The organism is Kaistella haifensis DSM 19056, assembly GCF_000735695.2.
GTDB lineage: Bacteria > Bacteroidota > Bacteroidia > Flavobacteriales > Weeksellaceae > Kaistella > Kaistella haifensis.
Genome location: NZ_JASZ02000007.1, coordinates 1 through 57,671, shown reverse-complemented (window position 1 = coordinate 57,671; position 57,671 = coordinate 1). Strand labels below are relative to the sequence as shown.

The 57,671-nt window shown below is 36.1% G+C and carries 38 protein-coding genes, 1 other RNA gene and 1 pseudogene (1 of these 40 running past the window's edge); 5 read left to right on the top strand and 35 right to left on the bottom strand.

Translation table 11 applies throughout. From position 1 onward, the window contains the following. A protein-coding gene (locus tag AP75_RS05040) for a carboxypeptidase-like regulatory domain-containing protein (RefSeq protein WP_031501702.1) crosses the window boundary here: on the bottom strand, positions 1-349 show its 5' end (the start). 413 nt of this gene lie to the left of the window's left edge; only the first 349 of its 762 coding nucleotides appear in the window; it begins with the start codon at positions 347-349; its stop codon lies off the left edge, out of view. Next, positions 349-1,146 carry a hypothetical protein gene (locus AP75_RS05035; protein WP_034766385.1) on the bottom strand — a complete coding sequence of 266 codons (798 nt, stop codon included), beginning with the start codon at positions 1,144-1,146 and terminating at the stop codon, positions 349-351. The genes AP75_RS05040 and AP75_RS05035 overlap by 1 nt, the downstream gene beginning before the upstream one ends. 357 nt (positions 1,147-1,503) lie before the next feature. On the opposite strand from AP75_RS05035, the gene ssrA reads away from it, so the two are divergent. After that, positions 1,504-1,903, top strand: a transfer-messenger RNA (tmRNA) gene (ssrA, locus tag AP75_RS05030). 97 nt (positions 1,904-2,000) lie between these two features. Here the strand turns inward: ssrA and AP75_RS05025 are convergent. The 12 genes from AP75_RS05025 to AP75_RS04970 form a co-directional block, all read right to left on the bottom strand. Further along, positions 2,001-2,537 (bottom strand): hypothetical protein, encoded by a 537-nt coding sequence (locus tag AP75_RS05025; RefSeq protein ID WP_088263749.1) that lies wholly within the window; start codon positions 2,535-2,537, stop codon positions 2,001-2,003. Continuing rightward, the gene (locus AP75_RS05020) at positions 2,527-4,728 is read right to left on the bottom strand and encodes a peptidase domain-containing ABC transporter (protein ID WP_088263748.1); all 2,202 of its coding nucleotides are present in this window, start codon (positions 4,726-4,728) and stop codon (positions 2,527-2,529) included. Before AP75_RS05020 ends, AP75_RS05025 begins: the two co-directional genes overlap by 11 nt. 3 nt (positions 4,729-4,731) lie before the next feature. Further along, complete coding sequence (locus AP75_RS05015) at positions 4,732-6,276, bottom strand: vitamin K epoxide reductase family protein (RefSeq protein WP_088263747.1); 1,545 nt, start codon at positions 6,274-6,276, stop codon at positions 4,732-4,734. A gap of 27 nt (positions 6,277-6,303) precedes the next feature. Then, entirely contained in the window at positions 6,304-7,359 is a 1,056-nt protein-coding gene (locus AP75_RS05010) for a hypothetical protein (RefSeq protein WP_088263746.1), read from the bottom strand. Between the two features lie 59 nt (positions 7,360-7,418). Continuing rightward, positions 7,419-7,601 carry a hypothetical protein gene (locus AP75_RS05005; protein WP_031501748.1) on the bottom strand — a complete coding sequence of 61 codons (183 nt, stop codon included), beginning with the start codon at positions 7,599-7,601 and terminating at the stop codon, positions 7,419-7,421. Between the two features lie 145 nt (positions 7,602-7,746). Next, positions 7,747-8,514, bottom strand: a complete 768-nt coding sequence (locus tag AP75_RS05000; protein ID WP_088263745.1) for a hypothetical protein — start codon at positions 8,512-8,514, stop codon at positions 7,747-7,749. A 68-nt stretch (positions 8,515-8,582) separates the two neighbouring features. After that, entirely contained in the window at positions 8,583-9,743 is a 1,161-nt protein-coding gene (locus AP75_RS04995; RefSeq protein WP_051872717.1) for a hypothetical protein, read from the bottom strand. Between the two features lie 238 nt (positions 9,744-9,981). Then, positions 9,982-10,947 carry a toprim domain-containing protein gene (locus tag AP75_RS04990; RefSeq protein WP_088263744.1) on the bottom strand — a complete coding sequence of 322 codons (966 nt, stop codon included), beginning with the start codon at positions 10,945-10,947 and terminating at the stop codon, positions 9,982-9,984. Positions 10,948-11,217: 270 nt separating this feature from the next. Next, positions 11,218-12,456: a primase-helicase family protein gene (locus AP75_RS04985; RefSeq protein WP_088263757.1), complete on the bottom strand. Its 1,239-nt coding sequence runs from the start codon at positions 12,454-12,456 to the stop codon at positions 11,218-11,220. Positions 12,457-12,531: 75 nt separating this feature from the next. Beyond that, on the bottom strand, positions 12,532-12,810 hold the full coding sequence (locus AP75_RS04980; protein ID WP_031504284.1) for a helix-turn-helix domain-containing protein: 279 nt from the start codon (positions 12,808-12,810) through the stop codon (positions 12,532-12,534). 78 nt (positions 12,811-12,888) lie between these two features. Continuing rightward, positions 12,889-13,617 carry a hypothetical protein gene (locus AP75_RS04975; protein ID WP_088263743.1) on the bottom strand — a complete coding sequence of 243 codons (729 nt, stop codon included), beginning with the start codon at positions 13,615-13,617 and terminating at the stop codon, positions 12,889-12,891. A gap of 14 nt (positions 13,618-13,631) precedes the next feature. Further along, positions 13,632-14,873, bottom strand: a complete 1,242-nt coding sequence (locus AP75_RS04970; RefSeq protein WP_088263742.1) for a tyrosine-type recombinase/integrase — start codon at positions 14,871-14,873, stop codon at positions 13,632-13,634. Between the two features lie 499 nt (positions 14,874-15,372). Here AP75_RS04970 and AP75_RS04965 point away from each other — a divergent pair, with 499 nt between their 5' ends. After that, positions 15,373-16,830, top strand: a complete 1,458-nt coding sequence (locus tag AP75_RS04965) for an ATP-binding protein (protein ID WP_088263741.1) — start codon at positions 15,373-15,375, stop codon at positions 16,828-16,830. A 165-nt stretch (positions 16,831-16,995) separates the two neighbouring features. Here AP75_RS04965 and AP75_RS04960 read toward each other — a convergent pair whose 3' ends face one another. The 21 genes from AP75_RS04960 to rimP all read right to left on the bottom strand — a co-directional run bounded on the left by AP75_RS04960 (position 16,996) and on the right by rimP (position 55,762). Then, positions 16,996-17,913 carry a carbohydrate kinase family protein gene (locus tag AP75_RS04960; protein WP_088263740.1) on the bottom strand — a complete coding sequence of 306 codons (918 nt, stop codon included), beginning with the start codon at positions 17,911-17,913 and terminating at the stop codon, positions 16,996-16,998. A 3-nt stretch (positions 17,914-17,916) separates the two neighbouring features. Continuing rightward, complete coding sequence (locus AP75_RS04955) at positions 17,917-19,458, bottom strand: glycoside hydrolase family 32 protein (protein ID WP_088263739.1); 1,542 nt, start codon at positions 19,456-19,458, stop codon at positions 17,917-17,919. 11 nt (positions 19,459-19,469) lie between these two features. After that, on the bottom strand, positions 19,470-20,864 hold the full coding sequence (locus AP75_RS04950) for a DUF4960 domain-containing protein (protein ID WP_088263738.1): 1,395 nt from the start codon (positions 20,862-20,864) through the stop codon (positions 19,470-19,472). 12 nt (positions 20,865-20,876) lie between these two features. Further along, complete coding sequence (locus AP75_RS04945; protein WP_088263737.1) at positions 20,877-22,574, bottom strand: RagB/SusD family nutrient uptake outer membrane protein; 1,698 nt, start codon at positions 22,572-22,574, stop codon at positions 20,877-20,879. A 19-nt stretch (positions 22,575-22,593) separates the two neighbouring features. Then, positions 22,594-25,695, bottom strand: coding sequence for a SusC/RagA family TonB-linked outer membrane protein (locus AP75_RS04940; RefSeq protein WP_031504269.1), 3,102 nt, complete (start codon positions 25,693-25,695; stop codon positions 22,594-22,596). Positions 25,696-25,708: 13 nt separating this feature from the next. Next, positions 25,709-27,265, bottom strand: coding sequence for a glycoside hydrolase family 32 protein (locus AP75_RS04935; RefSeq protein ID WP_031504266.1), 1,557 nt, complete (start codon positions 27,263-27,265; stop codon positions 25,709-25,711). 53 nt (positions 27,266-27,318) lie between these two features. Then, positions 27,319-28,629 carry a sugar porter family MFS transporter gene (locus AP75_RS04930; protein WP_031504264.1) on the bottom strand — a complete coding sequence of 437 codons (1,311 nt, stop codon included), beginning with the start codon at positions 28,627-28,629 and terminating at the stop codon, positions 27,319-27,321. Between the two features lie 482 nt (positions 28,630-29,111). Then, on the bottom strand, positions 29,112-31,877 hold the full coding sequence (locus tag AP75_RS04925; RefSeq protein WP_088263736.1) for a substrate-binding domain-containing protein: 2,766 nt from the start codon (positions 31,875-31,877) through the stop codon (positions 29,112-29,114). A 616-nt stretch (positions 31,878-32,493) separates the two neighbouring features. Then, positions 32,494-34,098: a phosphoenolpyruvate carboxykinase (ATP) gene (pckA, locus tag AP75_RS04920; RefSeq protein ID WP_088263735.1), complete on the bottom strand. Its 1,605-nt coding sequence runs from the start codon at positions 34,096-34,098 to the stop codon at positions 32,494-32,496. A gap of 138 nt (positions 34,099-34,236) precedes the next feature. Then, positions 34,237-35,142 carry a GYDIA family GHMP kinase gene (locus AP75_RS04915; RefSeq protein WP_031502177.1) on the bottom strand — a complete coding sequence of 302 codons (906 nt, stop codon included), beginning with the start codon at positions 35,140-35,142 and terminating at the stop codon, positions 34,237-34,239. Between the two features lie 10 nt (positions 35,143-35,152). Beyond that, on the bottom strand, positions 35,153-36,028 hold the full coding sequence (gene fabD, locus AP75_RS04910; protein WP_031502178.1) for an ACP S-malonyltransferase: 876 nt from the start codon (positions 36,026-36,028) through the stop codon (positions 35,153-35,155). A 94-nt stretch (positions 36,029-36,122) separates the two neighbouring features. Then, positions 36,123-38,036, bottom strand: a complete 1,914-nt coding sequence (locus AP75_RS04905) for a PBP1 and LysM peptidoglycan-binding domain-containing protein (protein ID WP_088263734.1) — start codon at positions 38,034-38,036, stop codon at positions 36,123-36,125. Between the two features lie 39 nt (positions 38,037-38,075). Then, entirely contained in the window at positions 38,076-39,662 is a 1,587-nt protein-coding gene (gene bshC, locus AP75_RS04900; RefSeq protein WP_031504621.1) for a bacillithiol biosynthesis cysteine-adding enzyme BshC, read from the bottom strand. A 7-nt stretch (positions 39,663-39,669) separates the two neighbouring features. Next, positions 39,670-41,598, bottom strand: a complete 1,929-nt coding sequence (locus AP75_RS04895; RefSeq protein ID WP_031504622.1) for a putative porin — start codon at positions 41,596-41,598, stop codon at positions 39,670-39,672. Positions 41,599-41,684: 86 nt separating this feature from the next. Then, entirely contained in the window at positions 41,685-43,112 is a 1,428-nt protein-coding gene (locus tag AP75_RS04890) for a RagB/SusD family nutrient uptake outer membrane protein (protein ID WP_088263733.1), read from the bottom strand. 16 nt (positions 43,113-43,128) lie between these two features. Then, positions 43,129-45,915, bottom strand: coding sequence for a SusC/RagA family TonB-linked outer membrane protein (locus AP75_RS04885; RefSeq protein WP_088263732.1), 2,787 nt, complete (start codon positions 45,913-45,915; stop codon positions 43,129-43,131). Between the two features lie 374 nt (positions 45,916-46,289). Then, complete coding sequence (locus tag AP75_RS04880; RefSeq protein WP_242589764.1) at positions 46,290-47,693, bottom strand: RagB/SusD family nutrient uptake outer membrane protein; 1,404 nt, start codon at positions 47,691-47,693, stop codon at positions 46,290-46,292. Between the two features lie 119 nt (positions 47,694-47,812). Further along, the gene (locus AP75_RS04875; protein WP_034767402.1) at positions 47,813-50,737 is read right to left on the bottom strand and encodes a SusC/RagA family TonB-linked outer membrane protein; all 2,925 of its coding nucleotides are present in this window, start codon (positions 50,735-50,737) and stop codon (positions 47,813-47,815) included. Positions 50,738-50,991: 254 nt separating this feature from the next. Continuing rightward, positions 50,992-53,847, bottom strand: coding sequence for a translation initiation factor IF-2 (gene infB, locus AP75_RS04870; RefSeq protein ID WP_088263731.1), 2,856 nt, complete (start codon positions 53,845-53,847; stop codon positions 50,992-50,994). A gap of 71 nt (positions 53,848-53,918) precedes the next feature. Then, positions 53,919-55,166, bottom strand: a complete 1,248-nt coding sequence (gene nusA, locus AP75_RS04865) for a transcription termination factor NusA (protein WP_088263730.1) — start codon at positions 55,164-55,166, stop codon at positions 53,919-53,921. A 128-nt stretch (positions 55,167-55,294) separates the two neighbouring features. Continuing rightward, on the bottom strand, positions 55,295-55,762 hold the full coding sequence (gene rimP / locus AP75_RS04860; protein ID WP_031503656.1) for a ribosome assembly cofactor RimP: 468 nt from the start codon (positions 55,760-55,762) through the stop codon (positions 55,295-55,297). Between the two features lie 206 nt (positions 55,763-55,968). Here rimP and AP75_RS04855 point away from each other — a divergent pair, with 206 nt between their 5' ends. The 3 genes and pseudogenes from AP75_RS04855 to AP75_RS14925 form a co-directional block, all read left to right on the top strand. Beyond that, on the top strand, positions 55,969-56,958 hold the full coding sequence (locus tag AP75_RS04855) for a hypothetical protein (protein ID WP_143755815.1): 990 nt from the start codon (positions 55,969-55,971) through the stop codon (positions 56,956-56,958). Then, positions 56,955-57,464: a hypothetical protein gene (locus AP75_RS04850; RefSeq protein WP_088263729.1), complete on the top strand. Its 510-nt coding sequence runs from the start codon at positions 56,955-56,957 to the stop codon at positions 57,462-57,464. Before AP75_RS04855 ends, AP75_RS04850 begins: the two co-directional genes overlap by 4 nt. A 60-nt stretch (positions 57,465-57,524) precedes the next feature. Beyond that, positions 57,525-57,671 (top strand): annotated as a pseudogene (locus AP75_RS14925) (IS982 family transposase); the annotation flags it as partial.

Sequence of the window (57,671 nt, the reverse complement as noted above, 5' to 3'; positions counted from 1 at the left end):
AATCTTTATTCAAATCACCGGTTAATTTCAACGAAGAAACTTTTACCTCTTCAATTTCTTCAATCATTCTTAAAAGGGAAACTTTAACAGGATTATTAAAATCAATTTCTTTGATAATGTGTGAATTCCGCTCAAAACCATTTCGCACAAATCTTAATTCGTTTTGCGGTGAAGCCTCTATTGAAAATTCACCATTAAGATTGGTTGTAGTTTTCTGATTGGTTGAGACATTAATCACCAAAACCGCAGGTAATGGACGTCCATCTTCATCAGTAACAATGCCTGAAACAATTTGAGAGAAAACATGCTGCGAAAAATAAATCATAATCAGCACAAGAAACCGGGTCATCAAGAGCCAATTTTTCTGGTTTTAATGTATTCCGCGTAAGCCATTTTCATCTCCGCACTGATTTGTGCAACATCAAATGATTTTCGGTACTTTTTGGCCAATTCATACGAACGATCTGCATAAATCAAGAAACGGTCGATTTCCTCCTCATCCCAACCTTGATTGGTATAAAAACTCAAATCCATCGTAGTTTTAATTCTGCGGTAAAACTCCTGGGTTTCGGCATAGTTGGCTTTCGTAAGCGGTTGTTGTGTGGCTTTATTAAACAAACCTGACAAAGCAGAAGCCAGTTTCAGAAGGTCAGCTTGGCCTGCATTATAATTCGGTTGAGCAAATGCGGAAGGCGTTGAAAGTTTCGGTACCACTTCGGTTAACGGTGACTTCATATAAAAATCCATCGAGGAATTTAACGCAACTACCCTTTTCGGTGGATCTAGGGATTTCACATCTTTTTTCAGATTTCCCGTGGCTTGAAATGCCAATTCGATTTCTTCAATTAAATAAGGCGCTTTGGACAATGTAACATTCAATGGTTTTAAGAAATTTTCGCTCGAAACTTTTTGTACAAATCTTTCGTAAGTATTTTTCAAAACACGAATTTCATCGCCATTTTTGGCTGCTATCATAAAGTTTCCATCTCGATCTGAAACAATTTTCTCATCGGTTCTCATATTGATCACCACAGCATCGGGAAGTTTGTCCCCCAAGTCGGTAGAAACTTTCCCAAAAATATATTCCTGAGAAAACAAAAGAGACGAGCAAACTAGCAGAAATAGAAGGAGTAATTTTGGTTTCATTGGCAAATTTTTATTAAAAGTAATTTTTTTTAACTACACTTTTTAAAGTTTAACCTCCGTTAACGCTTTTATGAATTTTTTTAGAAAGTTCTCTTCGCTTAAACGTTAAATATTTTGGGAATCCGGGTGATCGGGAAACACTGCTCTCGCGTGAGGGATAGAAGCGGCATCCTTTTTCAGTAGCGGCGGCTCCGCCGCCGCTACTGAAAAAGATATAGCGGAAAGCCCGGCCTGAAGGAGGAAATGACGCCGCGCCCGCCGAAGGCGGGCGCGGCAAAATGACCGACGGAAGGACACGCCCTAATTTTTTGCAGTTAGGAATAATTTTTGTTTATCTTTGCACTCTTACAAAAAATTGGGGTTGACTGGTTTCGACAGCAAGATCAATGGGTAAGTAAGCATGCAGAGAACCGTAGCGCGATCTCTTTAATCCCTTGCTACACAATTTTAACTGGCGACCAAGAGTTTGCTCTTGCAGCTTAATCCGAATTACAGTAGGATTCAGCGTTTTCCCGAAGTATAGTAAGGAAGCAAGATATCCCGCAGAAGTTCTGTTTCGCGACGTCTGATTCCGGGGTATAGCAATGCGGAAATAAGGTTTTGGAAACTTCGGCCAAAGCACGAAAACTAAAGAAGATAAGTCGTAAATTGGGTGTCTGTGCTCTGTTTACGATCGAAAACCAAACACAGAATAAGCATGTAGAAAGCTTACGTGTTGCTTGTTTGGACGAGGGTTCGAATCCCTCCAACTCCACGAAAATCCCTGTAAAATATTGATTTACAGGGTTTTTTATTTTCAGGCGCTATTTAAGGTGCTAATATATCATTTGAAAGTTTATCTCGTATCGCTTACTTTATTTGATTTGATTGAAAAGTTTTTTAATTAATTCTGTATTAATAACAATTTCAGCACTTCCTTTAAGTTCTTTGTTAGAAGGAATGTTTTTAGCAAAAGAAGTTTTTAAGCCTTTAGGAAAATATACATTTACATAAAAGTCATTTTTTCCGTTAGGAATAAGTGATGTATTATGTACTTGTCCTTCCAGTACTCCATATTCCTGATAGGGGAAGTCATACAATTTAATAATAACCTTTTGACCTATTTTTATTTTTTTTGAATCACTTTTAGAAACTGTAAGCAATCCTGCTATAGTCTTATTTTTCTGGTTATTATTTTGAATATTTTGAGGAATAATAGTTATTTTAGAATTAACAAATTCAGGATATTTTACAGAATATCCTATGAATAATAAAAAAATAATCAATATTACAGAAATTAAAAAGTTTCCCTTTAAGATTAGCCAATAAGGAAGTTTATTCAATAGATTTTGCACACCTGTTGAACGCAATTCTGAATCATTGAGATTTTCTCTTTCTATTTTAGTTTCCAAGTTCTAACTGGTCTTTAATTAAACGATAATATTCTCCTTGCATTGTTACTAATTCATTATGTGTACCTTCTTCCACTACTTTTCCTTTATCCAACACAATAATTTTATCTGCATTTTTAACAGTAGATAATCTATGAGCAATTACAATGGCTGTTTTACCTTCAAAAAATTGTTTTAGATTTTGCATGATAACTCTTTCATTTTTGGCATCTAAAGAGCTTGTAGCTTCATCAAAAAAGATATATTCAGGGGATTTATATACAGCCCTTGCAATAAACAATCTTTGCTTTTGTCCTCCACTCATTCCTATACCTTCATTTCCAATTTGTGTATTTTGATGGAGGGGTAAACCATCAACAAAATCTTTAATATTAGCTATTTCAATTGATTTTTTTAATTTCTCTTCATCTATATTATCATCGCCAACTACAATATTTTCAGCAATGGTATCATTAAAAACATAACCCTCCTGCATCACTACGCCACAATGTTCCCTCCAGAATTTTGGAGAAATTGTATTGATATTGGTATTTCCTATTTTTATTTCTCCATTAACAGGTTCATAGAATTTCAGTAACAATTTCAGTAATGTAGTTTTCCCACTCCCACTTGCACCAACAATAGCAGTAGTTTTTTGATAAGGAATATTCAGATTAAGATTTTCAAAAATAAAATCCTCTGAACCTATATATCTGAAAGAAACATCTTTTATTTGAATGTCTTTTTTAGGAATTTCAGTAGTATATTGCTCATCTTTGTTTTCCTCGTCTTCTTTATCATGGATTTCTCCCAATCGCTCTAAAGATATTTTGGCATCCTGTGATTGCTTAATAAATTCAATTAGCTGTAACAGAGGGCTGTTTAACTGCCCAATGATATACTGAACAGAAAGCATCATCCCTAAAGTAAGATTACCACTTAAAACCAATTTAGCAGAAAGAAAGCTCACAAAAACATCTTTCATTTGATTGATAAAATTTCCACCCACAGACTGCCATTGTTCTAAAGAAAGAGACTTTATTTTAATTTTGAACAGTTCCAACTGTATGGATTCCCAAGCCCATCTTTTTTTCCTTTCAGCATTATGCAGTTTGATGTCCTGCATTCCATTAATCAGCTCTATTACTTTGCTTCTCTCCTGAGACATCTGACCAAATTTCTCATAATCTAATAGTTTCCTCTTTTTGAAAAAGAATAAAACCCAAGCCATATACAGAACAGCTCCTAAAAGAAATACAAGAAATAGTCTGTAGTCGTAGAAAAACAGTACAGCACTAAAAACAACAAGATTAACCAATGAAAACAAAATATTCAGAGAAGTATTGGTTAATAACTGCTCAATTCTATGATGGTCGTCTATTCTTTGTAATATATCTCCTGTCATTCTCGTATCAAAGCAACTAATGGGAAGTTTCATCAGTTTAATGAAAAAATCTGAAACGATGGATATATTAATTCTTGTAGAAAGATGCAGTAAAATCCAGCTTCTCACTATATCAAAACCCATCTTTCCTATAAATAACATTACTTGTGCTAAAAGAATAAGATATATAATGTTTAAATCCTGACTTTTTATTCCAATATCTACAATACTTTGAGTAAGAAATGGAAATACTAGGGTTAATAAACTTCCTATCAAAAGCCCAATAATTAGCTGTATTACGAGCCTTTTATATTTTATCAGGTATTTTAAAAGAAATGAAATACTGGCTTTATTTTCACTATCTTTAAATTTGGTTTGAAAGAATTTTGGCGTGGCTTCCAAAGCCAAAATAATACCTTCTTCAGTAGTTTCGTCTGCTTCTTCTCCAATCCAAGATTTGATAAAATCTTCTTTAGAATAAGATATTAAACCATAAGCAGGGTCTGAAACATAAACAGTATTATCTTTGTTATCAATTTCATAAACAACCACATAATGTACTTTTTTCCAATGTACAATACATGGTAGTGGAGTATCATTTTTTAATACCTCAAAATTGATTTTCATTCCAAGAGTATCAAAGCCTAAACTTTCAGCAGCTTCGCTCAATCCTGATAAATTACTGCCTTCCCTTGTGGTTTCAGCTAATTTTCTTATATGTTGTAAGGGTACTGTTTTACCATAGTGTTTACAGATAATTCGTAAGCAACTAGGCCCACAATCTTTAGCATCAGGTTGTTTATAGAAAGGGAAATTTTTTGATTTCATTTTTTAAATTTCTTCATCATCTACTAAATCCTGTGCGAAATACAAAATATCTTCTTTCTCATATTTTTCAGGAAATATAAATCCATTAACTAAAAAAGCTGGAGTAAAATTAAGTCCTTTGTTCAAGTTCTCATTCCTTATTTTCTGAATGAGGTCTATACTTTGATTATTATATAACCCAAATTTCTTTATAAAAGCATTATAATTTCTTTCTTTATACCAAAAATCCAATGCTTCTAAAAATTGCTTTTCAGTTGATGAATATAAATGAAGCAATGTTTTAAAGATGTTCTCAATTTGAATAGACATTTTTTCATCAGAATAATTAAATCTGATTTGAAAAGATTTATCATTTCCATTTTCTAAATAGAGCTTTTTTAGAATCTTATGTGCCTCTCCACAAAATTTACATTCAAGATTGGAGATAAGTGTAAAATGAACTTTTGCATCCTTATTTCCTAAAAAGAATAAGTTTTGATACTCAAATCCAATTTTTGATGTTGTAAGTAATTCTCTTTTAAAAATATCATAATTCCTTTTAAATCTGAGATTGATGGTATTTTCATTTTTCAGTTTGTTCTTTTCATCAATTGTTTTGTTAATAAAAATGTATAAAGGAAGGATTGAAAGAAAATATATAGCACCCAATATCAAAACCTCTACCGAAAAAGAATAATTAAAATAAAACAAACTTATTCCTGACTGAATAAGTAGAATAAAAATTAATATCAGGCATACTTTACATAGCTTTTTCTCTTTAACTAGCTGAATGTATAAGGAATAAGCTATTACAGGGAAGTTTACAACAGATAATATGATGATTAGAAATTGAGTAGTATTAATGAATAACCCCAGAATGTTTGTTGTAAGAAGGTAAAACAAGGCAATATCAGAGAGCTTTAATCCAAAAATGCTTATTTGGTCTGATTGCATGAGTTGTTGGCATGAGCTTTCCTCTTTTTCATCATTGCAGATTTTATCTACAATAATGGATTTTTCGCCATGCTTATTTTTGTAAATCTCAAAACAATAATATAGCCCTACAAGGGATATTACAATATAGGCAACTTCTGAAATACTGAATTTCCACAAAGAATAACCCAAGATAAGACCAATAATCCCCAATGCGATAAATTTAAGCGATTGCTTGAATTGATTTTTATCAGATGGTGTATCAATATGGGTAGGTTCTTCTTTCTTTTCAATAGCTACTACTATTCCTGTCCATTGTTTTAAAAATTCATCAAAACCAAATGTAAATGATTTATTTTGCTTATCAATTACAAGTACCTCTGAATCTTTTTTTATTATTAAAACCAAATCAGAAAAATGGTTCTTCAATGAAGAAATAAATACTTCAGGCAAATCTTCAAAATGCTCATTTTCAAATTTGGATATGACATTTTCTATATGAAAGGTATCAAAAGTATTTTCAATGGCTGACAAACTAGGATAATCAGGATGAGATAAAAAATATTCATTAAATCGTTTTCCATTAACTATATAGCCATTTAAACGAATAAGCTCATTTAGTAAAAATTCTGTCATAAATGTCTTAGTTTACATTTAGGTAATTTATTTTACCATTTCAAGTTTATTATTTAAAAGATTTTTTATAGATAATGGTATTTTCATTAACTCTTCTTGTTCCCAATAATTATTTATATATTTTGTTTTCTCAGAATGATTGAGATTTGTTTTAAGCTTTTCAAAATCGTTTTTTGATAAAAATTTCCTTCCCAAAATCTGAACATTTTGAATCAATTCATATTTAAAACTATTTTTTTTCTGTGTAATAAAACTTTTATAGTATTTTGAGATAGTTTGAATGTTTTTGATTGATGGGTCATCAGAATAAAAACTTTCTGAAATGTTATAATTTACAACTTTAGAGGACATTCCTAACAAAGACTGTTCTCGAATTCTTGAAGGGGTATAGTATTCAATGAAAATATTTGAACTGTTATTATTTTTTTCAATGTTACCTATGATTTTATCTTTTAATTTTATTTCATCGTTTTGAGTTATGTTAAAATCATTCCAACGATTCAAAAGCACTTCTTCGTTAAAACTAAATGGTAGAATTTGTGAACCCATGCTTAATGTTGTATTACCCATTTTTTTGTAAAAATCATAGATAAATGCAGTGTTTTTATAAATTCGAGTTTCAAGAATATTATAATTGATTATTTTATTTTTTGATAATGAAATATAGTATTCAATAATGCCATCAGAAAAAGATTGAGGAGTATCATCTATTAGTTGGTATGAAATAAAATAAGCTCTAAGAACGAGATAATTAGGATTTTGAGCATAAACCACTACTTCTTCAATATTCTCAACAGGATTTAATGAAAATGTAGCTTGGCTTTTGAATTTTTTCCAAATCATTCTCTGTGTTTCAAAATTTGTATGAGTTAATTCAATGGTATCGGAGTCTAATACTCTATACTCATTTTCTTTGGTAGAAATAGTTATTTTTCCATCCTTATCAGATACTCCAAGAATCTGTCCATTTTTTGATAAAGTAGCAACATTTGATATAGGTTGTTTGTTTTTACTATTAATAACAACTTGAGAGCTGAATATTATGTAAAAAAAACTACAAATTATAATAAGGTATTTCTTCATGCTAATAGTATAAAAAAAATATGCCCAATTAAGGGCATATTATTAGATTTTCACCAATCTTAATTTTGTCCCATTGGTTGAACTGATTTTGGACAAGAACCCCAACTAAAGTGTGTATTTCCTGGAATTCCATCAAGAATACCTGTTATACAGAAAATACCAAATAAGCCACCACCAATTTTTCTCATTTTTGATTTAGACAGTTTTGTTCCTTTGTTTTGTAAATCTTGTAAATTTTTCATAGAATAAATATTTTTATTTTGTTATACTTTGCTAAAGTATGAAAATAATTTAATACTGCAAAAAATATTTTTTATTAGCACATATAAATTCATAAAAGACATATATACTATCAGTTTCACTTTTAAAATAAGGTCTCTGATTGTCCTATTTAACAAATTCTTTCAATGAATTTTTTAATACTCTTTCAATTTCAACTTTATTAAAATTATTATAATACCTTTCTGCTAGTTTATATTTTTTATCTAAATAAATAATATATGCTTCAAATTCAAATTCATCAAGCCCATAATCTATATAGTATTTTCCATAAAAGCTTTCTTTCACTTTTTTATAAAATTCGTTAGTTTCACTAAAATTTAATATTTTATCATTTTTAATTCCTAAAGATTCTTTTGGATTAATAATGAACCCTAAAATACTTAGTAAATTCACTTGACCAGCATATAAGTTTGGAGGTGCAAAGGAAGATGGAATACTATTTTTAGGTAGTACTTCAGTAAGTTTTTCCTTCATATATTTGTTCATTGCAACATTTAACTCTGTTGTTTTTTTATCAACACTAAATTTTTTAGAATCTTTTTCTAAATCCCCTGTGGGTTTAGCAACTACTTTTACTTCTTGAATCTCAATAGGAACTCTAACAAGCTGAATAGATATGGAGTTTAAGAAGTCATTATTTTTAACAACTTTTGAACCTCTCTCATAATTTTCTATTATAAATCGTAGCTCGTCATTTACATTGGCTTTAATTTTAAAGCTCCCTTCATTATTAGTATATGTTTTACTTCCTGTTTTTATGTTGATTACTAATACATTTTGTATTATAAAGCCATTCTCCGATGAAACATTCCCCGAAACTATATTTTGCCCATAAGTTATGATACTAAAAAATATAAAAATTAAGTATTTCATATACAAACAACTACCCCCTTATTATATTCTATATAAAAATAGTCAAAATTACTAATTTTATTTTTCAATTACCTTCTCAATCCGCTCTTCTTTGTTATATCGTCCTCAACTTTTTTTATTCGATCGTCTTCCATATATCTGAATTGCATCAGATTGAACACACGAAAAATTTTCTCTTTATCTTCGAAAATCTCCTCAAAAGCAGAAACTGGTATTTGGTTTTCTTTTGAAGTTTTTTCCAATATTTCAAACATTTTATCTTTTAGCTCAGTGTCATTTAGATTTTGCAGATTCGGGATTTTTATACTTTCTTGCAAAATGGCTTTTTTAAGTGTATGCTCTACAGAATCCAAGTATTTTTTCTTTTCAACAGCAAAAACGGTTTCATTGGTTAGAAGCGTGGAGTTTTTGCTTTTGAAAAATAAAACTTCTTTTTTCAGACTTTCAATCTTGTTATTGAGTTCTGCTATCTGTTTCTCTTTGGAGTCCAGCTCTGTTTTGTTTTTTAGAAGTAGGATATTATTAGTTTTGATTGCCTTTTTGTAGTTTTCAATCGTTTTGTCCGTTTTTATTTTCTGAAAACCCAAAAAATCAGTTTCCTTTATAATCAAATCTTCTGCTTTTTTAGATTCCATCTCTTGTTGCATTTGACTGTATCGTTCTTCCAAAATTTTCAAATCTTCTTCCTTTTTCTTGATTTTAAATTCTACCGTCTCCAATCTTGCTAATGAACCTGAAACACCTCTTTCCATTTCTAAACATTCCGCAGCTAAATCCTGCATTTTGGAATAATGAAAAGATTGATGTTTTAAGGTTTTTCCAGTTTGCAAATCCTGCCAATCTGCGACCAAATGAGCGTGAAGATTTGGCTTCCATTCATTGGTGTCTTTATCGTAATGCCCCTCATCTTTATGAATGGCAATCTGGAAAATACGGATTCCCAATTCTTCCTCCAACCTTTTTGACAAGTTATGCAGGTCTTGCATCGTGGTATTTTCTTTTATCAAAACGACTGCTTCCCGAATCGGCATTGCGTTTTTCTGTAATTTTCTGCCCGATTTTTCTTTGCAGTAATTTTCGATTTTTTGGATTCGGTCTGCTATTTTTTCTTCAATCCAAGATTCGTTGTTTTTGGTCAAATCTTTGCGGACATAATCAAAAGTTTTCTTCCTAAAATTATGAGTTTCAGAATCGGATTGCACCGCTTTGAAATTAATCGATGTTTTCATTTATGTATTTATTATTTATATCAATGTATATTCGCATGATGATACAGCTTCATTTGTTTTAATTCCTGAACCCTGCATTATTTTTTACAGGTTAAAAGCCTCGCAGAGCGCAGAAGAAACTTTGTTGGGAGAGTAACGACCTTCAAAGTTGCGAATGCGCTCCTAACTTTTGCATACAGTTGGTAAAAAAATATACACCCTGCATTATTTTTAATAACTTAGTATGTTGGGATTTTTTTTATCTTCTTCGTCTAAAACCCTGAACATTCTGCTGTTGTTCTTCCTGTTCTTTTTGATGTCGGATTTCGGTTTCTCTTTTGATTCGTTCAATCAAAAATTCGTTCAAATCTTTGTGATTGTGGTAGATTTCCGAAAAATCTTTAGCGTTGTGAAAGGATTGCAAAATCTCATTTCTGCATTTCTTTCCTGCATTGTCATTGTCCAGAAAAAGATTGATTTCCGAATAGCTTTTCAAGTTTTCTTTGGTCTTGTTTAGCAAAGCAACGGAATTCATTACCAACAAATCTCCTGAATAGGATTTTCGCAACTCGATAAACGACAAAGCATCAATAAAACCCTCGAAAACGGCAACGTTTTTTCTGTCTTTCCTGTTTTCGTTTTGATTCTTAAAATCGCTTTTATCTTTCAAACTGATAATGGAAATATCCTTTTTCAAAATTGCACCTTTGTAATATTGGTTTCGCAGTTCCCAGCCTTTGGAAAGATTTTCAAAGCCGATGGCATAAAAGCTTTTATCTTCCATTTTAAAATGCACTTCTTTAACTAACGGATAGATATTGTGCGAAAGTCCTCTTTCATGTAGATAATTTTTTAAACTTTCATTTTGAAGCTCTTTGATTTCCCTGATTTGATAATTTGAGGGTTCTTGTTTAGGGTTTTGGTTTGGAGCTTGGATTTTGTTTTGCGATTGAAAAGAAGAAAAATGTTGTTTCTCCGCCCACTCCAAAACCTCTTTTACAGAAGCGTTCAGATATTTTTGCATAAAATCGGTATTGGTTCCGCCAATTCCTTCCGAATGCAGAAACCAGAGGTTCTGTCTTTTATCGAGCTTAAAAGAGGCGTGGTTTTCTGCTCCGAAAGGATTAAGATACCAGGCTTCTTTTTCATTTTGTTTCGTGGGAAGGTGTCCGAGATTTTGGAGTACTTCTTCCAACGATATGCTGTTAAATTGTTTACAGTTCATAATGTAATAAGTTTTCTAATTATTTTCTGAATTTTAATGATGTGTTTGAAAGGTTCAGTTGGTCGGATTTGATTTTGTGAAATTTTTGTTGAATTGTTGAGAAAAAGCCATAATCATTTATCAAACAAATAGATATGCTCTCAACAAACTCTCAACGTTTCAACAAACTTGATTTTATTCTCTCAACAAACGCTCAACAAAAATCACGTCTTAAAAGTTTGTTGAATACTTTGTTGAATGATAAGTAATTGATTTTATTTTCATTAGCCTTCAATTCAACAAATCAACATATTTTTCAAGGATAAAATCTTTTTTAATGGTGTAATATCTGCCAATGGAATTGTTCTGATAGAAAATTCCGGCATAATCAATGTCATATCTTATATAGGCTAAGCCATTGGTCTGCGGTTCTAAATTCCAGATGTCTTTCAGCAATTTTCTGATATCGTTCCTTGTCCAGAAATAAGGCTTGAACATTTTGTTCACCATATTGAGAACATCCTGCGGAACAACCTGAATTTCCAATTCTTCACGGCTTTCAAAAAACTCGTAGAAAAGCTCCAGCATTTTAGATTCCAATTGATTGTTATTTTTCCAAACGAGTTTTTGCAAAGCTTTGGTTCTGATTTCCGTAGCCGAAAACCACATTCTTGTCTTTTTATGGGAATGAAAAGGTCTTTTAATCAGAAATCGCAATAAATAGGGAATTTCAGCAATTAAGCGATTCAAAAAATCTGTATTTTCCGTTTTTATCGGTTTTACTTTCAGTATCCAGAAACGAATCTCGTTTTCATCAATTTGAATAAAATTGTCTTCATTGTTGGAACATAAGATGAATTTGGCAAAGAAATCTACTTCTTCTCTATCTTTTCCTTTGGCTTCCATTTTATCTTTATTGGTGGTGGAAAGGTATTTTAAACGTTCTGTGATTTCTTTCCTGTCAAAGAATACTTCATCAATCGCAACAACGAGCATCGAAGTCCAATCTGAGTTAAATTGGCTACTAAAAGAATCTCCTTTAATGTAGGTCATATTAAGTCCGAAAATGGATTTCAGCCATTTGATAAAGGTAGATTTTCCTGTAGAGCGTTCTTTGCTTACAAGGCAAAGAATCGGAAGCATTTGGATAGGATATTGAAGCAAAATTTTGATATAATCCAATCCAAGTTCCAGCTGTTCTCCGAAAATATGTTCCATAAAATTTAATGAAAATGGGATTTTTTCTTTTAAAGCTTCAGAATTTATGTTTTCCTCACTTGGTTGAAATGGAATTTCATTGTACATATTGTAGAATCCGTCAATGATTTGCTGATAATCCAAATGTGAAGGAATACAACAAAAACCGTCATATTTCGGAATTTTTGAAACATAGACTTTTCCATAATCGCTGATAATGGTTTCCCGATTCCAGCGAACCAATATTGAAATCTTATCTCCTGATATCAACGGCTTTTCTATGGTTTTATAATAGGTCGTGCCTACTCGTAAATAGGGAATTTTCTCGGGCATTTTTGTATGGATTTTTACTCCGTAATAGATACGGAAGGTTAGAGAATGATGGTTCGGATAAACAAACAAGCTGATTTATCTTCGATACTTCAATGATTTCACTTCATTTAAAGCATTCATCAAATCCAAATGCTTGATACGGTAAAACCTGCCTATTTTTTCGGCTTTGATATTTCCCTTAAGAACGTGGGAGCGAACGGTCTGATAATCCAACTTTAAAATTTCCGATGCCTCTTTAAAGGAATAAAATTTCTTTTTCAGTTCGATTTCAGGTTCTTTCTTTATGGAATGGATAAGTTCTTTTAACTCTTCTAATCCGTCCATAATAGGTTGAAATGGATTGGTTGTTTGCATAGCATTTGTTTTAAAATTCTATACAAATATTCCTTGTTTGCGTTTTTAATCTATGAATTATGGTAAATTCAGTAAAATTTAATACTTAATCATAAATTCCATTGATAAATCATCAAACAGCTTTTTTTCTTCATCTTTGGTTGGATAGGGTATTCCATTTGAAAACGAAGGGGTTGAAATTTCAAAATCAAAGTCCGCTTTCAAGACTTTCACAATTTCAATATTATCTACATTTTTTATAATGCCTTTGTTTCGCAGAAACGTTAAAACACCTGCAAGGAAGATTTTTTTTATATCAAACTTGTTGTTTTCATCCAGATAAGAATTATTCTTCATTACGGAGATGAATTTACTGTAATTTTCTTCACTTGAAAATACCGACATAAAAGTATTACTTGCTTTTCTTTCTCCATATAAAAGGAAGTACAGGTATAGGGTTTTTTCGGCACCAGTCAAAAAATTGCCCTGTAATTTCATTAGATTTGAGGAAGTCAACTTTTTTGCTGATTCCTTTCTGTACTGCTGTAGACAATAGTTAATCTTATCTTGAAAATTGTGGCTGTTAAATTGGCTGATTTCATTAAAGTGTTGACTGAAAAAATTATCCAGTTTTTCATATTCAATCAGGAATTCGTTCTTTGTTTTTTCTGTTAATACTTCCTGTTCAGCTCTATGTTTTGCTTTTCTAATTCTTTCGGAAAGTAATTTTTTAATTCTATCTCCTTTAATCCAATAATAAAGCATCATTGGGTAGCCCACAAGCTCCTCCCAAATGTACCAACGTCCGTATAGTTTCTTTTCATTCATTCTTAAAACAGTGATTATTTAAAAACTTCATTCATATAATTAACTTTATCTTCTTCACTTGGTCTATAATAAGCGTTGAAAACTTCTAAACTTGTGTGTCCTGTATAACTCATAATCACTTTATCTGGAACTCTTTTATTTTTCATTATCGTTATAAAACTTCTTCTGGCGGTATGGGAAGAAATTCTTTCCCAAAATTCAGACTTCATTTCCACTAATTCATCACCGTATTTCATTGTTTTTTTGATTTCATCCGTAAACTCCAATTCTTGAAATACTTCTTTAATGTACTCATTCATTTTTTGGTTCGTAATATTGGGCAAATTGTAGTCGTACTTTTCAAGAATAGATTTAGAGATGCTGTTTAAAGGAATTGCTAAGTTTTTAGATTTACTTTTCAAATCAATTACTCGGATAAAGTCGCCATCAATATCACTTTTGGAAATTGTACTGTAATTACCATATCTCATTCCCGTAGTACAGCCAAAAACAAATAAATCACGAACTCTTTCCAATCTTTTGTTTTTCGTAAAATCGTGATTGTAAATAGTTTCAACCTGTTCGTAATTCAAGGCAATTTCATCAGTCCTGAATTTAGGTGGTTTCTTAAAACTGATAAAATCATTATTATAACTATACTTTTTGTTTAAAGCCCAAAGTAAAAAAGTTTTCAATAACCCTACATTTCTATGAACGGTATTTGCTGAATGTTTTCTGTCTTCAATGCAAAATTTTAAAAATTTATTGAATGTGTTATCATTGAATTTGCCAAGTGATAATTTATGATTTGCTTTGGATTCAAAATCTTCCAACAAAGTTTTATTGCATTTGTAGCGTTTAAGCGTTGAATTTGATATTGAATTTCCAGAGTAATCATTTTCTTTTTCCTCAATAAATTCGTCATAAATTCTAAAAAAATCATTTTTCGATTTTGTTTTTTTGAATTCTTCATCAAATCTTTGTCGCAAAAGATTTAAAGTCAATTCCTCATTTATATTTTTATAACGGTTTACAATTTCTGTAAAATAACCACTGTATCTATCTAATTGTTTTTTAATGCTTCTATGATTCTCTGCCCTTTTTGTTCGTCCGTTTAAATCATTTGGTTGCCTGTTTACAAAATCCCATTCAGATGGTGTTATTTTTTCGCCTGTAGAATAGATAAAATTTTTATTTTCGTTTACAAAATAAGACCGAAAATAAATCAAAGTTTCGTTATCTGAAGAAGGTTGCTTTAATTTGAAAGTATAATTCATAGGTGCTAGTTTGGGTGCTACAACTTCTATATTTAGATATAAAAAATACCTATATTCACATATACAAATATAGGCAAAATATTGATTAATAGTGTATTTATTTATTTTAAGATATATTGAGTTGCAATAGGTTCATTTCCCTCCAACTCCACTTAAACCTCATACAATCCATATCGTTGTGTGAGGTTTTATTTTAAATTATACTCAATAGATTATTTTATCTTTCCTGCTTCCGTAAACCTGTTATTTTCTTTGTTGTAAAAGTTAAAGGAGTTTTTTCCAAAATGTAATATATTCCATTACCAATTGTAAGCGAAACTCTTGGTAAAGTTGAACTTTTAGGCTTTGGCTTGAATGATGAAGCTCATTTGGAAATGTTGATAAAATAGTTTAAATAAAATAAAAACATCAATTTTTAAGCTCTATTTTAATTTTTTTACACAAATAAGCATATTACAATCTTCTTATTTCATACATTTGTATTGAAATAAGAAATTTTATGACAAATACAGGTCTTATTCCTACCAATAAAATTACTGAAAGATTACAATACGAAAATCCGTGGTGGCTCACTGGGAATATTCCCGAACATTTCGCCGCGATGGACCGCCGGCTGTATTTCGATTTGTTCTACCCTTTTGTTACGGAGCAAGAGGTTCGGCGGGCTGTTGTTCTCATGGGACCTCGGCGTGTCGGGAAAACGGTAATGATGTTTCATGCCATCGGTCAACTTTTGGAAGATGGCGTAAAAGCACATAAAATTTTCTTTGCCGGAATTGATAATCCGATCTATATCCACCGCTCTCTGCAAGATGTGGTGAACCTTTGTATGGACGCAGTAAAAATTGATAATCCGGATGGTTGTTTCATTTTTTTCGATGAAATTCAATATTTAAAAGATTGGGAACGGCATTTAAAAGTTTTGGTGGACGCCTATCCAAAAACTAAATTCATCGTCTCGGGCTCTGCCGCGGCTGCGCTTCGCTGGCACAGTTCGGAGAGTGGCGCAGGTCGTTTTACGGATTTTCTGCTTCCTCCGCTGACATTCCAGGAATACATTCACCTAAAAAATCAAAATCATCTATTAGCGCAATCAGAAATAGAATATGGAAACATAAAAGTACCTTACATGATTGCTCGGGACATTAAGGCACTCAATAAGGAGTTTTTGCACTATATCAATTTTGGCGGGTATCCGGAAGTTGTACTTTCCGAGAAAATTCAGGGAGATATGGGACGGTTTGTGAAAAGCGACATCGTGGACAAGGTTTTGCTTCGCGACTTGCCGAGCCTATACGGAATTCGGGATGTGCAGGAACTGAACCGTTTTTTCACCTACATTGCCTATAACACCGGAATGGAATTTACTTACGAAAACATGTCCAGCGATAGTGGGATTTCCAAAGATGTCATTAAGAAATATCTGGAATATCTAGAATCTGCATTTCTCATAAAAGTTCTGAACAAGGTAGATATAAATGCAAAAAGATTGAAGCGCATCACCAGTTTCAAGGTTTATCTCACCAATCCATCACTGCGAACTGCATTGTTTTCTCCCGTTTCGGAAACCGATGCTGAAATGGGCAACATGGTGGAAACCGCGATACTTTCACAATGGATGCACCGCGACAACCTCGATCTCAATTATGCACGCTGGAAAAATGGCAAATACGAAGGCGAAGTTGATTTGATTTTGGTAGATAACAAGCATTTCAAACCTGTTTGGGCAGTTGAAATAAAATGGAGTGACCGGTATTTTTCAAAACCTGCAGAACTAAAAAGTTTATTGAAATTCACCGAAGCTAATCATTTTGACAAAGCCGTAGTGACTACAATTGAAAAACTTGGCCAGAATTTTTATAATGAGAAGGCAATTTCTTTTATTCCCTCCTCACTTTATGCTTTTAATGTTGGGGTCAATACTTTGACTAGCAAAAGCAATGTAACTGCGGTTTAAAATAAACTTTACCCTATCTCAATTAAAATTGGGAACAAATTTGGTGAACATTCATTTTTAGATGATTGTAAAACATTGATTATGAATCCCAATCAGTACCAACTTAAAAAAAATCCATCTCACAACCGAGATGGATTTTTTTTAAATAATATTTTGGTCAATCGATTACAAGCCTGAAAAAGCCGTTCCTAGGAATTGCTCGATTTCGGTTGAACTAATTAAGGGGTTTGCTCCTGGCTTGCTTGCAACAATGGCACCTACGGCACTTGCAAAATCCATCGCTTCTTCTGGTTTATTTTTGGATAATAATTGAACAATGAGACTTGCCAAAAATGAATCACCAGCACCAACAGTATCAGATACTTCCACAGGATATCCTGAATGGCGATAAATTTTTCCTTCCCATATCATTATAGAACCATGTTTTCCCAAAGTCACACAGATCGAAGGCGTTTGGGTTTTTTGTGAAATAAAATGAATATTTTCTTCGAGATCATCTGAATTGAACCCTAATCCGGACGCTATTTCCAGAATTTCTTCATCGTTGAATTTAATAAAATCGGCTTTATTCATTAATCTTTCAAGAAGCGCAATATCATAAAACGGTTTTCTTAAGTTCACATCAAAAACTTTGAACATTTTGTTGTTGTTTTCAAGCAAAGTAAAAAGTGTTTTTTGTGAAACCTCATTTCTGCAAATAAGACTTCCATAGAAAAAAACGTCGGCATTTTTTACGATGCTATCGGTCTTTTCATTGGCCTCAATAAAATCCCAAGCTGATGGAAATTTGATCTCATAAGTTGCCGAGCCGCGTTCATTAAGAGTTACCTTAACAATTCCTGTTTCGTAATCAGGCGTCGTAAGGATTCCGCTGGTATCCAATTTATTTTCTTTTGTATAATCGCAAATCACTTTTCCATCTTCATCGTTGCCTACCGAACTGATCATCGCTACCGGAAATCCGAAAGAAGCAGTTCTAAGAGCGAGATTAAGCGGTGCGCCACCGATTTTCTTTTCCGTACCAAAAACATCGAAGAGCACCTCTCCGAAACATACTACATTTATTTTTTTATTAAGAAACATGAACTATGGATTTTTGATTTTAATATTACTAAATTTACCGCCTGAAGTTCCAAAAATACTCCATTTTCTGTTCACTACATCATAAATACGGTTACTGAATGCGATTTTGTCATTTACATATACCACACAGACATCATTACTCATTTGAATGGTTACATCATAATTGGTTCCAGCAATCCCTGTTAAAGGATAAGCATTGGCAAAATCTTCACTTCCGTTGCTTAACACGTAACTTGCAATTCGGTTGGCAGATGGTTCAAAAGAAATCTTGAATCCACTATTCTCTTCTTGATCTTGTGCCAATATCAAACCCGATCTTCCACTTCCTGAAGCAGTAATGGAAAAACTAATTTGATTGGCTTTTTGGAGTTTCCCGAACATCACCTTTGAATCACCTGAAAGATTAAAGTTATTCCCAGTATGGGAAACATTTCCGGTAATTTTATCTATGGAAAGTTCGGTACTTTGACCAAATACAGATTGTGCAGCGGAAATTGGTCGTACAGCTAAAGTTCCGTCTGAGTTCTGGCTTAATTGATGAGCTACTAAATTTCCGGCCCAATCTTTTCCTCCAATATTGCTTTCAGGAACTTTTCTGGCAGTCCAACCTACTAGGTAACGATTGGTATTATCTGAAACAGTTTTTGCTGCGTACAAATAAGAGCCATCTAATCGGTCATTCGAAGGAGTAATCCATGGACCGTTTGGCGATGTGGCCATTCGGTAGTGGGTTCCGGTATTTCCGCTCCAGTTTTCAGAAAATAGCAGATACCAATAATTTCCCATTTTGAAAAGATCCGGACATTCCAGCATAATGTAATTTTCTGATGAAGTGGTCGTATAAATTGGGTTTTCCACAGTCCAATTGCCACTTGCAGGGTTAATAGAAGTAAATTTCAGCACCACCGCTTTTTTATCTGAAGTCTGTGCAGACACTAACATCCAGTATTTAGCGTCCTCAGAATTATAGAACACATGCGGATCGCGGAATTCGTAGTCATAATAGCCGACCGGTGCGGTAATTTTAAAATCCTTGACCTTCGTCCAGTTTTTCATATCCGTACTGGTTGCTAGTAGAACACTCTCCCGCGGATTGCTTGATAGAAACGCAGCGTTCGCATTGTGCCCAGTATAATAGTAATAATAGGTATTTCCAACCTTTACCAAACTTCCAGTTCCCACTCCAAAATCAGGTTCAGAAGAGGTTCCGTAAGGAATTTGTCTTCCTTGATAAGTGAAGTCTTTAAAATCAGTCGTTTCAAAGCTGTGAATGTCGTGAAAACCTTCACCTGCCGGTTTTGTTTTGGCATCGTGTAGGAAGAAAAGATGAAATAATCCATTTTCATAATAAGGCATCACATCGCCCACATAGCCGGCAGTATAATACGAATTACCTGTTCCCATCCATTGGTTAGGAGGTTGCGGATAGATGTTGGTCTGTCTGAAAATTTCATCCGGACTCACATCTGCAATCGTATCAGAATTCTGGCAAGAAATAGTTGCCAAAGCCAATATAGATGCTAAATATATTTTTCTAATTGTCATGATTTCTGATATTAGTTGGTTACAAGGTAATTGAGACTGTTCTCTGTCAGTTTTTTGATGTTATCCAAAAAGCCATTAGGCTGGCTCGCATTACCGTTCACTGTTTCGTTATACCAATCATAAGCACCCATTGAAATTACGACACATTTTTTATTGGCTGTTCCGCCTGGGAATTCCGCGATGGTAACTCTACCGTTCAGGTTATCATCCCAAGCTTCACTTGCCAGATTAGTTCCTCCCGTTTGATTTCTCCAACCTGCGCCATCTACATAGCCACCCCATTCCGGTAAAAACCACCAAGCAGTATGATTGAGTCTGAAAGTTCCTTTCTGAAGAAGATTAGCTTTTCCTGATTCGTAGGTTTGAAGTCCATCAAAAACAGGATGATTTTCATGACCTTTAAAGGAAATTCCCCAATCACTTCCTGAATCTACAAATCCATTAGGAAGGAAATCTCCAAATACATTGTTAGGTCCTTTTCCAGCTGGAACAATACCCAATGCATCAACATATTGCGATGCGAATCCTGTTAATAGTATATTTCCACCTGCATCGAGATAAGTTTTAATTTTTGAGGTAACATTGGCAGTCAGCGCCTCACCCGGAAGTGCAACAGCGGAATCAAAATGCCACCAAAGAACATCGATCCCAGTTAAATTTGCAGCACCACTCGCCACATCAGCCATGGAAACATAGACTGCTCCGGAGAAGTTTCCGAAAAGCCAATCAGAAGCTGCTATTTCATCAGGATTTGTAAGGCTTGTTCTGGTTGCCGCGGTTCCCAGGAAAGCAACTGTAGGTCCTGAAACAGGAGTATTCACTTTAGCAGTATAGATTTCGGTAAGATTAGCATTGGAAACTATAAACTGAACAGGAGCGCTGAAATTAATCGTTGTTCCTGATGCCGGACTGATGCTAACACCGCTTGCCATTTCAATGACAGGCTGCAATGCAGTAAGATCGGTTCCTTCCGGCATCACGAGTGAAATGGTTTTGCTGGAATGATTAATAGTTGCAGACAATCCGTTGATTTTAAAGCTGATAATTGGAGCCTGAGCCTGAACAATCACCTGGTAATCTTTATAAATATTCCCATTCTTCGCTCTGAATTTAACGGGTTGTGAAAAATCCACCGTTGTACCGGAAGCAGGAGAAACCGTTGCTCCCTGCGGAATTTCAATGGAAGGTGATAATGCATTCACACTTGTTCCGTAAGGTAGTGTTACCGTTATTTTGTCTGCCTTATTATCAATTTCTCCTGCAACTCCATTCACTTGAAAGGAAGAAATGTTTACAGAAACATTCGTAATAAGTCCGCCATCTTCGTTTTGTCTGTCGCAAGACCAAACGATTGCAAGCATCGCCAATAGAAGGACGGTTTGAAATTTATTAAATATTGTTTTCATAAATCTTAAATTTTAGTAACCATTATTTTGTTTGTACAATCCTTGGCTAAAGTTGATTTGAGCTAATGGTATCGGGCAATATTCTTCAATTCCGTGGTCAAATCCTGCTTGAGAATAGTAAGTTCTTTTCGTTTTTTCACCGGAGTAGTAGGTATTCATCGTTCCGGCAGCAACTCCCCATCTCACAAGATCAAAGAAACGGCTGCCTTCCATTGCAAACTCCATTCTTCGCTCCCATCTTAGGGCTTTTCTTGCAAAATCTTGGTTCCAAGTACAGTTCACGCCTGGTTCATATTTGCTAATAAGATTGTTTGAGGTATAACTTCCCGTCAAAACAGTACTGTTTGCTGCTCTTTGTCTTACTTGGTTGATTAATGGCAATGCTTGACTTGCCTGTCCCAATTCGATCAGCGCTTCTGCTTTCATCAGCAAAACATCGGAATAACGGATGATAATTCTGTTTTTAGAATTGCCATAAAATGGATCTATATTGACCGTACAGCCACATCCTACAGGAACATTTTCTTTTAGTGAAGCATAATAGCCATAGGTTCCCGGACTTCTGACCCAGCTTTCCTGATAGATTTTGTCTTCTTCATATTTCCATGGCAGTCCCGGCATCGCAACTGTATGGTAAAGCCTTGGATCCACTTTATAATTGTTGAGTTGCTTATAATCTAAATCCGCATCATTGTAAGTATCAAACATTGGCAAACCTTGGGCGTTCGTTTTGAAAGCATTGACCAGATTTTGACTTGGTTTATGGAAATCACAACATCCCAAACCTTGTGGCAAAGAAAGTACATCACCGTAGTTCAGCCTTCCGAAAAGCGTTCCGTCATTGTCGGAATATTGAATGGAGAAAACAGCTTCCGGACCATTTTCGTACGTACCCGGAAGGAAATTGTACCCGAAATCGGATTCCAAAGTATAATTCCCAATTACCTGATTAGCAGCATCAATCGATTTCTGAAGTGTTACTGGATTAATTTGTGTAACGGTATAATTATCATCTTGTTCATACGCTTGGTACAATCTTACTTTTGCCAAATAAGCAAATGCAGCACTTTTCTTTGGTCTTCCAACTTCTGGCTGTATTGCCGGCAAATTGGCTGCGGCAAATTCAAAATCAGAAGCGATGGCATCCCACAATTGTTGGTCGGTTTTAGCTCTGTTTGAGATGTTTGGATACTCTTCTATTGGTGTATTTTCGTCGACATAAGGAACATACTTGAAGAGGGTTTTCAACATAAAATAAAAATGACCTCTCACGAATTTCATCTCGGCAATTCGTTTCTGCTTATTCGGATACGCAGTTTCGGAAAGTTGGTTAAGTGCAGCAATCGCTTTATTACATCTACCAATTCCTACATAATTCAAATACCAAAGACCGTCTAATTCACCAAAATCTGGGCGAATATTATTAGAAATTTCAAAGAAGTGGAAAGTTTGGATATCATTTGTCCCACTGCCTCCTTTGTATGCATCGTCTGAACGAACATTTCCATAAGGCCAAAGACTGAAAGGAGTATCATAATGATCATTTCCAAGTGCTGCATAAGCCGCTATCACAAATCCATCCACATTCTGGGGTGTTACCACATCGGTTTCGGAAAGTACGCCTCTTGGCTCATTATCCAGAAAATCATTGCAGGAAGTTGTTCCAAGTAAAAAAGCAAAGGCGATTGTAAATAATATATTCTTTTTCATTGTTTTAATATTTAAAATTTTAAAGGGATAAATTAACTCCAAAATTGAAAGTCAGAGGAAGCGGATAGCCATAAGCAGGGGTTTCCGGATCGACGCCTGTAAAGCTTTTGGATTTTATGGTCAAAAGATTCTGCCCACTCACATAGATTCTGAAATTGGAAATCTTGTATTGTTCAAGAATATCTTTAGGAAGGGTGTAACCAAGTTGTAAAACCCTCAATTTCAAATAACTTCCGGTTTCTATATAGTAAGTAGAAAACCTTGATTCTGCATTGCTATCCACTGTAGTTAGTGACGGAATATCAGAGTTCGGATTCTGAGGAGACCACGCATTTAAAAGTCTTGTTCCTTTATTGGAACCTACATCATCCACGCTCCAGAAATCGGTTTGATATTTTTTTGAATTAATTACATCCACATCGCCGATACCTTGCCAGAAAGCAGATAAATCAAAATTTTTGTAGGAAAAATTGAGATTTACACCATACATAAAGCCTGGGTTAGGATTTCCGATCCATGTTCTGTCTTTGTCATTGATAATTCCGTCCGAGTTTAAATCAGCATAACGGATTCTTCCCAAACCTTTACCTGGCTGTGCGGCAGAATTATCTACTTCCGCCTGAGTTCTGAAAAGTCCGTCGGCAACATAGCCATACATCGAATTGATCGGTCTTCCCAGAATATTATCGGTAGTTCCGTTTCCACCATAATTATTGACAACTGATTTAGGTAATTCCGTTATTTTATTTCGGTTCATCGAAAAATTTCCTGAAATTTCATATCCAAAACCACCTGTTGTTTTATTCTGATAGCCTAATGCTACCTCTATTCCTTTGTTCTCCATTGAAGCACCATTGATCCAACGGTTTCCGCCTTCGCCGATGACTCCTAGATAAGGAGGCAATACAAGAATATCCTTTGTATCCTTTTGATAAACATCCACACTACCTGTCAATTTTTGATTAAAAAACCCAAAATCCAAACCTAGGTTAGTTTGTGTAGTGGTTTCCCATTTTAGATCATCATTTTTTGATTGAGTAGCGATAAATCCGGATGGAAGCAGACCACTTCCTACACCTGAAATATCGTAAGCCGTTCCGTATGAAGTAGCCCAAGTGGGATTACCTCCTGCATAATTGGCGATGTAAAGCGAGTAAACAGCAGAATTACTGATTTCTTGGTTTCCGGTTTGTCCCCAACCTGCTCTTAACCTTAAATCTGAGAAAAATGGAATCACTTGTTCTGCAAAATCTTCCTTGTTAATTCTCCAACCTAGTGAAAAAGCTGGGAATGTTCCGAAACGGTTGTTTTTACCGAATCTTGAAGAGCCATCATAACGAAGCGTTGCAGAAAACAGATAACGATTGTCATAATCATACGAGAGTTTTCCGAAGTACGATAACAAACTATAATAGGTTGAACTACCGCCGTTGAAGGCATCGCCGGTTCCGGCATCTGGATACATATAATCTGGATCTTCAATCAGGAAACCTTCTTTTCTCAGCCAAGTATTGTTGTACGTATCTTGATACATTTCCATTCCTCCCAGCAAATCGAAATGGTGATTTCCTGCTTTGGCGGTATAATGAGCAGTATTGGTCCATGTCCATTTTTCAGTATCGGACTGATCAATATTTACAGCATTCTTATTATTCTGCAAATACCCTGAAACATAACTTCTTTGAAGAATTCTTTTGTAATAATTGGAAAAATCAATACCAAAACTTGATTTTAAAGTAAGGTTTTTTACAAGCTGTAATTCAGCAAAAATATTTCCGAAAAACCGTTCGTATTCGTATCCATTATCTTTATTATATTCCAAAAGCCGAACAGGATTCTGCCGATCATTCATTCCTCCAACCGGACCACCCCACCCGATTCCGTCCACTGTATGAACCGGTATAATCGGCAGTGCCCTCAATGCCGGATCAAGAACACCAGGATCCATCAATTCGTTAGTTTTATTGTACGTAAAATTTTCCCCTATTTTTAATTTACCATCGAAAAAATTGTAAGAGGTATTTACACGGGCAGATAATCTTTTGAAATTGGTCAGTTTCACAATTCCCTCATTGTCATAATAACCCATTGAAAAGAAATAAGATCCTTTATCTGAAGCACTTGATGCAGAAACATCTAGTGAATTAGCCACGCCAGTTTGAGACACTTCGTCATACCAATTGGTATCGGCAGACTTAATGGTTTTCGCTGCATCTAAATATTCCGGCACGTAGATGTTGTACAAAGTCGGAACACCATTCTCAACGCCCCAATCGAAGTTATAACTAAGATTATTAGCATTCGGATTCAAACCATCATTAATATTGGCTTGCCAAAGTACTTGCCCAAATTGTTTTGCGTTGAGAACTTCAGTTTTCTTAGCATATTGCGAATAGGCTGTATAATAATTCAGGTCGATTCTCATTCTGCCTTTTTTCCCTTTCTTAGTGGTAATGATAATTACACCGTTTGCCGCTCTGGACCCATATATACTTGCCGAGGATGCATCTTTTAGCACTTGCATAGATTCAATATCGCTTGGGTTTAATTCATGCATGCCAGCTTTTGTAGGCACACCGTCTATGACATAAAGTGGGTCGGTATTATTAAGCGTTCCCACCCCACGAATCAAAACTTTGGTATTCCCTCCAGAAGGCGAACCATCAGTTGAAATATTCACCCCCGCAACTCTACCTTGTAAAGATTTTACGGGATTTGGTTCTCCTTGTTTGTTAAGTTCTTTCATCTCAACGATAGACACCGCACCTGTGATATCGGCTTTTTTCTGCTTCGTGTAACCGGTCATTACAATCTCATCAATATTCTTCACTTTTTCACCAGCCAAAATAATGTTGAGAACTGTTTTTTCATCGACAATAATTTCCTGCGTAGAATAATCAGGATAATTGAAAATAAGTGTATTTCCTTTGTTTAAATCATTCATTTGAAACGTACCATCTTGATCCGTGGTCGTGCTAGCACCGGTTTCTGAAACGGTAACAGTAACGCCGCTTAACGGCTTTTGGTCGGGAGACAGTACCTTTCCTTTGATGGTTTCCTGAGCGAAAATATAGGAAAACGGAAGAAGACAAAAGGCTACTGCAATTTTATATCTTTTCATAAAATAGAGTTTTTTATTTAATATTAAGCTGATGACCACGGATGTTCAAGGTACTTCCTTTCGTATCCGTTGATAAGTAAAGTTCCGAGAAATGTTCGCTAGGAAAGAAAATTTCGGTCAGTACTTTTTCTCCATCATTAAAGAAGATTTCGATGGAAGTTTTATCGATGACCAATTTCATCTTCACATTAGAATAAACCTTGTGCAGAGGTGCTTTGGTAACGGCGGTTGCGTAATTGTTGCCAAAACTTATTTTGCCTGATTTGGAACGGTCGATAAATAGTTCTTTCGTTTTATTATCAATCCCGAATATCAGTTCTTCTCCCAAATCATTTTTCAGCGCGAAAGTATATTTTCCGGAAGTCATTTTTTTCAAATCTAAATCTACAACTGCCTTAGTAAGATCTAGTTGAGATTTTGCAATCAGTTGATTTTGCGCTTTTACCTTAATTGTTTTTCTGGTAGATATTCCTTGATATTTTTTCAGTTGGGCAACAGGAATATTTTTGAGAATGTATCCATCTTTTGTTTTTTTGAGTGAAACTTCTCTCGCCACAGTCATACTGCTTCTCCACGCTTGTGTAGGAACTTCCTGCGCATAGTCCCAGTTGCTCATCCAACCGATAATAACCCGTTTTTCCTTTGGAACATTATCAAAAGAAATACTTGCATAGTTGTCTTTGCCCCAATCTAACCAAGCAGCCTTTTCTCTTTTAATTTGTTGGCTAAAATGTTCATCTACAGTGAAGGTCTTCCCGTCGAAATCTCCGACGAAATATTGTCCTGCAGAACCTTTATTGGGACCTCCCGGATTGATATTGACAATCATCACCCATTTTTCTTCCTTCGAACCTTCTACTTTTAGCGGAAACAAATCGGGGCATTCCCAAACGCCACCGTGACCGCCCAAATCTTTTCCGAATTCGGATTGAAATTTCCATTCTTTAAGGTCTTTCGATTGGTAGATATGAACTCTATCCTGTGCAGCCAAAACCATGATCCATTGTTGTCTTTTTTGATCTCTAAATACTTTCGGATCACGAAAATCTCGGATTCCTGGGTTTTTCAGAACTGGGTTTGCGCTATATTTTGTCCATATTTTGCTGTTGTCTAAAGAATAAGCAATTCCTTGGGTTTCCACATCTATTTGCTTTGCTTTTTCCTTATCCATATTATGATAAGTAAAAATTGCAACAACAGGTTTATTTTTGGCATCTCCGAAACCCGAGGTATTATTCACATCAACCACTGCACTTCCGGAGAAAATGTATCCTAACTCATCAGGATAGAGGGCAATAGGTTGCTCATCCCATTTGATGAGATCTTTGCTTGTAGCATGTCCCCAATGCATCGGTCCCCATTTGTTTCCGTGCGGATAATACTGGAAAAACAGGTGGTAAACACCATCTTTGTAATAAAGTCCATTCGGATCATTCATCCAACCGGTTTTCGGAGTGAAATGGAAGTTCGGTCGGTAAAGTTGCTCCTCAGAAGGTTGAGCTATCGACTGAGCATAGATTGCCGAATTGCAAATCAGCGCTACGACGAGTGTTGAAATATATTTTTTCATTGAAATTATTTTGTTGTTGTTTTCTGGACTATTAGACCATATGTAACGTCCGACTATTTTGATAATGATTTACTTAATTTTTCAAGGGTAGTACCTTTTGTTTCTGGCATCATGAAAATGACGAAAAGCAACTGGAAAACCATAGCGATAGTAAACACAAGGAACACTGTTCCTGGCCCAATGGTAGAAAATAGGGTTGGGATAAGCGAAGGGATAATTGCAGCGAGTACCCAGTGCGTAGAGCTACCAAAAGACTGTCCTGATGCGCGGAGATGATTCGGGAAAATCTCCGATATAAACACCCAAATTATAGTTCCCTGACCAATTGCGTGAGATGCAATGAACAGGAAAAGGAAGATTGGAATCGCCAAACCGGTCCAATGAAAGTAAAATGCCATAGACACTAATCCCAGAGAAATAATATATCCTATGGATCCAATAAACATTAGTTTTTTTCTCCCTACTTTGTCAATCAGATTCACGCCAACCAGAGTAAATACCATATTTACAACACCTATTCCGATACTACTGAGAAGTGCCGTTTTCTCACCTAGACCTGCTTCACCAAAAATCCTCGGTGCATAATACAAAAAGGCATTAATTCCCGACATTTGATTAAAGAACGCCACAAGAAACGCCAGCGTTAAAGGAAAGCGATATTTTTTCATAAAAATATTTTCCTTTGGTGCGTCTGCATAATCTTCCTCCATTTGTGTGGCCAGCAATTCTGAATCCTGATCCGGGCTTATAATCTTCATTACTTTTTTGGCTTCTTCCACTCTGGATTGTGAAATCAACCACCTTGGACTTTCCGGAATGGTGATGACAAAAAGCGTGTAGATTATCGCCGGAATTGCTTGTACTCCCAACATCCAACGCCAGTCATTATCGCCAATTCCGCTTAATAAATAATTAGAAAAAAATGCGACCAAAATTCCCAGAACTATATTAAATTGATATAATGAAACAAGCCTTCCTCTGTCTTTTGCAGGTGCGATCTCTGAAATGTACGCTGGTGCAGCAATCGTAGAAGCACCTACACCCAGACCTCCCATAAACCTGAAAAATGCAAAAAAATAAGGATCATTTGAAAGTGCCGAACCGATTGCGGAAAGTGTATATAGAATCCCTATTGCAAGGAGTGTTTTTTTCCTACCCCATTTGTTGGTAGGTATGCCACCGAAGATGGCCCCAATTACGGTTCCCCACAATGCCATTCCCATCACTACTGCTCCGTGGAAGGCATCCGAACTATTCCATAACAACTGTAGTTTTTTGTCGGCTCCGGAAATTACCACAACATCGAATCCGAATAGAAATCCGGCCAAAGCTGCAGTAATAGCCCACATCATTATTTTGCTCATCTGTTAAAAATATGTATTTGTTTGTGGCTAATATATTCTTAGATGGCAATTCAGGTATCTAATTATGTAACAAAAGATTAAGAGACCGTTAATTATTTATTAAATAAATTCAATTACCTTAAAATCAAATACTTAAATAAACAATCGTTAATGAAAATTTTGATTGTATTTCGAAAATGTAACATCATCATATAAAATTGTTACAGGTTTTCGGGTGCAATTAGGTAGATTTAAGAATAATATTCTAACAACTTATCCCTGAATTGATATACAGCTGCTTAATTTGAATGTATTAGAAGTATACATTTTTTTTAAACTTGTAAGAAACAATTCAAAATCAAGAAAGATTACATCGGAGATTTCGTAAATGATGATATAGTTAAAGTTAATTACCATCGAAGAAATGATGATAGTTAAGAAAGAAGAATATCTGTTTTCGATTTTTTTAAAAGTATAAAATCGGCTTTAAAGTAGTTAGTAAACTACTCCTTACCCATACTTTTCCTGAAAGCATTCGGCGACAATCCAAACTTATTCTTAAATACAGTTGAAAAATAATTTGGTGATGAGAAGCCGTTCTTATAGGCTACTTCCGAAATCGTAAGTTCAGAATTTTGCAACATCGATCTAGCCTGTTCCAAACGGATATTGTTAATATAATCACTTACATTCACATCAAAAATCGCCTTGATCTTTCTGTAGAGCTGGATTCTGGATATATTGAGATAATCTGCTAGGTCTTCTACTGAAAAATCAGCATTATCAATGTTGTCTTTTATGATTTGATTTAATTTATTAACAAAATTCTGTTCGATACTTCCAAAAGACTTCCTGTCGATAATATTTCCAATATGATGAGTATAATAATAGCGCAATTTTTCACGGTTGTAGAGCATACCTCGAAGAGATTGTACTAAAATTGGATAGCTGAAAGGTTTGGTAAGATAAAGATCAACTCCTGATTTCAGACCCTGAAGATAAGATTCTTTATTATCAAGTGCGGTGAGTAAAATAATCGGAATATGCGATGTCCTTAAATCGTTTTTAAGAATTTCGCAGATTTCAAATCCATTTTTATCCGGGAGATTCACATCGCATACAATAATATCTGGAATTTCTCCGACGGCTTTTTCAACAGCATCTGTTCCGTCGGATGTACTGACATCAAATTCTGTTTTCAGTTTATTACCCAAGAAAAATGACAAATCAGTATTATCTTCTATTAATAGCAATGAATAACGCTCTCCATTATCCTGCACTGACTCAAAGACCTCTTCTTCCAATCCCGTAAAACCAGAATCTTTCGCAAGTAATTCGGCATTTATAACGCTGGCTTCTTTTATCATTTGGTCTTCATTGAAATGCTTATTTCCTTTGAAAAGACTTATAACAAACTCAGTTCCCTGAAAAGAGTGAACTTCGATTTTTCCGAGATGTAAATCAATAAACTGACGACTAAGGTGCAACCCGATTCCCGAACTGTTTTTTCGGTTATTCGATCCTTTAAAATAGGGCTCGAATACACTGCCAATTTCTTTTTCCGGAATTCCTATGCCGTTATCTTTAAAGATAATGACCACCTGATTTCCCTTCTCCTGAATGGATATTTCAATTTTTCCGTTGTCTGGCGTAAATTTAAAGGCGTTGGATAAAAGGTTGAAATAAACCTTATCCATCAAATTGCGATCGATATAGAGCTCTATTTTTTTATTGGAAGCGTGAATTTCAAACTTGATATTTCGTTTTTTGGCTTCATTCTCAAAATCCCTAAAAATACCAAAGGTAAAATCATAAACATTGGTTTTTGAAACCCGAAGATTAAAAGTTTTGTTTTCTATTTTTCTAAAATCCAAAAGATTATCGATCAAACGAAGCAATCTATTAGAATTTTTACTGATGAGTTCTATTTCGTAGGATGGTTTGGATCCTTTTTGGATAATGTTTTCTTTTAAAGATTCCAAAGAGCTCAAAATCAGCGTTAAAGGTGTTTTGAATTCGTGGGACATCCCGGTGAAGAAGTTCACTCTTGCATCGTTGCTTTCCTTCAGTTCATCTGCAATTTTTTCAATCTGATTACGTTGTATGGTAACCCTCTCATTGGTTAAAATAAGTTGCTTATTTTTAATTTTAATGGCGTGGATTAGATAGATTGCATAAGCGATAAGACAAAACATCAAAGTCAACAAAATTACCGACCACCGAAACAATTCTTTTTGCGAAGAATATAGTTGTGTCTGTTTTTTTACAGCATTCACTTGGTTTTCGATCACCCCTTGTTGTTCAATAATCTTGTCAAACTGATTACGCATAATCTCTGCATTGAACCTGTCAATTACGGTCGAGTTAAGTTTGATTCTTTTGGGAGGTATTTGTCCATCAAAGATTTTTATTGCGGTTTCAATAGCTTCTGGTCCTCCAGTCGGATATAAAATAGTTACGTTGAATTTTCCATCCAAAACCATCTGTATGCCTCCGTCCTTAGTATTGAGCCCATCGACACCAATAAACTTAATCTGATTTTCTAAGCCTGCACTCCGAGCAACCTGCCATGCAATAGCTGCAAGTTCATCATTAAAAGCAAAAACATATAAACTTTGATTCCCTAAGGAATCCAGCGTTTTTCTGAATGAGTCTACAGGAAGTCCTTTGAAAGATTTTATAAGATGAGTATTGGGATTATTTCTAATAGTATTTTGAAAGCCTCTACTTCTTTCTACCGTTGGAGAGGAGTTATCATCACCTTTGATTTCAATAACCTTTTTTTCGATTTTCGAATCAGAAAGAATATAATTGGCTGCTTCTTTTCCAATTTCCTCATTGTCAGCGCCAATATAGGTAGTGTAACTTGAAGAATTTATTTTTCTATCCACTAGAATTACCGGTATTTTTCTAGCGTGGGCTTTTTTAACAATGGGAACAATCGAATCAGGTTCGATTGGAGAAATAATAATGGCATCCACATTATCATTTATCATTTTCTGAATATCCGCAATCTGTTTTTTTACAGAATTTTCAGCTTTGGATATCTTTAAACTTACATTAGAGTGTAGAGAGGCTTGAATTTCCATAGAATGGTTCATAGCTTCCCGCCATGGATGGTTGCCCAACCCTTGTGAAAAACCGATTACAATCTTATCCGAATTGTTTCTACCCTCCTCTTTACACGCCGTCATCAGAAAAAGCAAAAGAAATATCACTCGGAAAATTTTTCCCAACCCTAACTTATTGAAATCTTTTTTTTTCGACATACTAACGCAATATTAATAAAGATGTTTTACACACACAATTTTTGGTAATACTATTTTATAAGAATATTTCTGAGGAATGTTATAAACAAAAACTATTTAATGGTGATAACATTTGGTTTTATTAATTGTTGGAGGTATCAACGTTTAGTAAATAAGGTAATTTTACGGGGAAGTAGAATCTGATGGTAGAATCATAAATTCCTTATTGAACTTTCACCGAACAACATATAAATGAATTAGTTTTAATTATTGCTCTATTATTTCAAAAAACATTTTGCCATCCCAAAAATAATTCCTATATTAGTATCATTATTCCAATAAAGCAGTATTTTTGAGTGGTAAAGGACAAGATTTCTTACCATCTCTTTACAAAATTTTTCTTGTTCTTATTGCTTTCATTCTTCCTTAAATTTTAGGTTCAGTTTCATAGGCATGAAACACAAGTTTCTTCAGACTGATACTGCAGTTTCATAGGCATGAAACTCTGTAAAAATAGGCACGTTTTTTATGGACTTTACTATGTTTATTTTTACCGCTCTTTTAGCTGAATAAAAATCATCAAAAAATTCCCCTAGCTACGATAACTAGGGGAATCTTTGTACAAAACAATTAAAAATTAAAGTTGTGGGCCTGCAGCAACCAACCTGTTCCCTTCTTCTGTATTGCAGTATTGTTCGAAGTTTTTAATATAACGTCCGGCCAGATCTTTTGCTTTTGTTTCCCAATCTGAAACATTATCGTAAGTATCTCTTGGATCAAGGATTCCTTCCGTTACATTGGCTAAAGATTTCGGAATTTCAAGGTTCATAATCGGAACCGTCGTTCTTTCTGCTTGATCGATTGATCCATCAATAATTGCATCGATAATCGCACGGGTATCTTTCAATGAAATTCTTTTTCCGGTACCGTTCCATCCGGTATTAACTAGATATGCTTTCGCACCGTGCTCTTTCATCTTCCCGATTAATGTTTTGGAATACATGGTTGGGTGCAATGTTAAAAATGCTTCCCCAAATGCAGGAGAGAATGATGGTTCTGGTTCAGTGATTCCTCTTTCGGTTCCTGCCAATTTAGAGGTATAACCGCAAAGGAAGTGGTACTGCGCCTGATCTTCGTCAAGAATAGAAACAGGAGGCAGAACTCCAAATGCATCCGCCGATAAATAAACGATTTTTTTCGCGTGACCAGCTTTCGAAGGTAACACGATTTTATTAATATGATAAATCGGATAAGAAACTCGGGTATTTTCGGTAATGGAATTATCGGTATAATCGGGTTCTCCATATTCGTTCACTACAACGTTTTCTAAAAGGGAATCACGACGGATTGCTTTAAAAATGTCCGGTTCTTTCTCTTCAGTTAGATCGATTACTTTAGCATAACAACCGCCTTCGAAGTTGAAAACACCATTATTGTCCCAACCGTGCTCATCATCACCTATCAAATATCTTTTTGGATCAGCAGAGAGCGTAGTTTTACCGGTTCCGGAAAGTCCGAAAAACAAAGCAACATCACCTTCTTCACCTACGTTTGCAGAACAGTGCATGGATGCCATACCTCTCAATGGAAGGTAATAGTTCATCATCGCAAACATTCCTTTTTTCATTTCTCCACCGTACCAAGTTCCTCCAATGATTTGGATTTTTTGGGTTAGGTTAAACATCACGAAGTTCTCCGAGTTTAGACCTTGCTCTTTCCAGTTTGGATTAGTGGTTTTTGATCCGTTCATCACGATGAAATCTGGTTCACCGAAGTTTTCTAATTCATAATTTGAAGGACGAATAAACATATTGGTAACGAAATGAGCTTGCCAAGCAACTTCCATCACGAAACGAACTTTCAGCCTAGTATCTGGGTTGGTTCCGCAGAAAGCATCTACCACATATATTTTCTTGGAAGTAGAAAGCTGTTTCAAAACCAATTCTTTGCAGCTTTCGAAGATTTCAGGAGTCGTAGGTTGATTAACTTTACCGTCCCAATAAATGGTGTCTTTGGTCACCTCATCCTTTACGATATACCGATCCTTTGGAGATCTACCGGTGAAAATACCTGTTTTTACCGCTACTGCTCCTGATTCTGTTAAAGCTCCTTTTTCGTAGCCTTTATTTTTGGTGGACATTTCGGCTTTGAATAGCTGCTCGTAAGTAGGATTATACACTACTTCTTGGTAACCTGTAATTCCTAAACCATCTAATTGTTGAATAATTTTAATATTCTTCATAACGACTTTTTATTTCTGATTTTCTGATTTTTTCATTGAAAAACAAATTTAATCATTAATGATCATTAATGATGTTTTAAAAATAGTGATATTCATCAGAATTCGCAAGAAAAATAAAAAGTTGTAAAATACTGATTATCAAAAAATTAAATCTGACCAAGAAAAAATACTGTTAAAACCTTTTCCCGAAAAATAGTCCTCAAAACACGAAAATTTAGTACTCATCACGAAATCGCCACCCCATGCGCCCAAACTTTTGACAAAAACAGGACAGTTTTCGAAATATTTTTCTTTCACCGTTTGAATTCCGAGAAAATCTGAAAGTTTTTCTTCGTGCAAGGTCATCAATTGTGAAAAATTTTCTAAATCTTGTGCTTTAATTACGGCCTTTGTCAGCTCAGAAAATTCATCAATAAGTTGTTGCGATTTTTGCTTCGAACGATAATGTTGAATACCTTTTCGGCTGTCTTGCTTATGATTGAGATGAATAAATATGAGATCATCTTTGAAAGAAGGGGAAAAGTGAATAGTTCGTACAAGACGCTGTTGACCGGTAATTTGATAAAGAAGCGCAGATTTTTCTTTGGCAACAGCGATATCGTAACCGCTTCCTCCCAAACTCAGTTCGTTGAGTGTATAAGCATCGATTTCTGCCCATTCGGCAAGATTATTCATCAAAGTTGAGCTGCTTCCTAAACCATAATCTGCAGGAAATTGAAGATTGGTTTTCAAAAAATACGATTCATCTCCTTGAAAAACCTTCGCAGAAAGGCGCTGAACGTTCTGAAGAACTTTTACCACGAATGTTGCCGGTTGCTCCAAATTGCTATCGAGAATTTCCCAGGTTTGATAATTGATCTTGGCATAAAGCCACAATTGATCTTGGTGATAAGCTTCCCAAACCACTTCAGATTTTACATCATCACTGGATTCAAAAAAAAACTCTTGCCCCCATTTTGTAGGTACGGCAAGAGCTAAAGCTCCGTCTAAAACGGTATATTCGGAAGTGAGCAATAATTTTCCTGGTGAAAATAGTTGACCCATTCTTTTTTAATTAAATTGCGGTTGAAGCGCCTACTTCGCTGTTGATTTTCTTAATCAAACCTTGCAAAGTTTTTCCAGGACCTACTTCGATGAAAGTGGTAGCTCCGTCTTTGATCATATTTTGAACAGACTGGGTCCATTTTACAGGCCCTGTAAGTTGTTTGATCAAATTTTGTTTAATTTCCTCCGGATCCGATACGGCAGTTGTGGTAATATTTTGATAAACCGGAATGGTAGGATTTCGGAATTTGGTTTTTTCAATCGCCGCGGCCAGTTTTTCTTGGGCTGGCTGCATCAATGGGGAATGGAACGCTCCGTTTACTGGTAGCATCAAAGCGCGTTTCGCACCCGCTTCTTTCAATTTTACGCAAGCTTCTTCAACTGCTGCAGTTTCTCCGGAAATTACCAATTGTCCCGGACAGTTATAATTTGCAGGAACCACAATTCCATTGATGGATTGGCAAATTTCTTCTACTTTTTCGTCTGGAAGGCCTAAAATAGCAGCCATAGAACTTGGGTGTGCGTCACATGCTTCCTGCATCGCATTTGCACGCGCAGCAACCAATCTTAAACCATCTTCAAAAGACAAAACTCCATTGGCAACCAAAGCAGAAAATTCACCAAGAGAATGTCCTGCAACCATTTGTGCGCCTTGTCCGTTGACGATTTTCAATACGGCAACTGAATGGATAAAAATAGAAGGTTGGGTAACCTCAGTTTTTTTCAGATCTTCATCCGTTCCTTTAAACATGGTGGAAACGATGTCGAAACCTAAAATATCATTGGCAGATTCCATCAGGTCTTTGATGTCTTTACGGGAATCGTATAATTCTTTCCCCATCCCGACAAACTGTGAACCCTGCCCAGGAAATACAAGCGCTTTCATATAGATTTATTAGCAAAAAAAATTGTTGCGGTTAATCATTCGAAAGATTAACTCCTTATTATTAAATTTATTTATTCTCCTTTCGGGATTTATCTTAATTAGAAACTAAACGAACGACGCGGTATCCTTTGTTGACGTACGCACCGGATTTGGATTTCTCAAACTCGAATTTCGTAGCAAGTTGGGTTTGCACCTTGTTCATTTGTTTGAAAATTTCGCCTTTTTTATTCTCGCGGCTCAACATATCATTAACCACATCAAAACCGATCACTGCATATTTAGAAGGTGTTTTGCAATATTTTTCTTTGTACGCAGCCAAAATTTCTTTTTCGTAATCGCCTTCAGTATTGATTTTTCGATCCATTAGATATACTAAGTTTACTTGGCTTAGCGCATCCTCTTTTTTCTCAAAAATCGGTGAATAATACATACTAAAAGCCTTGATACCGTTGGTTTCTTCAGCCAAAGCGATCATTCTATTAGCAAAAGCGTCGGCTACAGCATCCTTGTCATTCGCCAAAATAGCAATCACGGGAGCAGATTGTCCAGTCATCATGTTTTTATCTACTTGAATATCCGCAGCTGAATTGACGATAATGACATTCGGGTTTTTCAATTCTTTTTCAAGATTTGTTTTCAGATATTTTGCTTTGGTTTGATCTTCATCCGCGAGAATGTAGATTTTCTGATCAGAATATACGTCCTTAGTTTCCTTCACGATGCGATCTGCATATACCATCTCATTGGTTTCGATAAGGATAAGATTATTGAATTTATATAAATCTTCAGAATTAGCGAAAGGAGCAACCACGGGAATTTTCGTTGATTTCACGTAATCCAAAACCTGCAAAACACTGGATTTGAAAAACGGCCCGATAATTAAATCGGTATTATCAGCATTGATTTGTGTCAACGAATTTTTGAAACTTTGTTCGTTTCCTGCGTCAATCACCTTAATGTCCAGCTTTTGTCCTTTTTGTACGTTTCTTTCAATAGCGAGTTTTGCTCCAGAAAGGAAATCGAGGGAAAGGGTTCTGTACTTAGAATCACCGGTATCAAAACCGAAAGGCAACATCAACACTACGTTCAATGCATCCCCTGATTTCTTTACATATCCTTCGTCTAATTTTTTGATTTTTAAAACCATTCCGGTTTTTAAACCTTGCGATAAACTTGGATTTAAAGTAAGCAATTGATCCAAAGAAACCCCGAATTTATTTAAAATCCCGAAAACGGTATCACCTGACTGAACGGTGTACGTCACGTAATCATCTGCTGTAGAAGTACTTGTGTAAGTGCTTGCAGGTTTATTTTCTTCCACTTTCTCCTCAACAGCTTTTTCAGAAACCGTTGAAGAAAGTGCGTTTCCTTTTATTTTAATAACTTCTCCCGGACGCAAACCTTTATCTTCTAATCCCGGATTGAGGGCGAAAAGTTCCTTTTGGGTTAGGTTAAACTTTCGGGTCAGTTTATAATAATTGTCTTTTTCTTCAATAGTGTAAAGATCATCGCTGGTCGCTTTTTCCTCTTTTTTCACCTCTTCTACTACAGGAACTGTATTGACTTCTTCCGGTTTTACAGCAACAGCTTGGCCGGCCCCGAATTTGTTGATATTCTCCAACGGCAACACTACTTCATCCCCAATTTTCATGTGACTGTCCAACTCAGGATTTAATCTTCTAAGCTCTGCCTCGCTAACTTGATATTGCTTGGTGATTCCATAGATGGTTTGCTTTGGTTGCAACACTATTTTTCCCAATTGGGCAGTCGCAGTAGCTTTCGCCGGTACTGCTTTGGTTTGTGCGCCGGTTTTACCCACTACCAAAACTTCTCCTAATGCGAGTTTGCCATCTTTCACCTTTGGGTTTTTTTGGTAAAGTTCATCCAAACTCAATCCATATTTTTTAGAAATATTGTAAGGAGTATCTCCTTTTACAACTGTATGCGTCTGGGCAGATAAACCAGAAAAAGCGATTAAACTTGAAATAATGAATGATTTTTTGAACATCATATTAAGATAAATATTTACAAAAATACTGCTTTAAAATTAAATGGAAACAATAATTAATTCCGACTTTTCCACGTTCATTTCTTGGTAACAATTTTGAAGCCATTCTCTACCATAGTCAGCATAGAAAACTGAGAAGTTAAAAACTCTTTCCTGCCATATTTTCCCGGGATGGATCTTCAAAAATAATTTTTCAAGTCGTTCTAGTTTTTCCTGTTGTTTTATTTTTTCCGCACGAAGCAATCTTTTTCTCATTCTTTCAAAAGATTTCAACTGACGCGTTCTTTCGGCATCTACCAAAGAACCGAAACTTTTATCTGTTGTTTCCGCTTGATCGGAAATGGCCTGAAACTGCTGGTTTAATGTTGTTTCACTTTGATTGAGAAGAGAAAGAATTTCGTTTTTTTCCAGAAGATTTTTTTTGGTAACCGCCGCAAAATCCCTAAAAAAATCATCTAAGGAAAGTCCTAATTTCTCCGCTTTTTTCAAAGTTTTTTCATCTGTAAAAAGCAAAGAATTTCTCGGAACCAAAACCGGAAAAGGCAACTGAAGCGATTCGAAATACGCTTTCAGCTCCAGCCAATACATAATTTCGGCATTTCCGCCGACATATACCAAATTCGGCAAAATAGTTTCTTGATAAACCGGCCGCATCAACGCATTGGGACTGAATTTCTCAGGATAATGCTCCAATTCAGCAATGATTTCTTCTTTAGTAAACGAAATTTCAGTATCTACAACATGGTATTTTTCATCACGGAATTCAATTCTGTTGCGGGTTTCCGAGAGATAAAATAAATTAATTTCCCGCGGATTCACCTGTACTTTTCCGTACTTTTCGCTAAGAAAAGAAACGGTATTTTGGGTTGTTTCAAAAAGATTTTGATGCAAAAGTTCGTTTCGGAAAACGTCGGTCATTTCTTTTTTCAATTCCGGATGATCTCCGTCAATGATGATTAAACCATACTCTGCAAAAAGCTCCTGAACCAAAATTCTCGTTGCTTGAGAAAGGGTATTTCCTTTTCGGTAAGCCTTTTTCATCAACAAAATAAGTTCAGTGCCGAAGACCGAATCCTTAAATTCTTCTTCGAATTGTGAAATGAAAAAATCGTCTTCCACTAAAATCCTTCCTACTGATCCACCAGCTTTTGCCTTGATTTCATAATAATGATTCTCCGTTTTGAAATGATTGATTTCCTCAAAGTCATGATCTTCCGTTGCCATCCAAAATACAGGAACGGCCTTATGATCCGGGAATTTTTCATTAAGAAAATCGGCCATTTTTATGGTTTGCAATATTTTATAGATAAAAAAAACAGGTCCGGAAAATAAGTTCAGCTGATGCCCCGTTGTCACCGTAAACGAATTCTCGTCCTTTAAATAAGACAAATGAAGTTTTTGTTTTTCAGAAAGGTTAGAAGAAGCGTGTTGCTCATCCAAAACTTTTGAAAGTACAGCCCTTGACTCTTGTGAAAAACTGCCTTTTTTGAGCAGAAACTGCTTTTCAATATTTTTTAGGTTGAAAGTATCTTCCTCGAAACCTTCGATCTTCTGCGTGAGAAAATCCTTGATCAGCTGTGGAATGCTTTCAATTTCTATAAACGGGATATTTTTAATTTTTTTCAAAATAGTCTTAACTGAATAAATACCAAACAATCCCCAGATTCAATCGGAAATCATAAATCGGATAATTTGGCACGGTGAAAGATTTGTTCTGCATGAAAGTAGTGTTCAGATGTTGCGCTTCGATAAAAAAGAACATCCGTTTCACTTTCAGGTTGAAATAGACATCGGCAATTGGTTGTCCGCCGATGGAATAGGAATTTGCATTCGGTAAAATAAATTCGTTCAGCACCGGAAAATATTCCCGTGAAGCGAACTTACTGAAATAATACACCTTGATTCCAGCTTGAATTTCCGCTGCTTTTTTGAATGCTTTGGATTGCCAAAAAAGGTTGGCTCTACCAATAAAATTAGGCATTGGCAACAAATCTTTATTCCCAATTGCACTTTGGAAAAGCACTTTCGGATTCAAATGGAAATTGCCATAAGAGAAGGTGGCTTCCCCGCCAATTTGGGAAATATTTAAAGAAGAACTGCTCTGTTGCGGTTGTGCATCGGCATCGAGATAGGTGAAACTATCAATTCTGAAATAATTGGCAAAAACACTGCTTTTGAACCATTTTAGGTTAACATCACCTCCAATTTCGGTAATCGATTCATTGTTTGGATTTTCTAAATTATAATTGAATTTGCGGTAAATCGATGGATTCATCAGCAAATTAAAGGTCGGCGATGCGGTTTGGAAATTCACCTTAGCATTTACGAAATACCCTTCGATCGGTTCGAATTTCAGTAAGTTTCGCGAACGTAGAAAACTCCCAAACTCGCTACCATTGGAAAACTCCAAATTGGAATTAAGAGCGACTTTGTTCCAAAGTTTAATTTGTAAATTACCTACTGCGCCAATTCGGTTTTCAGATCTTTCTTGGGGAATATTGAAGGATTCCGGCAAAGCGGTTCCTATTCCAAATTTGATCAATTGATGGCGAACTCCCGCGTCTAATTTGAAGTGTTCTTTGTCGAAAAGAATGCTTACGGTATTGCTCAAATTCTTGGAATATTTCTTCGAAGAAAGTGGATAATCAATCAACTCATCAGCTTCGGTGAAATAATATCCTTCCGCTGAAGATTGATTATAGTAATATTTATTGGCTTGATGAAAGAAGGTATGTCTAATTTTAAAAGGAAATTTCTCGGATGCAAAAGGCCGGAATTGTTGGCTGAAATAATACCTTCTGTAAGAAAATCTGGAATCCGACCCAGAAAGGTTGACCGGCAAATTCAGACGGTTATCGAAATTACTGTTTCCATCGAGGAAAAGACTGATGTCGGAAACACCGCCATTCTCTTCATTATTTACATTTTGGTGCAGATAGTGCGCGAAAGCTTCGTACTTATTGTTTTTGGAAGTGTAGTGGCCGGAGAAGATGATATTGTTGTTAGAAGCCAAATTATTCTGATAGACTCCCAAAGACCTTAAACCCATGTACTCTACCGCAAAGTTGAAATATTTACCGATGTTTTGAGTGTAAGTGGATTGCAGCGCTGCTCCACTGCTCACGGAATTATGATATACGAAAGCCGTGGTGGGGGTTTTTACATCGTAATACTTAACGTCATTAACACCAAGAATTATGAATGATTTATTGGTTGGAAGCAAGGACAAGTTTTGCTCGGGATTTACCTCATAAACCAGCGGTTGATAACCTGAACCGATATTGGCAAACTGTATTTTCCCAAAGTTATCGCGGTTGTTGTATTGCGAAAAGATATAGGTTTTGTTGTGGCTCAAAACCGTATCAAATATCTTCTTCTCGGAAAACTGAGTTTGATACTGATAATCGTAAATCGTAGGCTTAAAGATCTGCAGTGAATCTTTCCGTCCGGAATCAATAACCAGGGTATCCTGAGGTTTTACTCTGTTGGAATCGGTTTTGTTGACGACTTGCGCAACAAGCAGACTGTTGCAAAATAATAGACAGAGAAAGAAGTATTTCATTGTTAAACTTTGGACTACAAATGTAAGAAATATAGGGAAATAAAAAACCCCGCTAGATATGCGGGGTTTTGAGTATTTAATTTGGATTAGTTGTAGCCGGGATTTTGGACCACATTAGGATTTGTTTGCATTTCCGAAATAGGAATTGGCCAAACAAATTTATAATTGTCTGCTTCAGCGACAAAAGTATTGTTGTTTTGTCCTGTTTTATCAACCGGTTTATGATTTCTCTTAAGGTCAGTCAATCGGTGACCTTCCAAGAAAAATTCAAATCCTTTTTGTCTTAAGATTTCGTCGAGCAAAGCTTGCCCGGAAGTTGCAGGAAGTAAATATGCAGTATCTCTGTAGGTTTTAACCCAAGCTTGAAGACCCGAAGCAGCAGCAGCAGGATTCTGATAATAGTTTGCTTCCGCCAAAACAAATACCGCTTCTGTTTTTCTGAAAAGCACCACGTCTTTTGCGGCAGAAGTATACTTTCTAACGTCAATTGGTTTCGGAGTATCCCCTAAATTGTTCACATACGCATTAGAAGTGTACCATGTAGTTCTTCTAATATCAGTGGATGGGAACGTTTCCCAGAAACTTCTTCTCATCCAGTTTTGTTTATAAGTTCCCGCTGATGACCATGTTCCTGATAAAGCATCATTTGAACCAAGGTTAACAGTTGAAGATTCATAAATTTGAAACAACGTTTCGTTGACATCATTATCACCTAAAAAATAGGAGCCCACTTTAGATCTTTCTAACAGAGGAGTGGAACCTGCTAACGTTTTATTGGCAAATTCGATTGCTTTCGGATAGTTCTTCATATAAAGATATGTCCGTGCTGTCAATAGATTTGCGGCTTCGATATTAAATTTATTTTTACTGGTGCTATATTCTTGACTAAGATTCGCGTTCGCGTAATTCAAATCAGCAAGTATCCCGTTATAAACCTCACTTACAGTAGATCTAGGAAGTTTTTGTGTAAGATCGAAAGTAGTAGGATATGGTACTCCAAGACTTTGATCGCCATCTCCAAAGTTTGGTGCAAAATATTGCATCAAAGTCAAGTAGGAGTATGCTCTTACGGCATGCGCATGAGCAAACAAATCAGTTGTTGGCGCACCACCAGTATCACCTTCAGGAATTTTCCCTTCATACTCCAAGATGAAATTGGCATTTGCTATGATATTATAAAGACTGTTCCACAGACCATCACTTACGCCATCACTTGGGCTAATGTGTCCCCATCCATTTGTTTGGGTAAATCTTCCGGAATTTACCATTCCCACAAAGGCGAGGTCACCGGTAAGTTCCTGATACGTTTGATGATTGGCACCAAGAGCCGACGCGGAATTCATTGTGGCATAAAGACCATTAACCGCAACTTCAAGATCCGCTTTAGTTTTCAGTGAACCGCTTGGAGAAATGACGATAGAGCTTGGTGGTAGATCGGTAAGGAAACTATCAGTACAAGAAGCGACTCCTAGTGTTGTGAAAGCGGTTGCTATAAGAATATTTTTAAATTTCATTGTTTAATTTTTTTTATTAAAAATCAATTGTAACTCCAAATAGATATTGTTTCATATTTGGCTGTGTTTGATCATACACACCCATTCCACCGATTGTACCCATGGTGTTGGAGTTGGCTTCCGGATCGAATGGCAAGTTTTTATCAAACGCATAAGTCCAAAGATTTACTCCTCTTAGATATAGATAAATACCTTTAGGACCAAATTCTCCCAAAACGTCTTTAGGAATTCTGTACCCTAATTCTAAACTTTTCAATCTCACATGATCACCTTTAAATAGGTATCTTGTTGAATGCAGACGAGTTGCGGTATTACCAGGCAAAAATTTCGGACGGTCTGAGTTTGGATTATCTACAGTCCAGCCATTTAAAGCATCTGCGAACTGAACACCTTGGATATCTTGACCATCATTGTTGAAGTAGCGTTGCCATAAATCATATACATAGTAATCGCCCATATAGGTGAATAAGAACGAAAGTGAAAGGTTTTTATAATTGAAATTATTTGTTAAACCTGCTGTATGCGTAGGTAAAGCATTTTTACCGGTCATCATTCTTAACGCTTTTGAAGTGTCATTCGTTGTTTCGGTGAGTGCTTCGTTGGTGTACCACAACGCATCACCATTAGATTTATCCACTCCCGCGTAAGCATATAAATACCATTCGGTTGGGTTATGATCTACAAGAAAACGCTTAGCAAAAGTTCTGTCGACAAATGGGCTCAATAATTTTGTAACCTTAGAATCATTATAAGAATAATTTCCAGTTACCGTCCATTTGAAGTTTTCTTTGTTAACGATATCTGCACTTAAACTTGTCTCAACTCCTGATGAAACAGAAGAAACTGCATTTCCTAATAAGTTAGGGAATCCAGTAGATCCAGGGTTTGGAACATCGCTGGTTAACTGATCCACAACATCGTTTTTGTACCAATCTACAGAAACTCGATATCTATTTTTATAAAAACCTAAATCGATACCGACGTTTAATTTTTTTGAAGTTTCCCATCCTAAATCAGGGTTACCCGGAGTAATCGAATTTCCAGAAGCTTCTAAGTAAGAATTTGGAGTAAGTAGTTTGTATTTTCTATAGAGAAAATCATCTCCCCCTGTATTTCCCACTTCACCATAACTAGCACGAACCTGGAAGTTCTGGAAAGTATCTGCAATATTACCAAGGTTATGTATGTTCACATTTGCTCCTGCTGCCCAGAAATTACCATATTTTACATTGTCCCCGAAATGCGAAAATCCATCTCGTCTGAAAGATCCGGTAATATTAAAGTAATTTTTGAAGCCGTAGGAAGCTCTAGCGATATACCCTATTAAGTTCCATTCGGTATTATCAGAAGAACCATCAGCAATATTTGCTGCATTAGCCAAAGTTACAAGATCCCAGTGACCAGATAAATAACCTTGACGGAGTACAAAGGTGTTTTTCGAAACTTTGTTTGTTGCTTCGGCACCTACCGATAAATTAAGGTCATGATCTTCATTCTGACCTAACTTCACATTATAATGAACCAAATTTGACCAGTTCCAAGTAAAATAACTGTAATCTGTTTTGATACCATTTCCATTTCCTAATTCATCTCCAGCATTTACTCCATCAGCAAAATCTGGATTCTGCCACTCGAATTCATCATAGTAATTATAATCAATCCCAATATTTGAAGAGAATCTAAAGTTTTTTGCAAAATTGTAATCAACCCCTAATGACGACAAAATTTTGGTGAATGTCGATTTTCTCTTATTAACATCCTGAATTCCCACTAAGTTGAAATCAGCACCTATTCCTGAAATTAAATTTAGGTTATAGGAACCGTCTTCATTATAAATCGGCTGAGTTCCGTTAATAAATCTTGAACCTAAAATTGGGTTTTGAAAATATACATAATCCAAAGGTCCTTTTTGATTTGCTCTGGATAACATGTTGGACATTTGCACGATCAATCTGTCGGAAACCTTCCAAGTACCCTTTAATGAGGCATTTAGTCTGTTATAAGAAGCGTCTCTACTGATCCCTTCCTGATCGGTATAACCTAATGAGGCATAAATATTGGCAAATTCGGTACCTCCGGAATAGTTGATGGTGTTTCTACTAAAAATTGGAGATGCATTTCTTGTCGCTTCCTGCCAATTATCGTTGGTTTTACCATCCCAGTTATAATATGAAATTGCATTAGCGGTAGCATCTGCCTCGCTTTGCCCTTGGTTCATATAACCCATGGTAAGTAATTTCACCATACCCGGTCCATCAAGCAAATCATATTTTTCATACGCTTCTGTACCAGCACCGATTTCTGAGTTTAAACTAAATTTGCCCCCTTTTTTTCCTGATTTTGTTTTAATCACGATAACACCTGCAGCCCCTCTGGAACCGTAAAGTGACGTAGTAACCCCATCTTTTAGAACCTCAATCGATTCAATATCTGCAGGGTTAATCATCGCTAAAGCATTTGAGGTAGTTGCAACACCTGCAGCATCACCCGTTAGAACCGGCACCCCATCTACGATGTAAAGCGGCTGGGTATTTCCTGACAAACTGCTGATACCTCTGATCAAAACCCTAGCGTTGGAACCTGGCTGACCACTGTTAGAGTTAATTACAACCCCAGAAGCTTGACCTGCAATCGCTAAATCTAAGGACACTGCGTTTGGCTTTTCTAAAACTTTTGATGAAATTAAAGAATACGAACCAACTTTTTGTTCTTGGGATTCTTTAATACCGTAAGACCCTAAAATTACCACCTCTTCAATATCCTGTGTTTTGGTAGCCGTGTCTTTTTTTGCTTTCTGAGCCATGAGTGTATGCCCAGCAAAGAACAATACACCAACACTTAAAACTCGTAATTTTACAATTATATTAACACATTTTAATATTTAATGGGACAAATATGTTAATTTATTTTAACATATACAAATTAAAATTTCCATATCCTTAAGTTATTTTTATTTTTGTTAACATAATAGCGAAAAATAGGTGTTTTATTTTCAGAAGTAGTAGGCATACAGGGAAGGTTGGTGAAAATTACCTAATGTGCTCACCTGTCATAAAATGATAAAGCCACCCTTTCGGATGGCTTTATCAGATGAAAGCTTATTGAACTTGACTTAACAAAACTTGTTTCCGTGAATTTAAGAACTTGCAATAGTTTGTTATATGCTAAAAACAGGTTCTAAAGTTCATTTTGCTCAACAAGTCCTTTGGAAGCATCAATTTCAGCTTGAGGAATGAGCCATGTCCAAAGTTTGTCTGCTGCGGGAACAGTTAATAGGTTATTTACTACCACGGGCGCATAGTTCGTGTTAGTTCTGTCCAACGGCAGATTCAGTCTCTTTAAGTCAAGAAATCTGAAACCTTCACCCCAAAGCTCGAGTCTTCTGCTGGTAAGAATTTCGTCAATATATGCCTGACCAGTTTTTGTAGAAGTTACATATGCAGGGTTCCTGTTTTGCTCTAACTGAGTGAACACCACTTTTGATTGTGCTTCCTGGTTGTTTCTTGCCAAAGCCTCTGCTTCAATGAGGTACATTTCAGCTGACCTCATGAACGGTATATCACCTAAACTGGTATTGGCATCAATGGCGCCCTCTGCATTTACCGAAAGGAACTTTTGTGAGGTATACGCAACCTTTAGATAAGTTGAAGGCAGATTGAGTGAAGTATGGGCTCCTGTAGGATCAATTACTTGTGTTCTCACGTCCGTTGCAGGAAAACTATTGAAAAGAAGTTTGTTTACAACTTTGGGTGCCTGACGAATTTGGGAAGAATTATAATTTCTGGACATATATGCATGGAAATTACCAAAATAATCGGAGGTAGCAGCAATCGGCTTGTAGCCCCACATCCACTCACCGACAGCATAGTTGTTAAATCCTGCTTTATAAGTAGCGTTATTCATTAGTGCAAAGCCTTGTCTTGCTTCATTTGCGTAAGTAGCAGCATTTGCATAATCTCCTGTTGTCAGCGCAACTCTTGCCATAAGGCCTTTTACCACGTTTACGTTAAAGTGTGACTTGTTGGATCTAGCTTTACCATTAAGTAATACAATAGCCTGCTGAAGATCAGCTTTGATTTGCGTATAATTAGCTTCCAATGAAGCACGAGGAATAGGATCCATGCTATCATCTAACCTTAATGGAACCCCCAACTGAGTGTTTGTACTGCCTGGAACATATCTTTTAGCATAAATCTGATTCAGCATGAAGTAAGAATATGCACGGAAAGCATAAGCCTCACCCATTACTCGCTCCCTTTCGGTAGCATCACCTGCAGCTGCAGGCCCATAATTGATAAGATCGTTTGCCATTCTGATTTGCTCATAGAAGAAATCATACGGATAGAAAAGGTTACCAGAGTTAGCATTCGCATTATCCAGCCATCGTATGGTGCTCACAAACCAACCTGGTCCAGTTGCAGGGAAAATAAGATCCTCCCCCATAACATCCATATAGATTAGGATATGTGTTGCGCCATTCTGACCCTGACTTGAATTCTGACGGCGGTGCATATTTCGATGCATACCGTTGATCGCTGTAGTCATGTTTGCTACAGAAGAATAAACGGTGGATGAACTCACAGAATCTGTAGGGTCTGTCGTGAGATACTCTCTCTCACAGGATACTGTCGTAGCAAGCAGTACAAATGCCGCAGCTACAAAAATTGATGATTTATTGAAGAATTTCATTTTAATTTAATTTAGAAGGTTGTACTTAGACCAAAGGTAACAATTCGGGGTGGGGAGTATCTGTTAGTAGTAGTACCGTTGAATGATTGATAAGGCTCCAAACCTTTTCGCTTGCTTGTCATCCAAATATTCTCACCGCTTACAAATAACTTAAGACTGGAAATCCCAACCGATTTTATAAGATCTTTATTAAAGTTATACCCTAAAGTCGCATTCCTTAGCATTACATAACTCGCATCGATCAGCCATCGTGAAGAAGCTGCCGCAGGTCCTGCGGTGTATGAAGAGTTCATTACAGGTACATCAGTAATTTGTCCTGGAGTTGTCCATCTGTTAAGCATATCAGTATGAAGAGCTCCACCTTGCGGATAAGCTGTCATCAATGCTGCATAATTCGTGTCATAAATCAAACCTCCAAATTGATAATTAAGCGCTGCGGAAAGTTCCCAATTTCTAAAATTAACTGTTGTAGAAACATTACCGAAGAAATCTGGTATTGCAGATCCTTGGTATTCCAGCAAAGCTTTATTCTGGTTGGTAGTAACTTTCTGTCCATTCACTGTTCTTTCGTCGGTAGCATTCACAACAGATTTAGTTGGATCCAGCACGAAAAGTCCTTGTCCATCAGTAGGATCTACACCAGCCCAGGTTCTGAGATAGAAAGCATAAATGTCTTTGCCTTGTTCAATTTTCTTCGATCCGTTGATAAAAGATTCTTCGAGTTGAGTAACTTCATTTTCATAGGTTGAACCAAAAGCCGTGATATTCCATTTTAAGTCTTGATTACGGATTACGTCTGCTGAAATTGTTACTTCGTAACCCCTATTTACCATCGCACCGATGTTTGTCACAACTTCGTTACCAGGAACACCTGCGTTAAGTGGCTTTTTTGTTGCAAAAAGTAGGTCACGGGTTTCAGAATTGTAATATTCCAATGTCCCTTTTACTCTTCTGTCAAATAATTCAAACTCCAATGCTACATCACTTTGTGCTTTTGTTTCCCAGTGAACATCAGGATCAGCAACGGTTGTAAGCAGCGTTCCTGCTTCCGTTCCATTATTGTAACCAATTCCGTATAATGATTTAAATGCATACCAACTTTCAAGATTATCATTACCTACCTCTCCGTAAGATGCTCTTAGTTTAAGGAAGTCGATTTTGTTAATCCCACTCATAAAGTTTTCTCGTGAAATCACCCATCCTGCGCCAGCTGACCAGAAAGACTGCCATCTTACTTCATCTCGGAAACGTGAGGAACCGTCCCAACGGATAGATCCTTCCAGAAGGTATTTCTCCAGGTAATTATAATTTACTCTCCCGAAAACCCCTTCCTTGCTTCTTCTGTTAAGTGATGAGCTTAGTGATGAGTTGTCAACAAAGTTATCAAACTCGAACTGATCTTCTAGGATCTGTTGCCTCTTGTAGCCATATAAATAGTCATACTTTTCTTCAAAATTTTCATGACCTCCCATTAAGGTGAAGTTGTGATCTCCAAAAGACTTGTTGTAAGTCAAGATCTGGTTCCATGTAAAATCTCTGCGGAAATAGGCAGTTCTGGCCGCAGAACCAATACCTATCGCGTCACCAATCAGCGTATTGGTGTAGGTCTTATTAAGAGTTCCTCTATAATTGTATGATCCGTTAGTACGGAAAGTTAATCCTTCCAAAATCTGTGCTTCTGCATACACATTACCCTGAATATTGTAGGCGTCAGTAATATTGTCATTCAATAATGTTTCCCAGACAACGTTTCTCCCTGATGCCCCATCAGAACCGCGCATTGCTCCGTTATCGTACATTACGTTTCCATCAGCATCGTACATCCTTTGACCTGTAACAGGATCATGTTTATAAGGGCTATAGATCGGCCCCATACCACGTGTCCATCTGTATGGGTTTACAAATGATGCATTATTATTTTCTCCATCTACCGCATTAGAACCGCTAGAGAAGGATCCATTAAGACTAGTCCCTAATTTTAACCATGGCTTAACTTGAGAATCAGCATTTAAACGCAGTGTCATTCTCTCAAAGTTCGATTTTATTACATATCCTTCTTCATTCGTGTAGTTGAGAGAGGAGTAGAAAGTACTCTTATCATTACCCCCAGAGTATGAGATGCTGTGTTCGTTACGCAGACCCGTACCCATAATCGCATCTGCCCAGTCGAAATCGTTATACTTCAGTTGCGCATTTGGATTGAAAACTCCATCAACAACAAGCTGGTTATCCGGAACATTGAATACATTGGTTTTAAGGTTACCTGAAATCAGGTTTGCACTGGCATATGCGTTAGCAGTAGCTAAAGTTTGATTTGCAACCAATAATCTCCCATTCCTCATTGATTCCCATGTAAGCAAGTAGTAATCTTTAGGGCCTACACGGTCATATTCCTGTACGAATCTACCAATGATACCCGTGCTCGAATTCAGTGTTACACGAGAAGAGTTTTTCTTTCCTCTTTTAGTTGTTACGAGGATTACCCCGTTAGCTGCTGAAGAACCATATAATGAAGTGGAAGCAGCATCTTTTAGAACGTTTAGACTTTCAATATCATTAGGATTAATCGAATTCAAGTTTCCTGAAAACGGTACACCATCTACTACAATCAAAGGCGAGTTACTTGCCAAAAATGAACCCGCACCACGGATTCTAATTGCAGGGGAATCACCCGGCTGCCCAGAAGACGCCGCAATCTGGATACCTGCACCGGCTCCATCCAGAGCCTGAAGGGCATTGGAAATCGGCCTGTTTTCAATCTCTTTAGCACCAACTTGAAGGTTAGATCCTGTTAATGTTGATTTCTTTTGCGTTCCGTAGGCCACTACAACTACCTCATCAATATTTTGAACTTTGGTAGTGTCTTGCTGTGCCGATAAGTGCTGGGCCGCAAAAAACATTGCCCCAATACTTAATACTCTTAATTTCACATTCATATTAACACTTTTTTAATATTATAGTGCAAATATGTTAATTTATTTTAACATGAACAAATTTATATTTTAAAAACAATTTCAACTTGTAAGATACCTTTACAATTTATTATTTTAACTCATTTTTAGTTTAACAACATTTGCTGACGAATAAAAAAATCGTTTTTAAAAAAACTTATTTTTCTTTGATATATCTAGATATTTACCAAAAAAAACCTGCCGTAAAAGCAGGTTTTCATCATAATTTTTAACGGTCGTTACTTCAGTTTTTTCTTAACGGCAACTTCTTCGTAAACTTCCAGGATGTCGCCAACTTCGATGTCGTTGTATCCCTTGATGTTCAATCCACACTCGTAACCTTTGGTTACTTCTTTCACATCGTCTTTGAAACGCTTCAAACTTTCAAGTTCACCATCGAATTTCACGATACCGTCACGCAGCAATCTGACTTTCGAATTTCGGGTTACTTTACCGCTGAGGACCATACATCCTGCGATCGTTCCTACTTTGGTGATTTTGAAGGTTTCGCGGATTTCTACGATTCCAATTACTTGCTCTTGAATTTCCGGAGAAAGCATTCCCTCCATCGCTTCTTTTACTTCATCGATCGCTTTATAGATGACAGAATAAGTTCTGATTTCGATTTCTTCTTTATCGGCCAATTCTTTTGCATTGGCACCCGCTCTCACGTTGAAACCAATCATAATCGCATCAGAAGCCGCTGCTAAAAGCACATCAGATTCGGTAATCTGACCAACACCTTTGTGAATAATATTGATACTGATCTCTTCTGTTGAAAGTCTTTGCAACTGATCCGAAAGCGCTTCTACGGAACCGTCCACATCCCCTTTCAGGATAATATTAAGTTCTTTGAAATCTCCAAGTGCGATACGTCTTCCCAATTCATCCAATGTAAGGTGCTTTTTGGTTCTGATCGATTGCTCTCTTTGGAGTTGCTCACGTTTTGTTGCGATGGTTTTCGCTTCTCGTTCATCTGCAAATACTCTGAATTTGTCACCTGCAGTAGGTGCGCCGTCTAACCCTAAGATTGTAACCGGGATTGAAGGTCCTGCAGATTCCATAGGTTTTCCTCTTTCATCCAGCATTGCTTTTACTTTACCGTGATTTTTTCCTGCAAGCACATAATCTCCTACTTTTAAAGTACCGGTTTGGACCAGAAGTGTAGAGACGTAACCTCTTCCCTTGTCTAATGAAGCTTCTATTACAACACCTTGTGCGTTTTTATTTGGATTTGCTTTTAGCTCAAGCATTTCTGCCTGCAACAATACTTTTTCGAGTAACGCATCCATATTGTTACCAAACTTAGCAGAAACCTCCTGAGATTGAACATTTCCTCCCCATTCTTCTACCAGAATATTCATTGCTGATAGTTGCTGACGGATGTTGTCCGGGTTAGAGTTTGGCTTATCCACTTTGTTTAAAGCGATAATCATCGGAACTCCAGCAGCCTGTGCGTGAGAAATTGCTTCTTTAGTTTGTGGCATCACATCATCATCGGCAGCGATTACGATAATTGCGATATCGGTAATTTGTGCTCCACGCGCTCTCATTGCAGTAAACGCTTCGTGACCTGGTGTATCAAGGAAGGTAATTCGTTGACCATTTTCCAATTTCACGTTGTAAGCACCAATGTGCTGAGTAATACCACCGGATTCACCGGCAATTACGTTAGTTTTTCTGATATAATCGAGTAAAGATGTTTTACCATGATCTACGTGTCCCATTACGGTAACAATTGGAGCTCTTGGCAACAAATCTTCTTCTTTATCTACATCTTCTTCAACCGCAGATTCTTCAAGATCCGCATCAGAGAATTCAATTTTGTACCCGAATTCATCCGCTACTAGCAATAATGTATCTGCTTCTAATCGCTGGTTCATGGTCACCATTACTCCAAGCGAGAAACATGCAGAAATTACTTCTGTAGGGCTCACGTTCATTAAACTTGCTAATTCCCCAACAGTAATAAATTCTGTTACCTTTAGCGTTCTGTCTGCTGCATCAATTTCTTGCTGAAGCTCATCCTGCTCTCTTCGGTAAACTCTTTTTTCTTTTCTATATTTCGCTCCTTTATTTTTCCCTCCTTTATTGGTGAGTTTTTCTAAAGTTTCTTTAATTTGATTCTTAACCTGCTCATCGGTAAGCTCTACAGGCATGGTAGGAGCGCCTCTTCGGCTTCCACCTTTTCCAGCATTTGCACCACCTTGGTAACCAGGTCTGTTTCCCCCTTGTCCGTGCGGGCGGTTGTTGTTACCTCCCTGACCTTGTGGACGGTTCCCTTGGTTATTTCCTTGTCCTGGAGTGTTGCTTCCCGGATTATTAGGTTTTTCGATTCTTTTTCTTTTCTTTTTCGCTGCTGCACTATTGGCTCCGCCTTGAGGCTTTGGCTTATTGAATTGAGAAAGATCTACGGTTTGTTTCAGAATTTTAACACCTTCCAGTTTCTGATAAACAGTTTCTATTTTATCATTTTGTGCTGGTTCTTCGTTAGAAGCATTGGTTGTTTCTGCTGGTTTTTCGGCAGCAGGCGCTGGATTTTCCGCTTTTGGAGCAGGAGCTTCCTCAACTTTTGGAGCGGGCTTTTCTGCTTCTTTTTTTGCTTGTTCTTTTTTGGCAGATTTCGGTCGTTGACCTTCGATTTGTGATAAATCGATTTTATCTAAAACTTTAAATTCATGTTTTTCAGAAGGTGCAGGAGTAACGGGAACTTCTGCGGTCGGAGCCGGTTCTTCTTTCGGAGTTGCCTCTGGCTTCACTTCTTCCTGAACCTCAGCTTTTTTGGGTTCAAGGTCTATTTTACCCAAAACTTTTGTTTCAGGTCTCAGGCTTGCTTTGGCTCTTATTACCTCAGGTTTTGAAGGTTCAATTTCCAGTTTCTCTTCCGGAACTTTAATCATCACGACCTCATGGGAAGCTTTTCTTTGTTCACCATCTTTGGCGAACTCAGCTTCCAATGCAGAATATGCCGATTCTTCCAATTGAGCGTTCGGGTTATTTTCTACCTCAATACCTTTGGATTGTAGAAATTCTACCAATCGTGACATCGAGATATTAAATTCCTTAACCGCTTTGTTTAATCTAATTTTGGGCATGTATAATTTATACTTTTATTTAATTTTCGGTAAAGTTAATGCTTTTCCTTTAATATGAAGATTTTTCAGGATTAGTCTTCAAACTCTTCCTTCAAAATTTGTTTTACCTCTTCAATGGTTTCTTCTTCCAAATCTACCATTTTCAATAGTGCATCGGTTTCTTTGTCCAAGATGCTTTTCGCTGTAGTAAGTCCTACTTTCTCGAATTCGTCGATGATCCATTGTTCGATATCGCCTTCTTCGGTACCTGCGAATTCTTTCAATTCTACATCGTCATCTTCGCTAGCCTCTCTATAAACATCGATTTCATAACCGCTTAACCAAGAAGCTAATCGGATGTTTTGTCCTTGCTTTCCAATCACTCTTGAAATCTCCTCAACCGGCGTGTACACTAAGGCATACTGTGTTTCCGGATTGATCTCAATTTTATTGATAGTGATGTTTCCTAATGCTCTTTTCACCAAGATTTCAGGGTTTTTAGACCATTGAATTACGTCAATATTTTCGTTTTTCAATTCCCTTACTACTCCATGAATTCTAGATCCTTTCACCCCCACACAAGCTCCTACAGGATCAATTCTGTCATCGTACGCATCTACCGCGATTTTCGCTTTTTCACCCGGGATTCTCACTACTTTTTTCAAAATAATGGTACCATCCTGGATTTCAGGAATTTCAAGCTCCAAAAGTTTTTCCAAGAACTTCGGTGCAGTTCGGGAAACAATAATTTGTGGTTTGGCTCCTTTGAAATCTACACTTTCTACCACTGCTCTTACGTTTTCTCCTTTTTTGAAGAAATCCGAAGGAATCTGATTTTCTTTTGGCAAAATAAATTCATTGTCTTCATCATCTAACAAAATCACGTGTTTGTGACGAATATGGTGCACTTCTCCTACTACAATCTCTCCAATTTTATCACGGAACTGATCATATAAAACCCCGTTGTTGTGCTCCTGAAGCTTTGTAGCAAGAATTTGCTTTAAAGTAAGAATACTTCTTCTTCCCAATTTCTCGATTGGAATTTCTTCAGTAAAATCTTCACCAACCTCGAAAGTTGGATCTATCTTTTTAGCTTCAGAAATTTCAATTTCCAAATCATCGTCTTCCGACATTTCGTCTTCAACGATTGTTTTGTTCAAAAAGATTTGAAAATCTCCTTTATCAGGGTTTACGATTACATCAAAGTGATCATCAGAATCATACCTTTTTCTAAGTAAAGTTTTCAGTGAATCTTCTATAATCGCCATCAGATCAATTTTGCTGATGTTTTTATCTTCTTTGAAATCGCCAAATGCTTCAATCAATGCTAAACCGTCCATTATTTTTTATTTTATTTTTAAATTCCCGAATGTTGCCGGGAGAAGTTGAAAGCGCCGAAACGCTTGAACTACAATGAAATTACTATTATTTTTTTTCAGATATCCCTTCGAATAACCTTTTTCTTCTTTTAAAACTTTATTGCGACCAACGCTTTTTTGATCTCGGTGTAAGGAATTTCTTTCTCTTCTTCTACATCCACCTTTCCTTTACCTATTTCTTTAGGTTTTCTGTATCTCAACACCAAAGTGATGTGATCGTCTTCCACTTTCGCAAGTTCTCCCTCGATTTTTGTGGAATCGGCAAGCAGAATATCGAGTTCACGACCCAAGTTTTTTCTAAATTGTCTTGGCGTTACCAGCGGCTCACTCAATCCTGCACTCATTACTTGAAGGGAAAAATCATGCTCTTCGCGATCCATATTAAATTCAATCGCACGACTTGCATCCAAGCAATCCTGCAACGTAACACCACTGTCGCCATCGAGGATTACCGTGATATCGTCGCTTGCTGAAAACTTCAGATCGATCAGGAACAAATCCGTTCTTTCCGCTAAAAACTGATGAAGCAGTTCTTCTATTTTTTTTCTAAATTCCATAACCTTAATTTGAGTTACGAAAAAAGGCATTCTTGCGAAGGCCTTTTCATTGTTTTCCGTAAATCCGATGCAAATATACAAATTTTTGATAAAACTGCAAAACACCTAAGAGAATTGAATCTTGAAAATCAGACCACAATGTGTAATTTCTTTATATTTGCAACGATCGATGCAAGACTGCACTTCTTTATTAAAAAACACCTGATTTGAAACTAAATTTATTTTCCAAACTAGTTTTTGCAACATTATTGGCTTTGGTGGTCAATAGTTTTGTGTATTTTTCGTTTGGAAATATTTATTCATCCAAGATCCTCAACTACGCAGATTTTCAGGCGCAATTTAAATCTGGAATTTATCAGTATAGAAAACTCAGCGGTTATTTTTTAATGGGAATTTATGATTTTTTATCTTCATTAAACATTGATTATCATATATTTAAATTAAAATTCTTCAATCCAGAATCCGACGCGAAAATGTATTTGACTTTTTATATTTTGAATACAATTTTCCTAATGCTTACCGCTGTTTTGATAGTTTTCATTACCGAAAAGAAAAATTTCGTCGCTACTTCCTCCGAAAAAATCCTGCTGATCGCGATTTGCATCTTCACAATTGGTATTTCTCAGTTTGTCCTTGTTCCTTACGATGTTTCGAGTTATTTTTTAATATTGATTTTCTTTTGGTTTTTATTGAAATATTTGGAACAAACTTCAGCCAAAAATCTCATCATACTGGTCGCGATTTTGGCAATTTCTACTGTTAATAGAGAATCCTCCGCATTGTCGATTTCCCTTGCCGCAACGTTGCTCTACGCAAAATTCGGGATCAGAAAAGAAAGTATTTTTCCCGTGCTAATTTTAGGCATTATTTTTTTCGCAATCTATTTAGGGATGAGGTTTTCACAAGGCACTTTCACTACGAATGACGGTAATCTTTTCCTGCAGAATTTCACCGATTTCAAAAATTTGTTAGGGATTTTGTTTTGGGCGGTATTTTTTGTTCTTCCTCTTATGCTTGCGAAAGACAAGAAAGCCTTCAACAGCATCATTATTTTCCATATTCTTTCTATACCATATATTGCCATGTGTTTTTACGCGGGAATTCTTTACGAAACACGGCTTTATATCCCGTTATTTCTTACTGTTTTATTTCTAAGTAAATTTGACGTAAAAAAAATTGCAGCACAAAACTCATGATAAAAAAAACATTTAATCTACTCACATTCGTTACACTTTGTGTGCTGATAATAAATTCTTTTTTTATTTATCCATCAGCTGATGATTTCTCTTATTTTGTGAAGCAAAAATCATATGGTTTTTGGGCTTTTCAGGAATGGCATTATTTCAATTGGGGAGGTAGATACATCGCCAATATGATTTTAGGAAGTTTTGATTTTAATGAGGCAGGACTTCATTGGTACCGAAGTATTGCTGTATTTATAATACTTGGGTTTTACATTTCTTTAGTAGCTTTTACAAAACAAATAATACGCCCCAAAGATTATCTTTTAACTACAAACCTCATGTTTTTAGCGTATTGTTTCTCGTTATATAGCCTTTCGCAAGAATTTTACTGGATGCCCGGTAGCATCACGTACACGTTAAGTCTAATTCTTTGTTTGATTTCCTGGACACTTCTTGAAAAGAGTAAGAACTGGCGCTTTTTCTTAATAAATATTATATTAACCCGTAGTGCATTATAAAAGGTTATTCATAATACGAAAAAAAATCGTATATTGTATTGACTACCAATCGAATACACTATGAATAACCTAGATGCAATTTACGATTTTATTTTAAATGAATTAAGAAAATTAACCTTAAATGAAAATTTTTATTTTAAACCTATTAAACCAAAATTGAGTGATTTAGAACTTATTGCCATAAATATTTCTGCAGAATATTTATCA

Coding starts and splice junctions, on each gene's coding strand:
- AP75_RS04935 (WP_031504266.1), bottom strand. CDS start 27,265: ATGAAAAAATATATTTCAACACTCGTCGTAGCGCTGATTTGCAATTCG.
- AP75_RS04955 (WP_088263739.1), bottom strand. CDS start 19,458: ATGACAATTAGAAAAATATATTTAGCATCTATATTGGCTTTGGCAACT.
- rimP (WP_031503656.1), bottom strand. CDS start 55,762: ATGGAATTTAGAAAAAAAATAGAAGAACTGCTTCATCAGTTTTTAGCG.
- AP75_RS04915 (WP_031502177.1), bottom strand. CDS start 35,142: ATGGGTCAACTATTTTCACCAGGAAAATTATTGCTCACTTCCGAATAT.
- AP75_RS04995 (WP_051872717.1), bottom strand. CDS start 9,743: ATGAAAACATCGATTAATTTCAAAGCGGTGCAATCCGATTCTGAAACT.
- AP75_RS05000 (WP_088263745.1), bottom strand. CDS start 8,514: ATGAAATACTTAATTTTTATATTTTTTAGTATCATAACTTATGGGCAA.
- infB (WP_088263731.1), bottom strand. CDS start 53,847: ATGCCCAAAATTAGATTAAACAAAGCGGTTAAGGAATTTAATATCTCG.
- AP75_RS04970 (WP_088263742.1), bottom strand. CDS start 14,873: ATGAATTATACTTTCAAATTAAAGCAACCTTCTTCAGATAACGAAACT.
- pckA (WP_088263735.1), bottom strand. CDS start 34,098: ATGAAGAATATTAAAATTATTCAACAATTAGATGGTTTAGGAATTACA.
- AP75_RS04990 (WP_088263744.1), bottom strand. CDS start 10,947: ATGAACTGTAAACAATTTAACAGCATATCGTTGGAAGAAGTACTCCAA.
- AP75_RS04895 (WP_031504622.1), bottom strand. CDS start 41,598: ATGAAATACTTCTTTCTCTGTCTATTATTTTGCAACAGTCTGCTTGTT.
- AP75_RS04925 (WP_088263736.1), bottom strand. CDS start 31,877: ATGTCGAAAAAAAAAGATTTCAATAAGTTAGGGTTGGGAAAAATTTTC.
- fabD (WP_031502178.1), bottom strand. CDS start 36,028: ATGAAAGCGCTTGTATTTCCTGGGCAGGGTTCACAGTTTGTCGGGATG.
- AP75_RS04930 (WP_031504264.1), bottom strand. CDS start 28,629: ATGAGCAAAATAATGATGTGGGCTATTACTGCAGCTTTGGCCGGATTT.
- AP75_RS05020 (WP_088263748.1), bottom strand. CDS start 4,728: ATGAAATCAAAAAATTTCCCTTTCTATAAACAACCTGATGCTAAAGAT.
- AP75_RS04885 (WP_088263732.1), bottom strand. CDS start 45,915: ATGGCTCAGAAAGCAAAAAAAGACACGGCTACCAAAACACAGGATATT.
- AP75_RS04940 (WP_031504269.1), bottom strand. CDS start 25,695: ATGAAAAGATATAAAATTGCAGTAGCCTTTTGTCTTCTTCCGTTTTCC.
- AP75_RS04950 (WP_088263738.1), bottom strand. CDS start 20,864: ATGAAAACAATATTTAATAAATTTCAAACCGTCCTTCTATTGGCGATG.
- AP75_RS04875 (WP_034767402.1), bottom strand. CDS start 50,737: ATGAATGTGAAATTAAGAGTATTAAGTATTGGGGCAATGTTTTTTGCG.
- AP75_RS05010 (WP_088263746.1), bottom strand. CDS start 7,359: ATGAAGAAATACCTTATTATAATTTGTAGTTTTTTTTACATAATATTC.
- AP75_RS05035 (WP_034766385.1), bottom strand. CDS start 1,146: ATGAAACCAAAATTACTCCTTCTATTTCTGCTAGTTTGCTCGTCTCTT.
- AP75_RS04960 (WP_088263740.1), bottom strand. CDS start 17,913: ATGTTTCTTAATAAAAAAATAAATGTAGTATGTTTCGGAGAGGTGCTC.
- AP75_RS04980 (WP_031504284.1), bottom strand. CDS start 12,810: ATGCAAACAACCAATCCATTTCAACCTATTATGGACGGATTAGAAGAG.
- AP75_RS04945 (WP_088263737.1), bottom strand. CDS start 22,574: ATGAAAAAGAATATATTATTTACAATCGCCTTTGCTTTTTTACTTGGA.
- AP75_RS04975 (WP_088263743.1), bottom strand. CDS start 13,617: ATGAATGAAAAGAAACTATACGGACGTTGGTACATTTGGGAGGAGCTT.
- nusA (WP_088263730.1), bottom strand. CDS start 55,166: ATGGACGGTTTAGCATTGATTGAAGCATTTGGCGATTTCAAAGAAGAT.
- AP75_RS04965 (WP_088263741.1), top strand. CDS start 15,373: ATGACAAATACAGGTCTTATTCCTACCAATAAAATTACTGAAAGATTA.
- AP75_RS04890 (WP_088263733.1), bottom strand. CDS start 43,112: ATGAAATTTAAAAATATTCTTATAGCAACCGCTTTCACAACACTAGGA.
- AP75_RS05005 (WP_031501748.1), bottom strand. CDS start 7,601: ATGAAAAATTTACAAGATTTACAAAACAAAGGAACAAAACTGTCTAAA.
- AP75_RS04905 (WP_088263734.1), bottom strand. CDS start 38,036: ATGTTCAAAAAATCATTCATTATTTCAAGTTTAATCGCTTTTTCTGGT.
- AP75_RS04985 (WP_088263757.1), bottom strand. CDS start 12,456: ATGCCCGAGAAAATTCCCTATTTACGAGTAGGCACGACCTATTATAAA.
- AP75_RS04850 (WP_088263729.1), top strand. CDS start 56,955: ATGATAAAAAAAACATTTAATCTACTCACATTCGTTACACTTTGTGTG.
- AP75_RS05015 (WP_088263747.1), bottom strand. CDS start 6,276: ATGACAGAATTTTTACTAAATGAGCTTATTCGTTTAAATGGCTATATA.